The 57,671-nt window shown below is 71.4% G+C and carries 45 protein-coding genes (1 of these 45 running past the window's edge); 22 read left to right on the top strand and 23 right to left on the bottom strand.

Features of this window, described 5'->3' with window-relative positions; genetic code table 11:
• The first annotated feature begins 100 nt into the window (after positions 1-100).
• On the top strand, positions 101-1,126 hold the full coding sequence (locus AB0K73_RS19735; protein WP_360518966.1) for a serine/threonine-protein kinase: 1,026 nt from the start codon (positions 101-103) through the stop codon (positions 1,124-1,126).
• Positions 1,127-1,215: 89 nt separating this feature from the next.
• Positions 1,216-2,343, top strand: coding sequence for an AI-2E family transporter (locus AB0K73_RS19740; protein WP_360518969.1), 1,128 nt, complete (start codon positions 1,216-1,218; stop codon positions 2,341-2,343).
• 436 nt (positions 2,344-2,779) lie between these two features.
• Here AB0K73_RS19740 and AB0K73_RS19745 read toward each other — a convergent pair whose 3' ends face one another.
• The 4 genes from AB0K73_RS19745 to AB0K73_RS19760 all read right to left on the bottom strand — a co-directional run bounded on the left by AB0K73_RS19745 (position 2,780) and on the right by AB0K73_RS19760 (position 7,599).
• The gene (locus AB0K73_RS19745) at positions 2,780-4,072 is read right to left on the bottom strand and encodes an ABC transporter permease (protein WP_360518972.1); all 1,293 of its coding nucleotides are present in this window, start codon (positions 4,070-4,072) and stop codon (positions 2,780-2,782) included.
• Positions 4,069-4,839 carry an ATP-binding cassette domain-containing protein gene (locus tag AB0K73_RS19750; RefSeq protein ID WP_360518975.1) on the bottom strand — a complete coding sequence of 257 codons (771 nt, stop codon included), beginning with the start codon at positions 4,837-4,839 and terminating at the stop codon, positions 4,069-4,071. Before AB0K73_RS19750 ends, AB0K73_RS19745 begins: the two co-directional genes overlap by 4 nt.
• A 126-nt stretch (positions 4,840-4,965) precedes the next feature.
• A complete protein-coding gene (locus tag AB0K73_RS19755) occupies positions 4,966-6,030 on the bottom strand; it encodes a substrate-binding domain-containing protein (RefSeq protein ID WP_360518977.1) in 1,065 nt (354 codons plus the stop codon).
• Between the two features lie 237 nt (positions 6,031-6,267).
• Positions 6,268-7,599 carry a GNAT family N-acetyltransferase gene (locus AB0K73_RS19760; protein WP_360518979.1) on the bottom strand — a complete coding sequence of 444 codons (1,332 nt, stop codon included), beginning with the start codon at positions 7,597-7,599 and terminating at the stop codon, positions 6,268-6,270.
• 46 nt (positions 7,600-7,645) lie between these two features.
• Here AB0K73_RS19760 and AB0K73_RS19765 point away from each other — a divergent pair, with 46 nt between their 5' ends.
• The gene (locus AB0K73_RS19765) at positions 7,646-9,415 is read left to right on the top strand and encodes an ABC transporter ATP-binding protein (RefSeq protein ID WP_360518982.1); all 1,770 of its coding nucleotides are present in this window, start codon (positions 7,646-7,648) and stop codon (positions 9,413-9,415) included.
• Between the two features lie 50 nt (positions 9,416-9,465).
• Here AB0K73_RS19765 and AB0K73_RS19770 read toward each other — a convergent pair whose 3' ends face one another.
• Positions 9,466-11,190 (bottom strand): FAD-dependent oxidoreductase, encoded by a 1,725-nt coding sequence (locus AB0K73_RS19770; RefSeq protein ID WP_360518985.1) that lies wholly within the window; start codon positions 11,188-11,190, stop codon positions 9,466-9,468.
• Positions 11,191-11,359: 169 nt separating this feature from the next.
• On the opposite strand from AB0K73_RS19770, the gene AB0K73_RS19775 reads away from it, so the two are divergent.
• The 3 genes from AB0K73_RS19775 to AB0K73_RS19785 are packed head-to-tail and all read left to right on the top strand — an operon-like array spanning position 11,360 to position 16,211.
• Positions 11,360-14,014, top strand: coding sequence for a DUF4062 domain-containing protein (locus AB0K73_RS19775; protein WP_360518988.1), 2,655 nt, complete (start codon positions 11,360-11,362; stop codon positions 14,012-14,014).
• A complete protein-coding gene (locus tag AB0K73_RS19780) occupies positions 13,992-14,831 on the top strand; it encodes a hypothetical protein (protein WP_360518991.1) in 840 nt (279 codons plus the stop codon). The genes AB0K73_RS19775 and AB0K73_RS19780 overlap by 23 nt, the downstream gene beginning before the upstream one ends.
• A 51-nt stretch (positions 14,832-14,882) precedes the next feature.
• The gene (locus AB0K73_RS19785) at positions 14,883-16,211 is read left to right on the top strand and encodes a DUF1254 domain-containing protein (protein ID WP_360518994.1); all 1,329 of its coding nucleotides are present in this window, start codon (positions 14,883-14,885) and stop codon (positions 16,209-16,211) included.
• A gap of 36 nt (positions 16,212-16,247) precedes the next feature.
• On the opposite strand, the gene AB0K73_RS19790 is transcribed toward AB0K73_RS19785, so the two are convergent.
• The 4 genes from AB0K73_RS19790 to AB0K73_RS19805 form a co-directional block, all read right to left on the bottom strand.
• Positions 16,248-17,126, bottom strand: a complete 879-nt coding sequence (locus AB0K73_RS19790) for a sugar phosphate isomerase/epimerase family protein (protein WP_360518997.1) — start codon at positions 17,124-17,126, stop codon at positions 16,248-16,250.
• The gene (locus tag AB0K73_RS19795; protein WP_360519000.1) at positions 17,123-18,376 is read right to left on the bottom strand and encodes a DUF993 family protein; all 1,254 of its coding nucleotides are present in this window, start codon (positions 18,374-18,376) and stop codon (positions 17,123-17,125) included. The genes AB0K73_RS19790 and AB0K73_RS19795 overlap by 4 nt, the downstream gene beginning before the upstream one ends.
• A 1-nt stretch (position 18,377) precedes the next feature.
• Entirely contained in the window at positions 18,378-19,622 is a 1,245-nt protein-coding gene (locus AB0K73_RS19800) for a Gfo/Idh/MocA family oxidoreductase (RefSeq protein WP_360519139.1), read from the bottom strand.
• A 430-nt stretch (positions 19,623-20,052) separates the two neighbouring features.
• Positions 20,053-21,105 (bottom strand): LacI family DNA-binding transcriptional regulator, encoded by a 1,053-nt coding sequence (locus tag AB0K73_RS19805; protein WP_360519003.1) that lies wholly within the window; start codon positions 21,103-21,105, stop codon positions 20,053-20,055.
• Between the two features lie 218 nt (positions 21,106-21,323).
• Here AB0K73_RS19805 and AB0K73_RS19810 point away from each other — a divergent pair, with 218 nt between their 5' ends.
• Positions 21,324-22,649, top strand: a complete 1,326-nt coding sequence (locus AB0K73_RS19810; RefSeq protein ID WP_360519006.1) for a Gfo/Idh/MocA family oxidoreductase — start codon at positions 21,324-21,326, stop codon at positions 22,647-22,649.
• Between the two features lie 147 nt (positions 22,650-22,796).
• Here the strand turns inward: AB0K73_RS19810 and AB0K73_RS19815 are convergent, their stop codons facing one another.
• Genes AB0K73_RS19815 through AB0K73_RS19835 form a run of 5 tightly spaced genes read right to left on the bottom strand, consistent with a single transcriptional unit; the run spans position 22,797 to position 28,461 of the window.
• A complete protein-coding gene (locus tag AB0K73_RS19815) occupies positions 22,797-23,954 on the bottom strand; it encodes an MFS transporter (RefSeq protein ID WP_360519009.1) in 1,158 nt (385 codons plus the stop codon).
• 25 nt (positions 23,955-23,979) lie between these two features.
• Entirely contained in the window at positions 23,980-25,452 is a 1,473-nt protein-coding gene (locus AB0K73_RS19820; RefSeq protein WP_360519012.1) for an aldehyde dehydrogenase (NADP(+)), read from the bottom strand.
• Positions 25,449-26,561 (bottom strand): mandelate racemase/muconate lactonizing enzyme family protein, encoded by a 1,113-nt coding sequence (locus tag AB0K73_RS19825; protein ID WP_360519015.1) that lies wholly within the window; start codon positions 26,559-26,561, stop codon positions 25,449-25,451. The genes AB0K73_RS19820 and AB0K73_RS19825 overlap by 4 nt, the downstream gene beginning before the upstream one ends.
• The gene (locus tag AB0K73_RS19830) at positions 26,558-27,508 is read right to left on the bottom strand and encodes a 5-dehydro-4-deoxyglucarate dehydratase (protein ID WP_360519018.1); all 951 of its coding nucleotides are present in this window, start codon (positions 27,506-27,508) and stop codon (positions 26,558-26,560) included. Before AB0K73_RS19830 ends, AB0K73_RS19825 begins: the two co-directional genes overlap by 4 nt.
• Entirely contained in the window at positions 27,505-28,461 is a 957-nt protein-coding gene (locus AB0K73_RS19835) for an NAD(P)-dependent oxidoreductase (protein WP_360519021.1), read from the bottom strand. Before AB0K73_RS19835 ends, AB0K73_RS19830 begins: the two co-directional genes overlap by 4 nt.
• 221 nt (positions 28,462-28,682) lie before the next feature.
• Here AB0K73_RS19835 and AB0K73_RS19840 point away from each other — a divergent pair, with 221 nt between their 5' ends.
• The 9 genes from AB0K73_RS19840 to AB0K73_RS19880 all read left to right on the top strand — a co-directional run bounded on the left by AB0K73_RS19840 (position 28,683) and on the right by AB0K73_RS19880 (position 37,807).
• Positions 28,683-29,720 (top strand): LacI family DNA-binding transcriptional regulator, encoded by a 1,038-nt coding sequence (locus tag AB0K73_RS19840; protein ID WP_360519024.1) that lies wholly within the window; start codon positions 28,683-28,685, stop codon positions 29,718-29,720.
• On the top strand, positions 29,717-30,811 hold the full coding sequence (locus AB0K73_RS19845; RefSeq protein WP_360519027.1) for a M24 family metallopeptidase: 1,095 nt from the start codon (positions 29,717-29,719) through the stop codon (positions 30,809-30,811). Before AB0K73_RS19840 ends, AB0K73_RS19845 begins: the two co-directional genes overlap by 4 nt.
• Entirely contained in the window at positions 30,811-31,473 is a 663-nt protein-coding gene (locus tag AB0K73_RS19850; RefSeq protein ID WP_360519142.1) for a uridine kinase, read from the top strand. The genes AB0K73_RS19845 and AB0K73_RS19850 overlap by 1 nt, the downstream gene beginning before the upstream one ends.
• Positions 31,474-31,560: 87 nt before the next feature.
• Entirely contained in the window at positions 31,561-32,502 is a 942-nt protein-coding gene (locus AB0K73_RS19855) for a PmoA family protein (protein WP_360519030.1), read from the top strand.
• Positions 32,499-33,593 (top strand): Gfo/Idh/MocA family oxidoreductase, encoded by a 1,095-nt coding sequence (locus AB0K73_RS19860; protein WP_360519033.1) that lies wholly within the window; start codon positions 32,499-32,501, stop codon positions 33,591-33,593. The genes AB0K73_RS19855 and AB0K73_RS19860 overlap by 4 nt, the downstream gene beginning before the upstream one ends.
• 216 nt (positions 33,594-33,809) lie before the next feature.
• The gene (locus tag AB0K73_RS19865; RefSeq protein ID WP_360519036.1) at positions 33,810-35,093 is read left to right on the top strand and encodes an extracellular solute-binding protein; all 1,284 of its coding nucleotides are present in this window, start codon (positions 33,810-33,812) and stop codon (positions 35,091-35,093) included.
• Positions 35,094-35,278: 185 nt separating this feature from the next.
• Positions 35,279-36,187, top strand: coding sequence for a sugar ABC transporter permease (locus tag AB0K73_RS19870; RefSeq protein ID WP_360519145.1), 909 nt, complete (start codon positions 35,279-35,281; stop codon positions 36,185-36,187).
• Entirely contained in the window at positions 36,184-37,104 is a 921-nt protein-coding gene (locus AB0K73_RS19875) for a carbohydrate ABC transporter permease (RefSeq protein ID WP_360519039.1), read from the top strand. Before AB0K73_RS19870 ends, AB0K73_RS19875 begins: the two co-directional genes overlap by 4 nt.
• Before the next feature lie 7 nt (positions 37,105-37,111).
• Entirely contained in the window at positions 37,112-37,807 is a 696-nt protein-coding gene (locus tag AB0K73_RS19880; RefSeq protein WP_360519042.1) for a hypothetical protein, read from the top strand.
• 35 nt (positions 37,808-37,842) lie between these two features.
• Here the strand turns inward: AB0K73_RS19880 and AB0K73_RS19885 are convergent, their stop codons facing one another.
• Positions 37,843-38,382, bottom strand: coding sequence for a DUF488 domain-containing protein (locus AB0K73_RS19885; protein ID WP_360519045.1), 540 nt, complete (start codon positions 38,380-38,382; stop codon positions 37,843-37,845).
• A gap of 152 nt (positions 38,383-38,534) precedes the next feature.
• Here AB0K73_RS19885 and AB0K73_RS19890 point away from each other — a divergent pair, with 152 nt between their 5' ends.
• The 5 genes from AB0K73_RS19890 to AB0K73_RS19910 all read left to right on the top strand — a co-directional run bounded on the left by AB0K73_RS19890 (position 38,535) and on the right by AB0K73_RS19910 (position 46,396).
• Positions 38,535-39,824, top strand: a complete 1,290-nt coding sequence (locus tag AB0K73_RS19890) for an extracellular solute-binding protein (RefSeq protein ID WP_360519048.1) — start codon at positions 38,535-38,537, stop codon at positions 39,822-39,824.
• Between the two features lie 112 nt (positions 39,825-39,936).
• Positions 39,937-41,940 carry a beta-galactosidase gene (locus AB0K73_RS19895; protein WP_360519051.1) on the top strand — a complete coding sequence of 668 codons (2,004 nt, stop codon included), beginning with the start codon at positions 39,937-39,939 and terminating at the stop codon, positions 41,938-41,940.
• 11 nt (positions 41,941-41,951) lie between these two features.
• Positions 41,952-42,695: a ThuA domain-containing protein gene (locus tag AB0K73_RS19900; protein ID WP_360519054.1), complete on the top strand. Its 744-nt coding sequence runs from the start codon at positions 41,952-41,954 to the stop codon at positions 42,693-42,695.
• On the top strand, positions 42,692-43,804 hold the full coding sequence (locus AB0K73_RS19905) for a glycerate kinase (protein ID WP_360519057.1): 1,113 nt from the start codon (positions 42,692-42,694) through the stop codon (positions 43,802-43,804). Before AB0K73_RS19900 ends, AB0K73_RS19905 begins: the two co-directional genes overlap by 4 nt.
• 45 nt (positions 43,805-43,849) lie before the next feature.
• Positions 43,850-46,396 carry a DUF4062 domain-containing protein gene (locus AB0K73_RS19910; protein ID WP_360519060.1) on the top strand — a complete coding sequence of 849 codons (2,547 nt, stop codon included), beginning with the start codon at positions 43,850-43,852 and terminating at the stop codon, positions 46,394-46,396.
• A gap of 12 nt (positions 46,397-46,408) precedes the next feature.
• Here AB0K73_RS19910 and AB0K73_RS19915 read toward each other — a convergent pair whose 3' ends face one another.
• Genes AB0K73_RS19915 through xylA form a run of 3 tightly spaced genes read right to left on the bottom strand, consistent with a single transcriptional unit; the run spans position 46,409 to position 49,946 of the window.
• Complete coding sequence (locus AB0K73_RS19915) at positions 46,409-47,311, bottom strand: endo-1,4-beta-xylanase (protein WP_360519063.1); 903 nt, start codon at positions 47,309-47,311, stop codon at positions 46,409-46,411.
• 16 nt (positions 47,312-47,327) lie between these two features.
• Positions 47,328-48,743, bottom strand: coding sequence for an FGGY family carbohydrate kinase (locus AB0K73_RS19920; protein ID WP_360519066.1), 1,416 nt, complete (start codon positions 48,741-48,743; stop codon positions 47,328-47,330).
• A gap of 9 nt (positions 48,744-48,752) precedes the next feature.
• Positions 48,753-49,946: a xylose isomerase gene (gene xylA / locus AB0K73_RS19925; protein ID WP_360519069.1), complete on the bottom strand. Its 1,194-nt coding sequence runs from the start codon at positions 49,944-49,946 to the stop codon at positions 48,753-48,755.
• A 221-nt stretch (positions 49,947-50,167) separates the two neighbouring features.
• Here xylA and AB0K73_RS19930 point away from each other — a divergent pair, with 221 nt between their 5' ends.
• Complete coding sequence (locus tag AB0K73_RS19930; RefSeq protein ID WP_360519072.1) at positions 50,168-51,193, top strand: LacI family DNA-binding transcriptional regulator; 1,026 nt, start codon at positions 50,168-50,170, stop codon at positions 51,191-51,193.
• Positions 51,194-51,420: 227 nt separating this feature from the next.
• Here the strand turns inward: AB0K73_RS19930 and AB0K73_RS19935 are convergent, their stop codons facing one another.
• The 5 genes in view from AB0K73_RS19935 to AB0K73_RS19955 are tightly spaced (at most 14 nt apart) and all read right to left on the bottom strand, a layout consistent with a single transcriptional unit that may run on beyond the window.
• Positions 51,421-52,980 (bottom strand): glycoside hydrolase family 43 protein, encoded by a 1,560-nt coding sequence (locus AB0K73_RS19935; RefSeq protein WP_360519075.1) that lies wholly within the window; start codon positions 52,978-52,980, stop codon positions 51,421-51,423.
• Positions 52,980-55,385: a glycoside hydrolase family 3 N-terminal domain-containing protein gene (locus AB0K73_RS19940; RefSeq protein WP_360519078.1), complete on the bottom strand. Its 2,406-nt coding sequence runs from the start codon at positions 55,383-55,385 to the stop codon at positions 52,980-52,982. The genes AB0K73_RS19935 and AB0K73_RS19940 overlap by 1 nt, the downstream gene beginning before the upstream one ends.
• Positions 55,382-56,251 (bottom strand): carbohydrate ABC transporter permease, encoded by an 870-nt coding sequence (locus AB0K73_RS19945; protein ID WP_360519081.1) that lies wholly within the window; start codon positions 56,249-56,251, stop codon positions 55,382-55,384. The genes AB0K73_RS19940 and AB0K73_RS19945 overlap by 4 nt, the downstream gene beginning before the upstream one ends.
• Positions 56,248-57,282, bottom strand: a complete 1,035-nt coding sequence (locus tag AB0K73_RS19950; protein WP_360519084.1) for a sugar ABC transporter permease — start codon at positions 57,280-57,282, stop codon at positions 56,248-56,250. The genes AB0K73_RS19945 and AB0K73_RS19950 overlap by 4 nt, the downstream gene beginning before the upstream one ends.
• A 14-nt stretch (positions 57,283-57,296) precedes the next feature.
• Positions 57,297-57,671 carry the 3' end of an extracellular solute-binding protein gene (locus AB0K73_RS19955; RefSeq protein WP_360519087.1) on the bottom strand. It continues 921 nt past the right edge of the window, so only the last 375 of its 1,296 coding nucleotides appear in the window; its start codon lies beyond the right edge, outside the window; its stop codon occupies positions 57,297-57,299.

Here is a 57,671-nt window from a genome sequence, read left to right on the forward strand (position 1 = left end):
CCGAGCTGAACGACCGACCACGAAAACGGTTAGAGTTCCAAACCCCGATCGAAGTCATCGGGAACGTCCTGTTGCGATGACCGCTCGAATCCGCCAGACCATGACCGACCGACAGGTGGCGTCCAGTCCGCCCGAGCACCAGCCGCGCCTTCGCTACGAGTTCCTCGAGCACCTCGGGTCGGGAGGCATGGCGGACGTGTACCGTGCCCGTGACACCGAACTCGGTCGCTATGTCGCGATCAAGGTGTTCCGCGATGACTCGGGCACCGTCGCCGACCTCACCAGGCGGGAGCGGGAGATCCACCTCCTGGGCGGAATGAGCCACCCCGGCCTGGTGGGCGTGCATGACGCCGGAATGCTGTTGCACGACGGCCACGAGCGTCGCTACGTCGTCATGGAACTCGTCGAGGGCCTCTCGCTTGCGCACCGACTGGCGCGCGGCCCCCTCACCCCGCGGCAGGCCGCCGACATCGGCGCCCAGATGGCGGACGCGCTCAGCTACGTGCACGGGCGATCGGTCGTGCACCGTGACGTGAAGCCCGAGAACATCCTGCTGGCCGAGACGCCCGCCCTCGGGTACACGCTCGTCGGCAAGCTCGCCGACTTCGGCGTCGCGCAGTTCGTCGACGGCGCGCGCATGACCGGTGACGGCGCGATCATGGGCACCGCGGCATACATCTCGCCCGAGCAGGCCCGCGGCGAAGAGGTCGGACCGCCGAGCGATGTCTACTCGCTCGGTCTCGTGTTGCTCGAGGGGCTGCGCGGCGAGCGGGAGTACAGCGGCTCGGCCATCGAGGCTGCGCTCGCGCGACTGCATCGCCCGCCGGCGATCCCCGACGACCTTCCCGAGGAGTGGCGCAGGCTACTCGCGGCCATGACCCACGACGATCCCGCGCAGCGCCCCACCGCACACGAGGTGGCCGCCACGCTGCGCGATGTCATCCGATCGATGATCCTCGACGGACGAGGCAAGCGGGGGCGCGCTCGCCGGTCGATGCTGCGACGTTCCGGCAGCGGCGGCGGCGGCATGGGCGTGCGCGCTGCCGCGGCCGTCAGTTCGGTCGTGGGGGCGACCGTCGTCGCGGCCGTCGCCGTCGTGACGCTGCTCGCCGGCGGCGGTGTCTGATCGCGGCCGCATCGGCGGCCTGGTGACGCCCGAATGGGCCCGGCGCGGCGTACGTTCGCGTCGCCGGGAACGCGTATAGCGTCACTGGCATGAGGACATGGAAACGGCGCGTCGCTGCTCCCGATGAGCCCCCGGCCGCCGAGCTCACCGGCAACGCGGAATCCCGAGGTCCCGAGATCCGGATCCACGCGTTCCGGATCGGCTTCGTGGGGGCCCTGGGCGTCCTCGTCGCGCTCCTGCTGGGCGGCATCGTCGGGCAGCTGGGCACCGTCATCCTCTACGTGGCGCTCGCGCTCTTCCTGGCGCTCGGCCTCGATCCGGTGGTGAGCTGGCTGCAGCGTCGCGACATGCCGCGCGGGCTGGCCATCCTCCTCGTGGTCGTGGTCGTCATCGGCCTGTTCGTCGGCCTCATCGCCACCATCGTGCCGATCGTGATCCAGCAGACCAAGATCCTCATCGAGGACTGGGACGACATCGTCGAGCGTGTCCGTGACAGCGATCTCGTCGCCTGGTTGAACTCGCTCGTCGGCGGGGACGCCATCCAGCAGGCCATCACCGCGGGTGGCGACTGGCTGGCCGATCCGGGGAACCTCGGAAACCTCACGGGCGGACTGCTCGCCGTGGGCGCCGGCATCCTCGGCGGCTTCACCGGCGCGACGATCGTGCTCATCCTGATGCTCTACTTCCTCGCGTCGCTCGCGTCGATGAAGCGGTACGCCGCACGCTTCGTGCCCGCCAGCTCGCGGCCCGGCTTCCGGTCGGTGTCGGAGGAGATCACGGGGTCCGTCGGCCGCTACGTCATCGGCCAGTTGAGTCTCGGCGCGCTCAACGGCGTGCTGAGCCTCATCTACCTGTCGATCATCGGCGCCCCGGCGCCGATCCTGCTCGCGTTCATCGCGTTCCTCGGTTCGCTCGTTCCGCTCGTGGGCACGCTGACCGGCGCGATCATCATCAGCCTCGTCTGCCTTGCCGCATCGCCGGCGACCGCCCTCGCCGCGGCGATCTATTACCTCGTCTATATGCAGGTCGAGGCGTATGTGCTGAGTCCTCGCATCATGAGCAGGGCCGTGGCGGTGCCCGGCGCGCTCGTGGTGATCGCGGCGATCGCCGGCGGCACGCTCGGCGGCGTGCTCGGCGCACTTGTTGCGATCCCGGTGGCGGCCTCACTGATCATCATCATGGAGAAGGTGGTGTTCCCCCGGCAGGACGTGCTGTGAGCGACGGTTCGCGGCGATACGCCGTCCACGACGGCGACCGGATGTGGACGCCGGGCCCGCCAGCGCCTGCCGCGGTTCCTGCCACGCGGACCACCGTTTGTCCGAACGAGCGGTGACACTTCGGCACCCGGGGACCCCGGCACTTCGGGACTTCGGCACCCCGGCACTCGGGCACCCCGCCACCCCGGCACTTCGGGACTTCGGCACCCCGGCACTCGGGCACCCGGGGACCACGGCACTTCGGGACTTCGGCACCCCGGCACTCGGGCACCCCGCCACCCCGGCACTTCGGGACTTCGGCACCCCGGCACTCGGGCACCCCGCCACCACGGCACTTGGGCACTCGGGCACCGAGATCGCGGAGGGAACGGTCGGTCGCGGGAGACGTCGCGCGGACCCCGCGTGCGGCCGCGGCATCCGCTCGGCTCTCGCGGAATCAGGTTCGGAAGATCGTCCCACCGGCGCGCACCCGGGAGACCGCATCGACCGTCGCCGCGAGGATGAGCACACCGCCGGTGACCACGAGGTTGACGCCGGCGGGCAGGTTGAGGAGTCCGAGGCCGTTCGTGATGACGGCGATGACCAGTGCGCCGATGGCCGCGTGCAGGAGGCGGCCCCGCCCGCCGAACAGGCTCACGCCGCCGACGACCGCCGCGGCGACGCCCGAGAGCACGATCTCGCGCCCGGCGGCGGCATCGACCGCACCGACCTTGCTGATCGAGAACAGGCCCGAGACGACGGCGAGCGTCGAGCAGACGATGAAGGCGCTCCATCGCACCAGCATCACCTTGACGCCCGACCGGCGGGCCGCCTCGGCGTTGCCGCCGATGGCGTAGAGGTACCGACCGAACTTCGTGCGATCGAGCACGAAGGTGCCGATCCAGAGGATCACGAGCACGATCGGGACGACGATCGGCACGCCCTCGACGACGCCGACCGACTGGCCTCGGTTGCGGCTCAGGATCGCCACCACGGCACCACCGATGACCGCGATGACGCCGAGCTTGATCCAGACGAGCGTGATGGTGCGGTTCGGCACACCGGCTCGCGAGCGACGAGCGCGGTCCCAGAAGGAGGTCGCGGCCGAGACGGCGAGGATGACACCGAGCATGGCCCAGCCCGCCCAGACCGGCATGTTCGAGTTCTGGATCGCCCGGATCTCGGGAATCTGCACCCGGTAGAGGCCGCCCGCGCCGATGATCATGAGCGTCAGGCCCTGGTACCCCAGGAACAGGCCGAGGGTGACGACGAAGGATGGAATGCCCACCCTCGCCACGAAGAAGCCGATGAGCGTTCCCGTGAGGAGGCCGGCTGCGAACGCGATGGCGAGCGCGAGCACCCAGTTCACGGCGTGCACGTTGACGAGCACGATGAACAGCGCCATCGTCATGCCGCTCGTGACACCCGCCGAGAGGTCGATCTCGCCGAGGAGCAGCACGAAGACGAGGGCCATGCCGAGCATGACGAGCGTCGCGGCCTGGGTGAGCAGGTTGGCGAAGTTCCGCTCCGTGAGGAAGAACGGGCTGAGGAAGCTGAACAGGATCGTGAGCACCACGAACCCGCCGACCGCCGGAAGCGCGCCCATGTCGCCGCTGCGCAGGCGCTGCAGGTACGCCCGCACCTGGTCGCCGATCGTGCCCTCCTGCCCGCTGCCGATGAGGCCGGGCGCCACGTCCGACACCGAGGTGTCGGGCGCGATCGCGCCAGGGGCCGGCTGCTGCGAGCTCATGCGATCTCTCCCTGCTGCACCTTCGTGCCCGTGATGTAGCCGACGACGTCGTCGCGGGAGGTCTCGGACGCCTCGAGCGAGGCGACCATCTGCCCGAGGTAGAGCACGCTGATGTGATCTGCGACCGCGAAGACGTCGGCGAGGTTGTGACTGATGATGATGACCGCGACGCCCTGATCGGCGAGTCGCCGAACGAGGTGCAGCACCTGCTCGGTCTGCGCCACTCCGAGAGCCGCCGTCGGCTCGTCGAGGATGACGACGCGTGCCTTCTTGAGCACGGCGCGGGCGATCGCGACGGTCTGCCGTTGACCACCTGAGAGGCTCGCGACCTTCTGGCGCACCGACTTCACGGTGCGCACCGAGAGCGAGCGGAGGGTGTCGGATGCCTGGCGCTCCATACGCCCCTCGTCGAACGTGCCGAACTCCGTCTCCTCTCGGCCGAGGAACATGTTCTGCACGATGTCGAGGTTCTCGCAGAGGGCGAGATCCTGGTACACGACCTCGATGCCGAGGTGCGCCGCGTCCCGCGGCGTGTGCAAGGCGACCTCCTGCCCGTCGAAGCGCACCGTGCCCGCATCGTAGGGCTGCACGCCCGCGAGCCCCTTGATGAGCGTCGACTTGCCCGCGCCGTTGTCGCCGACGAGCGCCGTCACCTTGCCGGGATAGGCACGCAGGTCGACGCCCTTGAGCACGCTGACGGGGCCGAAGCTCTTGACGACTCCCTGCAGTTCGATGATCGGCGCGTCCGCATTCACGCTCGCATTCATGCCCGTTCCCTTCGACGACGCTGTCTCGGCTCTCAGTGTGGCACTCGGGTGCCGAGGCGAGGAGGGGTGATCGGGGCCCGGGCCGGGCGGTGGTCCGCCACGGCTCGGAGCCCCGATCGATGGGTGCTACTCGATGCCGAACTCAGCGCACTTGGCCTCGACCTCGCCCTGGCAGAGCTCGGCCGGGTCGGCGTCGCCGGCCTCGACGACGTCGACGACCTCTTCGGGACCGACGAGAACCGGGGTGACCGCGATGTACGGGGTTCCGTCCTCGAGCTCCTGGTCGGCGGTCGGCGTCTCGCCCTCGAGGAGCGCGACGGCCAGCTCCACCGCTGCGTCGGCCTCGAGCTTGATGGGCTTGTACACCGTGGCGGCCTGCTTGCCGAGCAGCACGTTCTGCAGGCCCGCGATCGACGCATCCTGACCCGACACCGGAACGACGAGGCCGTTCTTGTCGAGGATCGTGATGACGCCGGCGGCGTTCGTGTCGTTGGCGGCCCAGACCGCGTCGACCTGGCCGCCGAGCGATGTGAGCGCCTGCTCGAAGTTGGTCGCCGACTTCTCGCCGTCCCAGATCCCCGGCGGCTCGGCGGCGGGCTTGATGCCGGCCTCCTCCATCACCTCGACCGCACCGTCGTGGAACATCTTGGCGTTGCCGTCGGCCGGGTCGCCGCCCATGTAGACGACGACTGCGCTGGCGGCGTCCGTGCCGGCGGCCTCGAGGCCCTCGACGATGGACTGGCCCTGGAGACGCCCGACCTCGACGTTGTCGAAGGAGACGTAGTAGTCGGCACCTTCGATCGGCCGGTCGTAGGCGATGACCGGAATGCCCTCGGCCTTGGCCTTCTCGGCGACGGCAGCGCCGGCCCCGTTGTAGTCGACGAGCAGCATGACGCCGCAGCCCTTGCTGAGCTGCTGATCGGCGATGGTGGCGTACTTGTTCGTGTCGCCCTGCGCGTTCTGGATGTCCGTCTCGAACCCGGCCTCCTCGAGGCCGTCTTCGAGGTACGGACGGTCGTTGTTCTCCCAGCGCGGTGACGAAGCGGCGTCGGGAAGGATGACGCACGCCCGTGTGGCGGACTCGCCTCCGCCGTCTCCCTCGCCCTCTCCCGTGCCGCCCGAACAGCCTGCCAGCACCAGCGCGGACAACCCGGCGAGTGCGACGGCAGAGACCAGTGAAGCTGACTTCATTGCGCTCCCCTTCTGTGTGAGGTCGACCCCTCAGGTGCCGTCGTCGTCCATGGCGGCGGCACAGGCCATGATGCCGCAATTGTGGCCGCCGCGAACAAATCGGTTGATAACACTTGGGTAACCTCACCGACCGGCCGGTCAGTGCCGCGCCGTTCGGCCCCGCCATGACTTGGGAGCGCTCTCACGACGGCGTCTGAGACGAGGCCACCGATCACGCGTCGACCGGGGGTCGAGGGCTCAGAACCAGATGCTGAGATGCGGGGTGCGATCGGCGGCGAACATGCGATCGGCGTGCGCGACGGATCCGGCCGTGGGTGACGTGATGCGCCCGGCCCGGGCGAGCACCGACGGTCGGACGCCGCCGAGGTAGATGGCCCCGAGCTCCTGCACGCCGAGCTTCAGGACATGGCGTGCGGGCGCGGCATCCGCGGCATCCGTGTCGTCGAGGCGCTCGACCTCGGCGCGTCCGCGTTCGCCGACGACGAGCCGGAACCGGCCGCTCGCGTGGTGCAGCGGGTCGGAGACCTCCAGGTCGAGCGTGCCGGTGATGCCGTACCGCCGAGCAGCCAGCGCCTCGACGGGGTCGAGGACGCGCAGCCAGAGGTGGTCGACGACATCGGTCAGGGTCACCGCCCGAGGGTCCTCGAGGAGCCACGGCAGGGGCTCGTCGACCGATCGCAGCCGGCCGCGCACGCCGCTCACGAAGTCCTGTTCGACGAGGAACCGCCAGAGCGCCCGCTCGGCGTCGTCGGTGGCGGCGACGAGGAAGTCGAACTCGACAAACCCGGGCTCGTTCGGCTCGCGCGTGATGCGGTAGGCGACGAACCCCTGCGGCTGCCCCTGCTCGTCGTCGTACCGCACGGTGCGCACGCGACGCGCACTGTCGCCGTCGGGGTCGACGAGGCCGAGCGCCCGGTCGAGGATGCCCGGCCACCGGTCGATCTCACCCGGAGTGCGGGCGACGGCGCGCCGGGTGACGGCGGCGGCGGTCTCGCGGAGTTCGGCGCGCTCGACGAAGTGCACGCGGCCCGGGGCATCCGGACCGATCCAGTGCGCGCGCCGCCGGTCGACGGTGACGGTCGCCGCCCTCGCCGCGGGTGCGTACCCGTATCGGCCGTAGATGGTGGCCTCGGTGACGGTGAGCATGGCGATCGCGGCGCCGGCGTTGCGGGCGTTCGCGAGTTCGCCCTCCATGAGCGCTCGGGCGATGCCGCGTCGACGGTGGGTTGCGGCCACGGTCACGGCGCTCACGGCCCAGGCGTCGACGCTGCGGCCCCCGGGCACGCTCAGCCCCGTCGGCCACCCATCGACGGTGGCGACGGGCACGGCCGGATCAGCCGCCTTGGGGTCGTACACCCCGTGCACGCGCCGCTCGGATGTCACGGCGAGATCGAAGGCGTGATCGACCTCACGCGGCCGGGCGTGGTGGAATCCGCGGTGCTCCGCCTCGATCCAGGCGCGCATGGCGGGGTGGTCGTCGGGATCGAGCAGTCGATATTCGAGTCCATGGCGGGCAAGCGCCGAGCTCGCGGCGGGGTCGACCGGGATGCTGCGCGGATCGAACGACATCGGACCAGCGTAGCGAGCGACGCTGAAAGGACGGCACAATGGGTGGATGTCTCGGCAAGCGCTTTCCCGAATTGAGCGAGTCATCGACGGACGACGTCCGACCCGATCGGTGATCCGGTTCCTCGACCTGCACCGGGCCCGGGTGCTCGCGGCCGTCGGCTTCTTCGCCCTCAAGGACACGCCGCTCTGGTTGCTGCCCGTGGTCACCGCGGCGATCATCGACGTCGTGGTCGCGGGCGGACCGCTTGCGAGTCTCGCACTCTGGGCCGGCGTGGCCCTGGTCGCCCTCCTGCAGAACTACCCCAATCACGTGATGTACACGAGGTTCTTCATGGGTGCCGTTCGCTCGATCGGCGCCGAGTTGCGCAACGCGCTCGCCGCACGGCTGCAGTCGCTCTCGATCGGGTTCCACACGCGAGCCAACTCGTCGATCGTGCAGACCAAGGTGGTGCGCGATGTCGAGAACGTCGAGGTGATGCTGCAGCAGACGGCGCATCCGCTGCTCTCAGCCACCATGGTGCTGGTCGGCGCGATCATCATGACCGCCGTCAACGTGCCCGCCTTCCTGCCGGTGTACGCCCTCGCGATCCCGCTCGCCGTACTCCTGCGCGCCGTGCTCAACCGCCGAAGCGCCGTGCGCAACGCCAGCTTCCGGCGCGAAGTCGAGCACTTCTCCGCCCGCGTCGGCGAGATGGCGACACTCATGCCGATCACGCGCGCGCACGGCCTCGAGCAGACCGCCGTGCGCCGGGTCGCGTCGGGTGCCGAAGGTGTGCGAACCGCGGGGTTCCAGCTCGACCTCCTGAACGGTCGCTTCGCATCGCTGTCGTGGGTGAGCCTTCAGGTGCTCGGCGTCGCATGCCTCGTGCTCGCGGCCTGGGTCTCGATCAGCGGGTGGATCCCGATCACGCCCGGTCAGGTCGTGCTGCTCAGCTCGTACTTCGCGCTCCTCACCGGGGCCGCGACCAACCTCCTCATGCTCCTGCCGATCATCGCGCGCGGCACGGAGTCGATCCGGTCGATCGCCGAGGTGATGCAGGAACCCGACCTCGAGTTCAACGAGGGGAAGCGCGCGGTGGGCGACGTCCGCGGCGACCTTCGCCTCGACCACGTCGACGTTCGTTACGAGGCCGGCGCCGCGACGGCCCTCGACGACATCTCGCTCGAGATCGCTCCGGGCGAGACCGTGGCCTTCGTGGGCTCGTCGGGATCGGGCAAGTCGACCCTCCTCAACGTCGTGCTCGGATTCATCCGGCCCACGCGCGGGCGGGTGCTGCTCGACGGCGTCGACATGGAGGAACTCGATCTGCGCACCTTCCGACGCGCGGTCTCGGTGGTGCCGCAGGAGTCGGTCCTGTTCGAGGGCACCGTTCGCGACAACATCGTCTACGGCCTGGGGGCCGTGGCCGACGACCGCGTGCTCGCCGCCCTGCGCGACGCGAACGCGATGGAGATCGTCGACGCCCTGCCCGATGGATGGCACACGGTGGTGGGCGAACGCGGCGCGCGGCTCTCGGGCGGGCAGCGGCAGCGGCTCTCGATCGCGAGGGCGCTCGTGCGCGACCCCCGCGTGCTGCTCCTCGACGAGGCGACGAGCGCCCTCGACCCCGAGTCGGAGGCGAAGATCCGGGTCGCCCTCCACCGCCTGATGCGGGGCCGCACCACGCTCGTCGTCGCGCACCGGTTGTCGACGATCCGCTCGGCCGACCGCATCGTCGTGCTCGAGCGCGGCCGCATCGTCGAGGTGGGCTCGCACGACGAGCTGCTCGCGGCGGGCGGCCGGTACGCCGAACTCCACCGCGTGCAGTCGGCGTAGCCGACCGGATGTCGCGGCGGCCGCCATGACGGGATCGCCGCGAGCCCCGGTCAGCCCCCCACGTGCGGCCCGAGGTACGCGTGCACCGAGGACACCACGACCGAACCCTCGCCGACCGCGGACGCGACGCGCTTCACCGAGCCGCGGCGCACGTCGCCCACCGCGAAGCAGCCCGGCACCGACGTCTCGAGCGGCGCGGGGCCGTCTTCATCGCCCAACCAGGCCCGACGCCCGCCCTCGGCGAGCACCTCGGGTCCGGTGATGACCGAACCCCAGCGGTCACGCAGTACCTGGGGCGGCAGCCACTCGGTGTGCGGGCGCGCCCCGATCGTGATGAACACGGCGGCGGCGGGAACCTCGACGCGTTCCCCGGTGTCGGCCTGCTCGAGCACGACGTGGTCGAGCCCTTCGGCCTCGGCGGCCCCGGCATCGACGACGCGGGAACGCGTGATCAAGCGGACGCCGGCGGCATCCAACTGGTCGATGAGGTAGCGCGACATGCTCTCCGCGAGCGAGTCCCCGCGCACCACCATCGACACGGACCTGGCGTACCGTGCGAGGTGGAGCGCCGCCTGACCCGCCGAATTTCCGCCGCCGACCACCAGCACGTCCCGGCCCGACTGTGCGCGCGCCTCGACCGAGGAGGCGCCGTAGAAGACGGATGCCCCGACGAACGGCCGTAGCCCGGGCGCCGAGAGGCGGCGATAGCTGACGCCGGTCGCGAGCACGACCGCTCGGGCGCGCACCACCTCGCCGTCGGATGCGGCGTCGCCGTCGGGCGCCACGTCGAGCTCGAAGGCGCCGTCGACGAGCCGGAGGCCGGCGGCCCGCCGGGTGTGCGCGAACCGCGCGCCGAACACCCACGCCTGCTGGTAGGCGCGCTGCGCGAGCTCGGCACCCGAGACGCCTCGCGAGAAGCCGAGGTAGTTGCGGATGAGCGAGCTCGACCCCGCCTGGCCGCCGATCGCCTCGCCCTCGAGCACGAGGGTGTCGAGCCCTTCGGATGCCGCGTACACCGCCGCGGCGAGACCCGCGGGCCCGGCGCCGACGACGGCGACGTCGACCGTGCCGTCGGGCAGCGACGTGTCGAGGCCGTAGGCGCGGGCGAGCGTCGCGTCGTCGGGATCCACGAGCACGCGCCCGTCGGCGGCGCGCACGAGCGGCACGCCCGAGTAGTCGACGCCCGCCTCGGCGAGGAGCGCCATCGCGTCGGGGTCGCTCGGGGCGAGGTGGTCCGACGGCACCCCGCCGCGCGCGAGCCGGCTGCGCAGCACGTGGGTGCGCGGCTGCGCGTCGTCGCCGATCACGGTGAAGGAACGGTGCCGTTTGCCCACGGCGGCCTCCCACTCACGGAGGAAATCCGTCACGGCGCGATGGAACGACTCGTCGGGCGAGTGCACCGGGCGCACCACGTAGTAGTCGATCTGCACGTGCGACATGAGCTCGAGCACGGCGCGGGACGTGGCGGCGTCGGCCCACGCGCCCCACTCGATCACGAGGCCGCGCCGGACGTCGGGGAAGCGCCGACGGGCGGCGGCGAACACGCTCTCGTGTCCACCAACGGGCGATGCGTCGTCGGCGAGTACGAGTGCGAGATCGCCGCCCGCCGCGTGCAATGCGTCGATGGCCAGGGCGGCGCGCTCGGGCACATCCGCTTCGAGGATCCGGTAGTCGGCGGAGTACCGGCGCTCGAGGGGTTCGAGGAGGGCCGTGCGGGCGTCGACGTCGGCCGCGACCACGAGGATCGCCGGCGGCCGGTGTTCACGGGCGTCCACGCGTTCGTCCTCTCGGAGCGGCACCGTACGGCGGCCCCCGCCGCCACGCCGCGAGTGTACCGCCGCGCCCTCGGAGCCGCCAGCGCGGGCCGCCAGCGCGGGCCGCCAGCGCGGGCCGCCAGCCGGACTGGGGTTTACAGCACGGGCCCGCGGGGAAGAGACTGCAGTCATGAGTCCGGCGGATCCGGGCATCCGAACGCCCGACCAGCGTCTGCGCGTCTTCGTGAGCTCGACGCTGAGGGAGCTTGCGCCGGAACGCCGTGCGGTGCGCGAGGCGATCGAGACGCTGCACCTCGCGGCGGTCATGTTCGAGCTCGGCGCCCGGCCGCATCCGCCGCGCGAGCTCTACCGCGCGTATGTCGCGCAGAGCGACATCTTCGTCGGCCTCTATGGCGCGCAGTACGGATGGGTGGCGCCGGGCGAGCAGATCTCAGGGCTCGAGGACGAGTACCGGCTCGCGCCGCCGGAGTTGCCGAAGCTCGTGTACGTCAAGGAGGGCGTGGAGCGCGAGCCGCGCCTCGCGGAGCTCCTCGCGCGGATCAAGACCGAGGATCGCGCCTCGTATGCGTACTTCACGGATGCCGCCCAGCTCGCCGAGCTCGTGCGCGGCGATCTTGCGACGCTCCTCGCCGAGCGCTTCACTCGACCGCCCGCAGGAGGGGCCGCCCCGGGCGACACGGCGGACCCCGCCGCAGGCATGGCCGGCGCCGTGCGGTTGCCGGCCGCGCTCACCGCGCTCGTCGGTCGCGAGCGGGAACTCGGGATGGTGACGGGGCTGCTCGCCGACGACGCCGTGCGCCTCGTCACCATCACCGGCCCCGGCGGGATCGGCAAGAGCCGCCTGTCGATCGAGGCCGCGAACCGGGTTCGCGACCGGTTCCACGGCGGCATCGGGTTCGTCGATCTCGCACCCGTCACGGATCCGAACCTCGTGCCCGCGGCCATCGCGAACGCCCTGTGCGTCCGGGACATCGGCGACGGAACCCTCGACGAGAAGCTCCGCATGGCCCTGCGGGATCGCCGGATGCTGCTCCTGCTCGACAACCTCGAACAGGTCGTGGATGCCGCGCCCGCGATCCGTTCACTGCTGACGGATGCCCCGGGCCTCACGGTGCTCGCCACGAGCCGTATCCTCCTGCGGCTGAGCGGCGAGCACGGCGTGGAGCTCGGCCCGCTCGGTCTGCCCGACCTGCGGCGTGGGCCCGACGTGCGACGCGCGCTCGAGGCATCCGCGGTCAACCTGTTCGTGGAGCGGGCCCGCGCGGTGAAACCCGACTTCGAGCTCACCGACGAGAACGTCGAGGACGTCGCGCGCATCTGCCTCGCGCTCGACGGCGTGCCACTCGCGATCGAACTCGCGGCGGCGCGGGCGCGGGTGCTCACGCCGGCCGAGCTCCTCGAGCGACTCGACCGTCACCTGCTCGGACTGGGCGGCGGGGTGCGCGACCTTCCCGAACGGCAGCGGACCATCCGATCGACCATCGAATGGAGCACGCACCTGTTGGGTGCTTCGCAGCGAGAGCTCCTGACCCGGCTCGGGCTCTTCGCCGGCGGCTTCACGCTCGACGCGGCCGAATGGATCGGTCGCGACATCCCCGACGCCGACACGCTCGACGACCTCGGCGTGCTCGTCGACGGGAGCCTCGTGCGGCAGCACGATCGCGGCGACCGAGCGGTGTTCACGATGCTCTCGACGGTGCGCGAGTACGCGCTCGAGCAGCTCCTCGCACGCCCCGACGCCACGGCGCTGCGCGATCGGCACGCGGAGTACTTCGCCCGCCTCGGTGAGGAGGCCCAGCGCGCGCTGCAGGGGCCCGCGCAGCTCGCCTGGATCGAACGGCTCGCCGAGGACGGCGACAACCTCCGTGCGGCCGCCCGGCACCTGCTCGATACCCGGCAGTGGTCGGCCGCGGCCAGGTTCGCGTGGAGCCTCTACGTGTACTGGTGGATCGACGGGCACCTCGGCGAGGTGCGCGAATGGATGACCGAGGTGCTCGAATCGGACGACGACCTCGACGAGCCGACGAGGGCGAGGGCGCTGTACTTCACGCGGGCGATCGCGTTCTGGCAGGACCCCGACGAGTGGCTCATCCCGGGACTCGGCGAGAGCGCATCGCTCTTCCACCATGAGAGGGAGCGGTCGGGGGAGGCGCTCGCGCTCATCTCCCTCGCACTCGCCCACCTCGGAACACGTCAGCCCGACGCCGCCCGCGCCGGCGAGGCGCTCGACGCGAGCCTCGCGCTGTTCCGCGACGCCGGCGACGACTGGGGCGTGGCGATGGCGCTCGTCACCCAGGGGCGCGTCGCGCTGCTCGCACAGGACGTGCGCACGGCGGTCGCCCGCTTCAACGAGAGCCTCGCCGTCGCCCAGCGACAGGGCGACGACCTCGGCGAGACCATCGCGCTGCACCACCTGGGCTGGGCGGAGGTGCTCGTCGGCGACTTCGAGGTCGCCCGCCGCTGCTTCGAGGAGAGCCTCGCTCTCTCCGCGCGGCTGCGGCACGACGAGGGCGTCGCCTACGGGCTCGAGGGCCTCACGGCCGTCGCCGCCGCCGCGGGCGACCCGGTGCGCGCCGGGACCCTGCTCGGCGCGGCCCAGGTCGTGCGGGAGCGCACGGGGCTCTACAACGCGCCGACCTTCTCATTCCACCATCAGTTCATCGACCGCATCCTCACCACTTCGGCGGCCGACGCATTCGAGCGAGCCCGCGCCCACGGACGCCACCTGCACGTCGACGACGCGGTCGGCTACGCGCTGCGGAACGAGGAGGCGCACCAAGCCGACGATGGGGTGGTGACGGATGTCGCGGCATCCGCCAACTGACACGCAGGCACGCGACCGCGTGCGGCCGTACACGCGCGTGCTCGCGTACGTCATCATCCCCTTCCTCGTGGCGGCGGCGTTCCTGCTCCTCGTGCTGCCGGGCGGCACCGAACAGCACTTCGCCTGGACGATCGAACCGCCGATCACGGCGATGCTGCTCGGGTCGGCCTACGCCGGTGGCATCTGGTTCTTCTCGCACGTCGCCCTGCAGCGCCACTGGCACCGTGTTCGGCACGGATTCCCCGCGGTGCTCGTGTTCGCGACCCTCGTGGGGATCGCGACGTTCCTGCACTGGGACCGGTTCCACTTCGGGCACTTGTCGTTCATCACCTGGGTCATCCTCTACGCCACCACGCCGATGCTCGTGCTCGTCGCGATCCTCGTGCAGCGCGGCCAGGACGACGGCGAACCGGAGGACGACGATGCGACCATCCCGGCGCCGTGGCGCTACGTGCTCGCGCTCGTGGGCGCCGCGGCCACCGTCACCGGGCTCGTGCTCTTCATCACGCCGGCGCTGCTCATCGAGACGTGGGCGTGGGAGGTGTCGCCGCTCACGGCGCGCATCGTCGGAGCCGTGCTCACGCTGCCGGGCATGGTCAACGTGTGGATGCTGTGGGACGCGAGGTGGTCGGCGTTCCGCTGGGTGTTCCAGGCGCAACTCGTGAGCCTCGCGTGCATCCTGCTGGCCATCGCCGTGCGCTTCGGCGACCTCGCCTGGGAGCGTCCGAGTGCAGGAATGTTCGTCGCCGGCATCGTCGTCTCGGCGGCCGTCTACGCCACGTTCTACCTCTCGCTCGAACGGCGACGCGCCCGCTAGCCTGTGAGCAGCGACCGGCGCGCGACCGGTGCGCGGGAACGGGGAGGTTCCATGGATTGGACCGAGCGTCATCTCGTCGACGCCTACGTGTTCGGCTATCCACTCGTGTACAACGTGTCGTCATTGCAGGCGATCGCGGCGAACGGCATGGGTTCGCTGCCCGCAGGCGGGTTCAACGCGTTCGCTCACGGTCCGACGCTCGGGTCGCCCGATGAGCCGTTCGTGAGCGTCAACAATGACACCATCTACTCGATCGCCCAGCTCGACCTCTCGGGCGGACCCCTCCTCCTGCACGTGCCCGACACCGGCGGCGCCTACTCCGTGCTGCAGTTCGTCGACACCTGGACGAACAACTTCGCCTACGTCGGCCGACGCGCCACCGGCACGGCCGAGGGCAGCTTCCTCATCACGCCGGCCGGATGGTCGGGTGACGCACCGGAGGGCACGCGGGTCATCGAATCGCCCACCGACATCGCGACGATCGTCGGCCGGCTCGCCGTCGACGGCGACGATGACATGCCGCGCGTGCGCGCCCTGCAGGAGCAGTTGACGCTCACCCCGCTCGACGGCAACGGTGCGCTGCGCGGCATTCCGCACGCGGCATCCGGCATCAGCGAGCACTTGCGGTTCTGGGACCTGCTGCGCCAGTGGAGCCAGGCGTTCCCGCCATCGGAGGCCGACCGCGAGTACCTGGCTCGGTTCGCCCAGTACGGCCTCACCGACCCCGGCAACCCGTACGGCGTCGTGTCGCGCGAACTCGACGAACACCTCGAGCACGCCTTCGCCGCCGGCCGCAATCGCGTCGAGGAACTCGCCCGCGAGAACATGGGCGACGAGGTGAACGGGTGGCAGGGCATGCCGCATGGCTTCGACTACAACATCGACCACCTCGAACTCGGAACGATCGACACGCCCGAGTGGAAGATCGCCGAGCGCGAGACCGGCTACGAGGTGCGCGCCGCCTCCGCCCGCAATGGGCTGTGGGGCAACCACGGCTACGAGGCGTACTACGCGGGCATCTACGTCGACGCCGACGGCGAGCAGCTCAACGGCTCGCGCGCCTACGAGCTGCGCCTCACCGAGCTGCCGCCGGCCGACGCGTTCTGGTCGATCACGATGTACTCGATGCCCGAGTACTACCTCGTCGCGAATCCCATCGCGCGGTACTCGATCGGTGACCGCACGCCCGGCATCGTCACGGGCGACGACGGCTCGCTCGTCATCCGCATGCAGCACGAGCGCCCTGATGACGAGACGGCCGCGGCGAACTGGTTGCCGACGCCCGAGGGCGACTTCCGGCCGATGCTGCGCGTCTACCAGCCGCGCGAGGCGATGCTCGACGGGTCGTACGCGATGCCGCCGATCACGCGCATCGGCTGACGGGGCGGCCGCGCGCGACCGCGCGACGGCCTGCGATCAGGCGGTGACGGATGCCGCGAGGTGCGGGCTCACCACGCGGTCGAACGCCTCGGCGGTGCGGGTCACCACGTCGGCCCAGGGGGCATCCCAGATCTCCTGGTTGAAGATCTCCACCTCGATGTCGCCTGTGTACCCGGCGGCCTCGACGGCGCTGGTGAGCGCCGCGAAGTCGATGATGCCGTCGCCCGGCTGGTGCCGGCCGAGCAGCACGTCGGCGGGCAGCGGCGTCATCCAGTCGCACACCTGGTAGGTCGCGATGCGACCGGTTGCCCCGGCGCGCGCGATCTGCGGCAGCACCTCGGGGTCCCACCAGGTGTGGAACGTGTCGACCGTGACGCCCACGACCGCCGGGTCGAACGGATCGGCGAGGTCGAGCGCCTGCTTCAGGGTGGAGACGACCGCGCGGTCGGAGGCGTACATGGGGTGCAGCGGCTCGATCGCCAGCGTGACGCCGGCCGCGTGCGCCTCGGGCGCGAGCTCCGCAATGGCGTCGGCCGTGCGGGCACGTGCGCCGACGAGGTCGGTGGTGCCCTCGGGGATGCCGCCTGCCACGAGCACGTACACGGCGGCCGACCCTGGGGCGCCGGCCGCGGCGAGCGTCGCGGTCTCCTCGATCGCGCGGCGGTTGTCGTCGATCGCGGCGCGTCGCTCGGGGCCTTCGGTCATGGTGAAGAAGCCGCCTCGGCACAGCGTCGAGAGGCGTAGGCCCGAGTCGCCGAGGCGACGGGCCGCCTCGGCGAGGCCGACCTCCTGCACGGGCTCGCGCCACAGGCCGATGGACTCGTACCCGCCCGCCTGCACCGCGCGCAGTGCCTCCTCGAGCGACGCGGTCTTGATCGTCGCCTGGTTCATCGAGAGTCGCGGGTGCGTGGTCATGCGAGGACCTCCAGGTCGTCGGCGACGGGATCGGATGCCGCGGCCGGCGCGGCGGATTCGGAGGCGTCGGAAGCCTCGGCCGGCGCGCCCGCGACATCGATGCCGTTGATCGTGAGCAGCGAGTGCCAGCGGGCCGCGGCGAGCTCGGGGCGCTCGAGCGCGCCCGAACGGTTCGCGAGCTCCACGATGCGCGAGAGGTGCGGCAGGCTGCGTGCGGCGTGCAGCCCGCCGACCATCTGGAACGCCGGCTGATGGCCGTTCAGCCAGGACAGGAAGGCAACGCCCGTCTTGTAGTAGTACGTCGGCGCGGCGAAGACCTGCTGCGAAAGCACCTCGGTCGGGCCGAGGATGTCGCGATAGGCCGCCGTGTCGCTGCGGTCGAGCGCCTGGATGGCCGCGGAGGCGTTGGGCGCGAGGGCGGCGAACGCGCCGAGCAGTGCATCGGAATGCCCCTGCTCGTCACCCTCGATGAGGCCCACGTAGTGATAGTCGTCGCCGGTGAACATGCGCGCCGAGCGGGGGAGCTTCCGGCGCACGGCGATCTCGGCGTCGGCGTCGAGCAGGCTCATCTTCACGCCCTGCACGGTGTCGCGGTTGGCCTCGATGACCTGCAGCAGCGTCGTGGACGCGGCATCCGTGTCGTGCGAGCCGAAGTAGCCCGCGAGTGACGGGTCGAACGCCGGTCCGAGCCAGTGCAGGATGACGGGCGCGCCCGCCGCCGCGAGCACCTCGCGGTAGACACGGCGGTAGTCGTCGGCGTTGCTCGCCGCGCGCGCCAGGTGCCGGCTGGCCATGAGCACGACGCCCGCACCCGCGTCCTCCGCGTGGTGCAGCTGCACCTTGTAGGCGTCGATGACCTGTTCGAGGGAGATGGTCTCGTCGTCGACGTGGTCCGTATTCACGCCGACGACGAGGTCGCCACCCGCGGACGCCGCCTCGACGGCGACGCGGGAGATGAGCTCGCGCGTCGCGACGGCGTCGAGGCCCATGTTGCGTTGCGCGGTGTCCATGGCATCGGCGACGCCGAGGCCCCACGACCAGACGTGGTGGCGGAATGCGAGGGTCGCGTCCCAGTCGGGGTCGGCCGGCTGTCCCGGCGTGTTGTCGGCGTGCGCCTTCGGCACCACGTGCGCGGCGGCGTAGGCGACGCGACTGGTGAGCGGATGCCGCGGCTTCGCGAAGTCCGGCGCCTCCGCGAGGGGCACGGAACGCGCGGTGCCCCGGTCGTCGATGAGCGTGAGGCCGGTCATGTCAGCGGGTCCCGGTGAGCTCGGGAGCGGGCTCAGCGGCGGCATCCGTCGTGCTCGCGGCATCCGTGGGGCTCGCGGCATCCGTCGGACTCGCGGCATCCGTCGGGCTCGCGGCATCCGTCGCCAGGGAGACCTCGGGCAGCTCGATGCGGCGACCCTCTCGGCTCGACGCGAGGCCCTGCTCGGCAAGGAGCACCCCGCGGGCGCCGGCGAGGAAGTCGAAGCGGTTGGGAGCGTCCTCGACGACGTGGCGGATGAACTCCTCCCACTGCGTCTTGAAGCCGTTCTCGAAGTCGCGATTGCCGGGCGACTCGATCCAGTCGCCCGCGTAGTCGTGCGCGTCGGCGAGGTCGGGGTTCCAGACGGGCTTCGGCGTGGCGTTGCGCGGCTGGATCTTGCAGCCGAACAGGCCCACGACGGCCGAGCCGTGCGTGCCGTCGACCTGGAACTCGACGAGCTCGTCGCGGTTCACGCGCGTGGTCCAGCTCGAGTTGAGCTGCGCGATCACGCCGCCCTCGAGCTCGAAGATCGCATAGGCGGCGTCGTCGGCGGTTGCGCCGTACGGACGGCCCTGCTCGTCGACGCGTTCGGGGATCTCGGTGACCGCTCTCGCGTACACCGACTCGACGCGGCCGAAGAGGTTCTCGAGCACGTAGCTCCAGTGCGGGAACATGTCGACGACGATGCCGCCGCCGTCTTCGGCGCGGTAGTTCCAGCTCGGACGCTGGGCAGGCTGCCAATCGCCCTCGAACACCCAGTAGCCGAACTCGCCGCGGACGCTGAGGATGCGACCGAAGAAGCCCGAGTCGATGAGTCGCTTGAGCTTCTGGAATCCCGGCAGGTAGAGCTTGTCGTGCACGACGCCGTTCTTCACGCCCGCCTCGGTCGCGAGGCGCGCGAGCTCGAGTGCCTCCTCGAAGCTCTCGGCGGTGGGCTTCTCGGTGTAGATCGCCTTGCCGGCCGCGATGGCCTTGCGGATGGCCGACGCCCGGGCCTTCGTCACGAGGAAGTCGGCGTAGACCTGCCAGCGATCGTCGGCGAGCGCCTCGTCGAGGTTGGTCGTGTAGTGCTCGAGCCCGTGCCTGGCGGCGAGCTCGGCGAGCTTCTGCTCGTTGCGGCCGACGAGGATCGGCTCGACCTGCACCCGGGTGCCGTCGGCGAGCTCCACGCCGCCCTGCTCGCGGATCGCGAGGATCGAGCGCACGAGGTGCTGCCGATAGCCCATGCGGCCCGAGACGCCGTTCATGATGATGCCGAGGGTCTTCGGAGCGGTTGCGGGTGCCCCGGCCTGGCTGGCCTCGGGCGCGTTGGTCTGGGTGGTGGACTGCTCTGCCACGGTGGATTCCTGTTCGAGCCGGGAGCGGGTGGCGGAGTCGCCGCACCGCTGCGGGAAAGCGTTTACCCGAGCATAGGGCAGACCCGCGGATCGTGCAACACCACCCCGCGGCATCCGGAGCCTCCAGTACGCCGTTCTGCTCATTTCTGCGGATATACGATCGGGCACGCCGGCTCCTCCGCCGATTCGACGGCGTGGCGGATCGTATATCCGCCGTTCGGTGCAGCTGCAGGTGCCGGTGCAGGCGGGCGGATGCCGCGGGGCGACGGGAGACGCGGGTGAGCGGATGCCGCGGGGCGACGGGTTGCGGCCGCGGGCGGGTGGTCTCAGCCCGCGGGGGTCAGCGGGGGAGGCCCGGCGTGGACTCGCGGAGCACGACCTCGGTCTGCACGACGCCCTCGTCTGGGGCATCCGCATCGCTGAGCGCGAGTCGCAGCGCACGACGGCCGAGCTCCTCGAGCGGCATGCGCACCGTGGTGAGGGCCGGCGTCACGTCGCGCACGGTGGGGATGTCGTCGAAGCCGGCGACCGCGACATCCGCTCCGGGCACCAGGCCCGCGTCGCGGATCGCCGACAGCGCGCCGACCGCCATGACGTCGTTCGCGGCGAACACGAGCTCCACGCCGTCGAGTCCGCGCTCGAGGAGCGTCTGCATGCCGCTGTAGCCGCCGTCGCGCGTGAACGCGTCGCGGATCACGTCGTCGTCGCGCAGCTCGCCGCCCGTCGCGATAAGGCCGTCGCGGAATCCGTCGACCCGGTCGGCGGCCGTGCGCAGTCCCTCGGCGCCCGTGATGACGGCGAAGCGGCGGTAGCCGACGCCGACGAGTGCGCGGGCGAGTGCCTCGGCGCCGCCCCGGTTGTCGACGAGCACCGTGCGCAGGTCGAGCTCATTGCGGCTGATCAGCACGACGCGACCACCCGAGCGCTCGTAGGCGCGGAGCTCCTCGGCGAGGGCGCCCTCGGTGGGATCGGTCACCGGACGCGAGCCCGCGAGGATCATGACGCGCGGCCGCTGTCCGCGCAGGGTGCGCACGAGTTCGAGCTCGCGCTCGGGGTCGCGTTCGGTGGCGGCCATCGTGACGATGAGGTGCTCGGTGTCGGCCTCTGCGACCACGCCGGCGGCGATCGACGAGAAGTACGGGTCGGCGATGTCGGCGACCAGCAGGGCAACGGTGGTGGTCGTGCCCCGCGCCACCGCCTGGGCCGAGAGGTTGGGGGAGTAGTCCAGCCGCGCCGCGGCCTCGAGCACGCGCTTGCGATACTCGTCGTTGACCCGGCGCGTGCTGCCGTTCAGCGAGCGCGACGCCGTGGCCAACGACACGCCGGCCTCGCGCGCGACGTCATGCAGTGTCGCGGGCATGTTCCGGCCGGTGTCGACGCCGCTGTCGGTCATCCGTCCTCCTGCATTCCGCGCCCCTCGGGCGCCTCGACTCTACCGCGCGCGTCGCCGCTCGACCCGTGAGGTTTGGCCGTCGGCCCATGGTGCTGGTAGAAATGACTTCGACCCGAGATAGCGCTTTCTCAGCGGTTTTCCCGACCAGTCTCGCACATGCCGAGCGGATCTGGGGAAGCGTTTTCTCGCCAGGACGACACCCGAGTGGAGCACACGCGATGGCGCAGCAGGAACGATACGGACTCATCGGTACGGGCAGTCGCGCCGGCATGTACGTGGAGGCACTCTCGGGTCCCCACGCGGATGTCGCGCAGCTCGTGGCGTGGAGTGACGTCAACCCGGGCCGCCTCGACGTGTACGAGCGCGACGTGGTCGCGGCGGGGCATCCGGCGCCCGTGCGCTACCTGCCCGAGGACCTCGAGCGCATGATCGGCGAGCAGCGCCTCGACCGCGTGATCGTGACGACGCCCGACTTCACGCACGCCGACTTCGTGGTGCGATCGCTGCGCGCCGGTGCCGACGTCGTGGTGGAGAAGCCGCTGACCATCGATGCCGAGAGCGTGCGCCGCATCGGCGCGGCCATCGCCGAGACCGGTCGCGAGGTCATCACCACGTTCAACTACCGGTACAGCCCGCGCAACTCCGCGCTGCGCCGGGTCATCGCCGAGGGCCGCATCGGCACGATCACGAGCGTGCACTTCGAATGGGCGCTCGACACCGTGCACGGCGCCGACTACTTCCGTCGCTGGCACCGCGACAAGTCGAAGTCGGGGGGCCTGTTCATCCACAAGGCGTCGCACCACTTCGACCTCGTGAACTGGTGGATCCAGGCCACGCCGATGCGCGTGTTCGCGAGCGGCGGCCTGCGCTTCTACGGCGCAGAGAACGCGGCGGCGCGCGGCCTCGGCGAGCGCCCCGGGCGCGGCACCGGCGCCACCGGCGACCCGTTCGCGCTCGACCTCGCCTCGGAGCCGCGCATGAAGGAGCTCTACCTCGACCAGGAGCACCACGACGGGTACCTCCGCGACCGCGACGTCTTCGACCCCGACATCACCATCGAGGACAATCTCGCCGCCCTCGTCGACTACGACACGGGCGTCACGATGAGCTACTCGCTCAACGCGCACGCGCCGTGGGAGGGCTATCGCGTCACCGTGAACGGCACCGAAGGCCGCGCCGAGCTCGAGGTCGTCGAGCGCGGCGCCGTGCTCATCGGCGACGACGGCCGGATCGTGGTCGACCCGAGCATGCACCCCGACGACTCGCCCATCGACGAGGTGCGCCCCGACTCCGAGCGGCTCGTGCTGCAGCGGCACTGGGAGGGCGCGCAGGTCGTCGAGATCCCCGACGGCATCGGCAGCCACGGCGGCGGCGACGCCTACCTGCTCGAGCACCTCTTCAACCGGGTGACGGATGACGCGCCGCTCGGCCGCGTGGCCGGCTACGCCGACGGCGTGAAGGCGGTGGCCGTGGGCATCGCCGGCAACCGGTCGCTCGAGACGGGGCTGCCCGTGCGCATCGCCGAGCTCGAACTCGGGATCTGAGGGCCGGACGGCGCGGCCGGAGCACCTGCCACCGGGGGATTTCCAGGAGATGGGCCAGATTGCAGGGTCGAATGTGAGAAGGCTCCCTGCAGATCTCTCGATCTCCTGTGATCGCGGTGCAGTCGGCGGATGCCGACGCGCGGCGGCTCAGCGGTCGAGGAGCTCCGTCGACCGAGGGTACGCGAACATCATCAGTCCGGAGAGGATCCAGATGGCGCCGATGGCCGCGATGAGGACCTCGCCGCCGAGCGCGGCGCCGATGCCGGCGAGGCCGGCTCCGATCGCCCCGGTCGTCGCGCGCAGTCCGGCCCCGACGGTGAAGACCTGCGAACGCAGTTCCGGCGGGCTCTGCTGCTTGCGGAGGAGCAGCATCGCGGCCGTGCTCGGCGCCGTGAACAGGCCCGACAACCCGATCGCGATGGTGGTCCAGACGAGCCCGAGGTCGGCCGCGGCGGCGACGGTCAGCACGCCGGTGCAGGCGAACCCGACGCCCATGATGACCTCGGGCCGCAGCCGCACGGCACGCACCGAGATGAGGAACGCGCCGACGAGACCGCCCACGGCGAACGCCGTGACGATGAGCGCGCCCTGGTCGGGGCTGCCGATTCGGGTCGTCGTGAGGGCAACCGCTGCAACGGCGAGCCCGCCCGCGCCGAGCTGGCTGACCGCGCCCGAGGCCGTGACGACGGCGATCGGGCGGTGCCCGGCGATGTGCCGAAGGCCGTCGGCCATCGATCGCCAGAGACCCGCAACGGGCGTGGCGAGCGGGCGCAGGCGCGTCATGGCCACCGCCACGCTGCCGATGCCGGCGGTCGCCGCCATCGCCAGCATCGCGAGGCGCGCCGAGCCGAACGCGGCCGTGGCGGCCACGATGGCGGGCCCGCCGATCGATCCCAGGTTGTAGGCGAGCGAGTCGATGGCGTAGGCGCGGTGCTCGTCCTCGACCTCCTCGGTGGCGAAGCTGGACAATCCGCCCATGAAGAACGGCGTCACCGATCCCGCGAGCACCACGGCGACCGTCACCACGAGCGGCGACAGCGGACCGAGGAACGCGGCGACGGCGATGCCGATGGTCGTGATGGCTCCGGCGAGCGCGATCAGCAGGCGCGGATGCCTCGTGCGGTCGAGCGCGGCCCCCACGATCGGCGCCGCGACGATACTCGGCGCGAGACACGCCGCGGCCAGCGCGCCGCCGAGAGCGATGTCGCCGAGCTCCTCGACCGCGAGGATCGGGAGGGCGACGGTCAGGCCGCCCACGGCGAGTCGCAGGGGAGTCGCAGCGGTGAGGTAGCGGGCCGCCGTCACCGGCTGGCGTCCGGCCGGATCGGGATCACGGGAGGGTCAGCACCCCGTCGATGCGGCGAGGGATGCCGTGCACGTTCTCGTCACGCAGTTCGGCCGGCAGGGCGGCATCCGGGGCGTCCTGGTACGCCACCGGCCGCAGGAACCGGCGCATCGCCGTGACGCCGACCGAGGTGTGGATCGACGTGGTCGACGGCCACGGCCCGCCGTGCTGCTGCGCCCAGCTCACCGCGACACCCGTGGGCCATCCCGCGAAGAGCACGCGGCCGGCGACCTCGGTGAGCACCTCGACGATCGGCGCGAGGTCCTCCCCGGGCTGCGCGTGCACGGTGGCGGTGAGGCTGCCGCCCACGGCACGCACGGCGGCGAGCGCGTCCGCGACATCCGGGTACTCGACCACCAGGGTCGACGGGCCGAAGCACTCGTGGAGGAGGGCACCGGGGTCGGCGAGCACGGCGGCGGTCGTGGTGCGCAGCACCACGGGTGCGCCGGTTCCGCGCTGCTGTCCGGGATCACCGGCGACCACCTCGACATCCGCGTGCGCCGCGAGTCCTGCGATGCCGTCGGCGAAGGCCGAGGCGATGCCGTCGGTCAGCATGGGCACGGCGGATGCCGCTGCCATCGCCCCGCCGACGCGCTCGGCGAAGCCCGAACCCGCGGGCACCAGCACGACGCCGGGATTGGTGCAGAACTGCCCGGCGCCGAGCGTGAACGATCCGACGAGGCCTGCGGCGAGCTCGTCGGCGCGGGCCTCGAGCGCCGCCGGGGTGATGAGCACGGGGTTCACGGCGCTGAGCTCGCCGTAGAAGGGGATCGGGTCGGGCCGGCACTGGGCGAGGTCGAACAGCGCGCGACCGCCGCGCAGCGAGCCCGTGAAGCCGACGGCGCGGATCTCGGGGTGCTGCACGAGCGCCACGCCGGTCTCCCTGCCGATGACATGCGCGAAGATGCCGTCGGGCGCGCCGGCGTTCGCGAGCGCGGCGGCCACGACCTCGGCGGTGCGCTGCGACAGCCGGGCGTGCGCCGAATGCCCCTTGACGACCACCGGGCACCCGGCGGCGAGCGCCGACGCGGTGTCACCGCCCGCGACCGAGAACGCGAACGGGAAGTTCGATGCGCCGAAGACCGCGACGGGACCGAGCGGGCGGAGCATGCGGCGCAGGTCGGGGCGCGGCGGGGTCGTCGACGGGTCTGGCCGGTCGATCGTGGCCTCGAGGTAGGAGCCCTCGAGGATCGCGTCGGCGAACAGTCGCAGCTGCGCCGTCGTGCGGGCGACCTCGCCGTTGAGTCGCGTGGTGCCGAGATGCGTCTCCTCGTCGGCGATCGCCACCAGTTCGTCGCGGGCCGCGTCGAGAGCGTCGGCGACGGCGCGGAGCCAGTCGGCGCGCTCCGCGGCGGTCGAGGCGACCGTCACCGCGAACGCGCGGCGGGCGGCCGCCGCGATCTCGTCGAGCTCGGCGGCGGTCGTCGGAGTCGTGGCGGTCACGGCGGTGTCGGTCATCGTTCCTCCATCGGTTCGGCGGATGCCGCGGCATCCGCTCGGGGTTCGTCGAAGCGGATGCCGAGACCATTCTGCCCAGTGGTGCGCACGCGGGCGCCGTCGACCGCCACGGGCGACGGCTCGGCGAGCGCGCCGAGCGCCTCGAACGACGCATCCTCGACGGACTCGACGAGGTGCTCGCCGGGCAGCGCGAGCGCGACTTGGGCGGAGAGCTCGAGCAGCAGGTGCGGCGCGAGCGCGACCCCGCGCTCGGCGGCGAGCTCGGCGATCCGCAGGAACGGCGTGATGCCGCCGACGCGCACGATGTTCGGCTGCACGATATCGACGACGCCGGCCTCGATGAACTCGGCGAAGCGGTAACGGGTGTACAGGTTCTCGCCGAGCGCGACGGGCAGGTCGATGCGGCGACGCAGCTCGACGTGCGCGGCGAGGTGGTCGGCGCGCAGCGGCTCTTCGATCCAGGCCGGGTCGAACCGCGCGAGTTCGCCGATCGCACGCTCGGCCTGCTCGAGGCTCCAGCGCTGGTTCGCGTCGATCATCAGCCGCCGGTCGGGTCCGATGACCTGCCGCACGGCGGCGATGCGTTCGACGTCGCGCGCGACGTCCGGGCTGCCGACCTTGACCTTCACCGCGTCGAAGCCCGCGGCGACCCAGCGCTCGGCCTGGGCGACGAGCTCGTCGAGCGGGTAGTGCAGGTTGACGCCGCTGCCGTAGACGATCGCGGAGTCGTGATGACGTCCGAGGTGGTCGGTGATGCCGACGCCGGCGCGACGGACCGCGAGGTCCCAGAGCGCGAGGTCGAGGCCGGCCATGGCGATGGTGGTGATGCCCCCGCCGCCGCCCTCGTGCAGGTGCTCCCAGAGCGGCTGCCAGAGGGCGGATGCGTCGGCGGCGCGCCCGAGCGCGAACCGGCGGATGTCGTGGTCGAGGTGCGCCTGCACGGCCGCGGCGCCGATCGACGGCGTCCACGAGAAGCCGTATCCCGTCGCGCCGTCGGAGTCCTCGACGACGACCTCGACGAGCGACAGGGCGCGCACGTCGGGTCCCCACGGCCGACGCAGCGGCACGCGGATCGGTCGCGTCGCGAGGCGAGCGATGGTCGCGGTCACCGGGCGGATGCCCCTGCCGGCGCGTGCCGCTCGGCGAGCGCGAGCCCGGTCTCGAGGATCGCGGCGAGCCGCGACTCCTGCTCCGGCGTGGGATCGACGAGCGGCGGACGCACCGAGCCCACGTCGAGCCCCCGCAGCCGAAGGCCCGCCTTGATGAGCGACACGCCGAAGCCCGGGGTCTCGTCGCGGAGCCGCACGAGTGGCGTGTAGAACTCGCGCAGGAGCGACATCCGCGTGCCCTCGTCGCCGTCGACGTAGGCGCGGTAGTGCAGTGCCGCGAGCTCGGGGATCATCGCGAACGCCGCCGACGAGTACAGCGGGATGCCGATGCCGCGGTAGGCGCCCTGGCTGAGCTCGGCGGTGAGCAGGCCGTTGAAGAACAGCAGCTCGCGGCCGCTGGCGCCCGCGGCGAGCACGATCTCCTGCGCGAGGCCGATGTCGCCGGCGCCGTCCTTGAAGCCGACGACCTTCGGGTTCTCGGCGAGCCGGGTGATCGCGTCGGGCGTGTACCGGGCGGTGCCGCGGTGGTAGACGATGACGGGCAGGTCGGATGCCTCTGCCACGGCCTCGACCCAGGCCACGAGCCCTGCAGTGGTGCCCGACACGAGGTAGGGCGGCAGGAGCAGCAGGCCGTCGGCGCCGGCTTCGGCCGCGCCGCGGGCGAGCTCGATCGCGTGGCCGAGCGGGCCGCCGGCGCCGGCGATCACGGGGACGCGCCCGTCGACGGCCTGCACGGTTGCGCGCACGACGTCGAGGGCCTCGCCGGCCGAGAGCGCGTGGAACTCGCCCGTGCCGCACGCGGGGAAGATGCCGCCCGGCGCGAACGGCAGTCGGCTCGTGACGTGCTCGGCGAGCACGTCGAGGTTCACGGCGCCGCCCGCCGTGAACGGCGTGACGGGGAAGAAGAGCACGCCGTCGAAGTCGAGGCGGCGGGTGGGTGCGGTCATGCGGTCCTCGTTTCGGTGTTCGGCGTGAGCACGGCGGTGGGGGCGTCGACGGACGCCTCGGTGTCGACGGATGCATCGGCCGCGACGAGTTCGGTGCGCCAGCTGCGCTCGGGGCGCCAGCCGAGCCGTTCGGCGGCCTTCTCGATCGAGAAGACGGGTCGCGTCCCGGTGAGTCGGTCTGCGCCGGGACCGAGGCCGGGCACGAGCTCGCGCCAGAGCTCCGCGACCGGCCGTCGCGCGAGTGCATCGGCGGCTCCGACGAAGAACCCCTCGCCGTCGACGACCTCGGGCGGGGCGGCGAGCCAGGCGTCGGCGAAGGCGGACGCGTCGCGGGCGTCGAGATAGTTGAAGAGGCTCACGGCGGCCAAAGCGGGATCGTCGAGACGCTCGCGCATGGTGTGGCCCTGCTGGGTCGGTGCGCCCGCCCACTCCTCGGGCGAGACGACGTAGCAGGGCCGGAAGAAGCCGTACGCCCCCGCGGCGGTGCGCGAGAACATGCGCACCGTCTCCTCGATGAGGAGCTTCGACAGCCCATAGGCGTTCGAAGGCTCGCGCGGGTGCGTCTCGTCGATCGGCACCGCGCTCGCACGCCACTCGGGGCTGCCGTAGCCGATCACCGTCGGGCTGCTGGCGACGAGCACGCGCGCCACCTCGGCTCGGGCCGCTGCGGCGAGCACGGAGTGGGCGAGTGCCGCGTTGGTCAGGAGGATCTGCGACTCGGGGGCGCTGAAGGGCACGGCGATGCCGGCCAGATGCACCAGGGCGTCGGGGCGCACGTCGTCGACGAGCGCCTCGGCCGCGTGCTCGTCGAGCAGGTCGATCTCCCGCTCCTCGATGCCGGGAAGGCCCATGGGGGTGCGATCGGCGCCGACGACGGAGTGCCCGGATGCCGCGAGCCCGGTGCTGAGCGTTCGGCCGAGCCGGCCCGACGACCCCGTGACGACGACCCGCATCCACGCTCCTTGCCCCTGGGGCCGCGATGCGGCCGGTGATCGCGGCTGCGTTCACCGCGTGCTGAGAAACCGCTTTCTCGACTGCAGCCTAAGCGATGTCCGAGGTCGTCGGCAACTCGGCGACTAGACTGAGGAACCGGTTTCCCGCCTCGCGGGCGAGCACCGGGCATCCGAACGGGAACGAGAAGGCCGTCACTGGGCGCGGCACGAGAGGGGTGGGCATGGGCGAGCGAAGCCGGGGCGTGACCATCGCCGACGTGGCCGCGCACGCGGGCGTCTCGCAGGCGTCGGTGTCGCGGGTGCTGAACGGCAAGCAGACCGTCGACCCCGCCATCGTGCGTCGCGTGCAGGCCTCCATCGCCGCACTCGGCTACGCTCCGAGCGCCGCCGCCCGCAGCCTCGTGCACGGCCGCAACGACACCATCGCCATGGTCGTGCCCGATCTCGGCAACCCGCTCTTCCAGGGCATCCTGCAGGGGCTCAGCCTCGCCGCGGCGGCCGACGGATACCGCGTGCTCGTCGCCGACACGGCCGAGCGCGTCGACGAGGAGGAGGCGATCGCGCTCGAGGCGCGTCATCGCTGCGACGCGCTCGTGCTGTGCGCCCCCCGCATGCCCGAGGCGCAGCTGCGACGCGTCGTCGACCGCGTCGCGCCCGTCGTGGTCGTGAATCGACAGCTGCCGGGCGCTGACGTGCCCATCGTCGGGGTCGACTACGTGCGCGGCATCCGCGACCTCGTCGACCACCTGCACGCGCTCGGGCATCGGCGGCTCGCGTACCTGGGCGGACCGACCGCGAGCGCCTCGAACGCCGAACGGGTGCGCGGCGTCGACGAAGCCCTCGCCGCCCATCCCGACGTGCAGATCGAGGTGCTGCCCGGCGGTTCACGGCTCGACGACGGCTACGAGGCCGCCGACACCGTGCTCGCCGCCCGTGAGCGCGGCGCGACGGCGGTCATCGCCTACAACGACCTCGCGGCCCTCGGCCTCATGACCCGCCTGCGCGAGCTCGGCGTCCACGTTCCCGGCGACCTCTCGGTGGCCGGGTTCGACGACGTGCCGATGGCACGGTTCGCGCTGCCGCGGCTCACGAGCCTCTCGGTGCCGCGCGGCGAGCTCGGCGCCCAGGTGTGGGCGCGGCTGCGCACGCTGATCGCCGGCGGCCCCATCGAGCACACCGTGCTGTACCGCCCCCGTCTCGAGGCGCGGGAGAGCACCGCTCCGCCCGCCGGCCCCGTCGTCGAGAGGACGAACCCTTGACCCTGACCGTCTCCGAGTCGCTGGGGCCGGTCGCGACCGACCGCGCTCGCAAGCGCGAGCGCATGCTCGAGCTCCTCGACCGCCGTGGCGCCGGCTCGATCGTGCTGCGCTCGCACACGGCCGTCGCCTGGTACCTGGACGGCGCCCGCACGCACGTCTCGCTCGCCGCCGACCCCGTCGTGGCGGTCGTGGTGCGCCGCGACGGCGACGAGCTGCGGGTGTTCGCGAACGAAGCCGACCGCCTGCTGGCCGAGGAGCTCGGTGACGCGGCATCCGGAGTCGACCTCGTGCGCGTGCCGTGGCACGAGCCGCTCGTGCCCGAGGGCCTCGCCGAACTCGACGAGGCGGACGCCGCGGCCGACCTCCGGGCGGCACGTGCCTCGCTCCTGCCCGGAGAACTCGCCCGGTACCGAGCGCTCTGCCGCGAGGTCGCCGAGGTGCTGACGGATGCCGCGACGGCGTCCCGCCCGCACGATTCCGAGCGCGACGTGGCCGCACGCCTCGCGGGTTCGCTCGCCGCTCACGGAATCGACCCGCTGGTGACGCTCGTGGCCGGGCGATCGAGGCTCGGCTACCGGCATCCGCTGCCCACCCTCGCGCCACTCGGCAATCGGGCCATGCTCGTGGCCTGCGGACGGCGGCACGGCCTCATCGCGAACGCGACGCGGTGGGTGCGGTTCGGCGCCGCCGACCCCGCGGAAGTGGATGCCTCGCGGCGGATCCTCGACGTCGAGGTGGCGTACTTCGAGGCCATCCGCCCCGACGCGACGCTCGCCGACGTGTTCGCGGCGGGCATCGCGGCGTACGCGCGGCACGGATTCGACCCCGACGAGTGGCGCCGCCACCACCAGGGCGGCGCGGCCGGCTACGCCGGGCGTGACCCGCGCGCGATCCCCGGCATCGGCGACGTCGTGCAGGCCGGGCAGGCCTTCGCGTGGAACCCGACGGCGCCGGGCGCCAAGGTCGAGGACACGGTGATGATCGGGCCCGACGGTCTCGAGGTGCTCACCGCGGACCCACGGTGGCCCACGGTGCGGGTCGGGGGGCTGGAGCGGCCCATCGAGCTCGCCGCCGATACGCTGGTGACGTGATGCGATCGTCCGTGCTCGACGCCGTGGCTCGCCTCCTCTGCGACCGCGACCCGGGTCATCCGCTGCGAGTCGGGCTCGACGGCGTCTGCGGCGCCGGCAAGAGCACCTTCGCCGAGGAGCTGGCCGAACGCATCCGCGCCCACGGTCGACCGGCGATCCTCCTCGACTCCGACGGATTCCACCACGTCCGAGCGATCCGCTACCGGCAGGGGCGGGAGTCTGCGCTCGGCTACTACGAGGACGCCTACGACTTCGACTCGCTTCGCGACCTCGCGCTCCGGCCGCTCGGGCCGGGGGGATCGCGGGAGTACGCGGTGCGGGTCCACGATCTCGTCACCGACGAGGTGGTGCGCGAGTTCGCCACGGCGCCGGCCGACGCGATCGTGCTCTTCGCGGCGACGTTCGTGCAGCGCGGCGAGCTGCGCCGGTACTGGGATGAGGTCGTCTACCTCGAGAGCTCGATCGACCGGGCCGAGCGGCGGGGGATCGACCGCGATGCCGAGCATCTCGGAGGTCGCGAGGCGGCCGAAATCGCGTACGCGTCGCGGTACATGGCGGCGTGTCGCCGCTATCTCGCGGAGGAGTCGCCCCGCACTCGGGCGTCGATCGTCGTGGAACACGACGATCCGCTTCGTCCGCGGGTGCTGGAACCGGCCGCCTGATCTGCCGAGCGTGTAGGCTGGATAGCGCTTTCCCAGCCGCGCACGGCATCCGCACACGCGCGTATGTCGCCGAGACCGAGGAGCCCGATGCCCGAACTCCGCATCGACGGCGACGACCGGCGCCTCGTGTTCCACGCCGACGGAGGGCTCCTCGCCCAGTACGTCTTCCGTCCCCGGCACCACACCGTCGAGTCACCGCGGCCATACTTCAGCCCGCTCCGCACGCTCGGCGGCGAGACCGTCACCCTCTACCGCCCGCACGACCACGTCTGGCACACCGGGCTCGCCTGGTCATTGCCCGTCGTCGGCGACGACAACTTCTGGGGCGGCCCGACGTTCGTGCGCGGCGAGGGCTACGTGCAGCTGCCGAACAACGGCGAGCAGCGTCACCTCCGGTTCGACGAGATCGAAGCGGATGTCGCGGCGACGACCTCCGGCGCCGTCGGCGCGGTCGAACGCCTCGAATGGGTCACGCAGGAGGGCGAGACGATCTTCGACGAGGAGCGCTCGCTCGCGGCATCCGTCATCGACGACGACGCGTGGGTGCTCGGCTTCGCGACCCGCATGACCAACACGACCGACCGCGCGATTCCCATCGGATCACCCACCACCCGAGGCCGCGAGAACGCCGGCTACGGCGGGCTCTTCTGGCGCGGGCCGCGCTCGTTCACGGGCGGCACCGTGCTCGCCCCTGGCGTCGCCGGCGGCGACGAGCTGCGAGGCACCCGCGCGACCTGGATGGCGTTCAGCGGACGGCACGACGAGTCGGACGCCGCCTCCACCGTCGTCGTGGTCGACGACCCCGGCAACCTGCAGCATCCGCCGCAGTGGTTCGCGCGCTCCGAGGACTTCGCGGCCCTGTGCCCGGCGCCGTTCTTCAGCGAGGAGCACGTGATCGAGCCCGGCGCGACCATGTCGCTGCGGTACGGCGTCGCGATCGCCGATGGCCCGAGTGATCCGGAGCGGGCTCAGCGCCTCGCCGACGCCGGAGCCGCGGTGGTCGCGGCCGCATTCGAAGGAGAACGATGACCGACACCGCCCCCCTGCGCGCCGCGATCGTCGGCACGGGCGCCATCGCGAATGCCCATGCCTCGGCGCTCGCCGCCACGCCCGACGCCGAGCTGGTCGCCGTGGTCGACCGGGACCCGGCCAATGCCCGCGCGTTCGCCGAGCGCTGGAACGTGCCGAACGTCGCCGAATCCCTCGAGCGGCTCCTCGCCGACGCCGCCATCGACGTGCTGCACATCTGCACGCCTCCGGGGGTGCACGCCGAGCAGGCGATCGCCGCACTCGACGCGGGCGCGCATGTCGTATGCGAGAAGCCCGCCGCGCTGTCGCTCGACGAGCTCGATGCGATGACGGATGCCGCCACCCGCAACGATCGCCGGCTCGCGGTCGTCTTCCAGCAGCGCACCGGTTCCGCCGCCGCCCAGGTGCGCCGACTTCTCGATTCGGGTGCGCTCGGACGACCCCTCGTCGCGACCTGCCAGACCCTGTGGTACCGCGACCCGGCGTACTTCGCGGTGCCCTGGCGCGGCAAGTGGGCCACCGAGGGCGGCGGGCCCACGCTCGGTCACGGCATCCACCAGCTCGACCTGCTCGCCTGGCTCCTCGGCGACTGGGCGAGCGCGCAGGGACAGCTCTGGCGCCTCGGGCGGGAAACCGAGACGGAGGATGTCTCGACGGCGGTCGTGACGTTCGCGGGCGGCACCGTGGCATCCGTCATCACGAGCGCACTCTCGCCGCGCGAGACGAGCTCGATCCGCATCGACACCGAGCGGGCGACCGTCACGGTCGACCACCTCTACGGCCACGGTCACGAGCACTGGCGCATCACGCCGGCGCCCGGTGTGCCTGCCGACGTGGCGGCGAGCTGGCGACTGCCCGATGTCGAGGAGGCGAGCGGGCACGACCCGCTGATCCGCGACATCTCCGCCGCGCTGCGCTCGGGCGGACCGCTCCCGTCGACGGCGACGGATGCGGCGCGCTCATTCGAGATCGTCACGGCCATCTACTCCTCGGCGGCGACGGGTCGCGTGGTCACCCCCGAGACGCTCCGCGAGGACGTCGATCGGCGGCGCAGCCTCGAGAGTCCCGTCACCGACCTGCGGCCCCGCTGACGCGCCGCCAGTCGTCTGCGGCGCCCGCGCCCAGCGCCTGCCGAGGAGGTCGGCACCGCGACATCCGTTGGGGATTGAAACGATTTTTCCCTTGCTGTTGACCGTCTCAAACCATGCGAGTACATTAGGGTAAACGCTTTCCCAGAGCAGACCCCCAACACAGCAGACAACGACGTTTCCGGGAGGACAATGATGTTCGATCTTCATCGACACCGCATGGCGATCGCCGCCGCGGCAGTCACGGCGAGCGCAGCCCTCGCGCTCAGCGGGTGCGCCACCGGTGGCGCCGGCGGACAGGAGGCGGCATCCACCTACGATCCCGACGAGAAGGTCACCCTGAACCTCGCGTTCTGGGGCAACGACGTGCGTGCGGCGCTCTACGACGAGGCCATCGACGCGTTCAACGAGGAGTACCCGAACATCACCGTGAACTCGTCGTTCCTCGGCTTCCCCGAGTTCTGGGAGAAGCGCCAGACCGAGGCGGCCGGCGGCGGGCTTCCCGACGTCATGCAGTTCGACTACTCGTACCTGCGGCAGTACTCGGAGAACGGCCTGCTCCTCGACCTCGAGCCCTACCTCGGCGGCATCATCGACACCGAGCCGCTCAGCGAGAACATCCTGCAGATCGGCGTCGTCGACGGCCAGACCACCGGCATCCCGACCTCCACCAACGCGTGGGGCCTGTTCACCAACCCCAAGCTCCTCGAGCAGGCGGGGGTGGAGGAGTTCGAGGGCGGCACCTGGGAGGACTACGCCGATTGGATGGCCGAGGTCACCGAGGCCGGCGGCGGAGGGCTCTGGGGCGGCACCGACTACACCGGCCGCATCCAGAACTTCGAGATCCAGCAGCGTGCCACGGGCGAAGATCTCTTCACCGAGGACGGCGAGCCGAACTTCACCGAGGAGGACCTCGCCGCGTTCTGGGGGCAGGGCGACGCCGTTCGCTCCTCGACCATTCCGCAGCAGCGCCTCGAGGAGATCTACCCGGTCTCGGGCTTCGACGCCGCGCTCACGGCGAGCGAGCTCACGTGGGACAACTTCGGAGCCGGCTACCTCGGCAACCTCGGCGCCGAGTACACCGAACTCGGCCTGATCGCCCCGCCGGTGACCGAGGAGGGTGCAAAGGACCTCTACCTCAAGCCGTCGATGCTGCACTCCATCTCGGCGGGCACCGACCACCCCGAGGCGGCGGCGACCCTCGTGAACTTCCTCGTGAACAGCCCCGAGGCGGGCGCGATCTTCGGGACCAACCGAGGGCTCCCCGCCTCCGAGACCATGCTCGAGGGGGCCGAACTCGACCCGCTCGGTCAGCAGATCCGCGACTACGAGGCCTCGATCGCCGACCGGCTCGGCGACGCGCCACCCGTGCCGATCGTCGGCTACGGCTCGCTCGAGGAGAAGTTCCGGCAGCTGGGACAGGAGCTCGGATTCGGCACCATCACGGTCGATGACGCCGTCGAGCAGTTCTTCAACGAGATGGACGTCGTCCTCAACCAGTAAGACCGGCGCAGTCTCCCGGGCCCGGTGTGCGACACCCCGCCGGGCCCGGGTACTGTTCTCGCAGGAAACCGGAGAACCACGTGAGCACGGAAACCGAATCGATCGTGACGGCCGAGGCCCGATCGAGCAGCGTGCGTCGAACGACGCGCCGAGTGCAGCGCGACCAGGGCGCCGGCGGTGCGCCCATGAGCGCCGGCAAGCGGGCGGCGAATCGCCGCGAGAGCGTGGCCGGCTACGGCTTCCTGGTGCCGTGGCTCATCGGCTTCATCGGGCTGACGGTGGGCCCGATGATCTACTCCCTGTACCTCGCGTTCACGAAGTACAACCTCTTCACCGAGCCCGAATGGGTCGGGCTCGACAACTTCGTGCGGATGTTCACCGAGGACCCCAACTACCTGCAGTCGGTGCAGATCACGCTCGTCTACGTGCTCGTCGGTACTCCGATCAAGCTCGCCGCCGCGCTCGCCGTGGCCATGCTCCTCAACTACCGCAACCGCGGCAGCGGATTCTTCCGCTCGTCGTTCTACGCACCCTCGCTCATCGGCGCCTCGGTGTCGGTCGCGATCGTGTGGCGCGCGATGTTCTCGACCGACGGCCCCGTCGACAGCACGCTCAGCGTCTTCGGCATCGAGATCGGCGGCTGGGTCGGCAACGTGCAGCTCGTCATCCCCATGATGATCCTGTTGGCGGTGTGGCAGTTCGGCGCCCCGATGGTGATCTTCCTCGCGGGGCTCAAGCAGATCCCGCAGGAGCTCTACGAGGCCGCCGAGGTCGACGGCGCCGGCCCGGTGCGCAAGTTCCGGTCGGTGACCATCCCGATGCTCTCGAGCGTGATCTTCTTCAACCTGCTGCTCGAGACCATCAACGCGTTCCAGGTGTTCGCCTCGGCGTACATCATCTCGAACGGCTCGGGCGGGCCCGCCGGCATGACGAACTTCTACACCGTCTACCTCTACAAGCGCGGATTCGCCGACCTGCAGATGGGCTACGCCTCGGCGATGGCCTGGGTGCTCGTCATCGTCGTGGCGATCATCGCCTTCGTGCTGTTCAAGACCCAGAAGTCCTGGGTGCACTACGCGGGAGAGAACCGATGAGCACCTCCACGATCGAGACCCCGCGCCCCGAGTTGCTCGAGGTGGAGCTCCAGCCGGTGGCCCCGCAACGACGCCGCGTCAAGCGCAAGACCGTCAACACGATCATCTGGTTCGTGCTGCTGCTCGCGCTCACGGCCCTGGTGCTCTACCCGCTCGTGTGGCTGGTGTTCGCGACCTTCAAGCCGTCGAGCGAGTTCGGGCAGAACCCCGGCCTCCTCCCCGACAGTCCGACGATCGACAACTACATCAAGGTCGTCGAGGGCATCGGGGGCACCCCGCTCTGGCGCTTCTTCGCGAACAGCCTCTTCATCGCGGTGATGGCCGTGATCGGCACGCTCATCTCGTCGGCGCTCGCCGCCTACGCGTTCGCGCGCATCCGGTTCCGGGGGGCGGCCGTGCTGTTCGCGGCCATGATCGGCACGCTGCTGCTGCCGTTCCACGTGATCATCATCCCGCAGTACATCATCTTCAACCGGCTCGAACTGGTCGACACGTACTGGCCGCTGATCCTGCCGAAGTTCCTCGCCACCGAGGCGTTCTTCGTCTTCCTCATCGTGCAGTTCATCCGCAACATCCCACGCGACATGGACGAGGCGGCCCGCATCGACGGGGCCGGGCACCTTCGCATCTTCGTGTCGATCATCCTGCCGCTCATCAAGCCCGCCCTCATCACGAGTGCGATCTTCACGTTCATCTGGACCTGGAACGACTTCCTCGGCCCGCTCCTGTACGTGAACAGTCCCGAGAAGTATCCGCTGCCGATCGCGTTGCGCCTCTACAACGACGCGACCGCGACCTCCGACTACGGGGCGACCGTCGCGGTGTCGTTCCTCGCGCTGCTGCCGATCCTCATCTTCTTCATCGTGTTCCAGCGCTTCCTCGTCGATGGCGTCGCGACGCAGGGGTTGAAAGGGTAGGTTCCGGATGTCCCGCGCCTCCGATCAGTCCGCACGACGCAGCGCTCGCCGTGCCGCCCACCGCGCCGCCCTCTCGGGAAGCGGCCCGACGAGTGACGAATCCGCTGCGGTCGCGCGCTTCCCTGGGGCGCGCAGCGCCTTCGGCCTCCTCGGCGAGGTGCTGCTCGTCGGCATCCTCGTGAGCCTCGTGTCGCTGCCGGTGATCACGCTCCCCGCCGCGCTCGCGGCCGGCGTGCGCCACCTCCGCAGGTACCTGCGGGCCGAGGACTCGGCGCTCGGCTGGTTCTGGCGGGACGTGAAGGCGTCGCTCGTCGGCGGGATCGGGGTCGGCGCGGCATCCGCCATGCTCGCAGCCGTGTTGGCGCTCGACATCGACCTCGCGTCGACGGGCGTGCTGCCGGGCGGCCCCGTGGTGGCTCTCGTCGGCTGGGCCGGACTGGGGGCGCTCGTGCTCGTACTGTTCACGGCTGCGGGTCGCTGGACGCCGCGGCTCGGCTGGTTCGGGGCGATGCGCGGGGCGCCGCGGGCGATCCGCGACGATCCTGTCGGCGCCGCCTATCTGCTGGCGACGGGCGTCTTCGCGGTCGTGGTCACGTGGCAGCTCGCGCCGCTCGTGGTTCCCGCGCTCGGGTGCGTGGCACTGGCGATCGTCGCGGCGCCCGAGCGGCCGCGGCGCGGGCGGGAGGGAGACGGCAGCGGCTGATGCTGAGGTCCGACGGCGTCGAGGTGTGGCCGCGGTCACGCGTCGGCCGCGTCGATGCGATCCCACACCACCGCGCCGTCGCCCCGCACGCGGGCACCGGCGGCGGGCTCGTGCTGCCGTAGCCCTCCGTCGTGCATGAGGTGCTCGACCGATTCGCCGAACTGCAGCACCGCAACGTCGGCGACGAGCCGTCGGTGGCAGCGCCACCAGACGCTCTCGCTGCACATCATGGCCGTGCGCGCGCGGGCGGACTGCTGCGACAGGTCGGCGAACGCCGCCTGGAACTCGGCGGTGCGCGTGTAGGCCGCGTAGGCGGCGAACTGCTCGACCTGCCACCAGGGGTCCTCTCGAGGAGCCTCGGGTGGAAGGCGGCGTCGTCCGCCGAGGAGGGGCTCCCAGCGATAGGCGACGCCCGATGCCGGAAGCCACTCGGCCATCGCCTCACGGGCGACGTCGGGATTGCGACGGCTGCCGGGGTAACGCCGGATGTCGACGAGCGCCTCGATCCCCGCGGCGCGCAGGAGATCGGCGAACTCGTCGCGCTCCAGACGGCCGTGCCCCACGGAGATGAGCATGCGGCCGATTCTCGCCCATTCCGTTGCTGATGCGCAGTCCGTCCTGGAGCCATTGACGAATGAAACGTGTCGGGCTAGTGTGCGGGAATGCGCTTTCCCAATCGAGATGCGCACCCCCTGCACACAGCACGATGACGTCCTGGAGGAACCCGATGTTCACGACCCGAGTCCGGCAGCGCATGCTCGCCGCGGTAGCCCTCACCGGTGCGGCTGCCCTCGCCCTCACCGGCTGCGCCGGCGATCCCGAGCCGGCCTCCGCCTACGATCCTGACGAGGAGGTCACGCTCGTCTTCACCTGGTGGGGCAACGACGATCGGGCCAAGCGCTACCAGGACCTCATCGACGCATTCGAGGAGGAGCACCCGAACATCACGATCGAGGGCAACTTCACCGACTTCCCGTCGTACTGGGAGAAGCGCAAGACCGAGGCGGCCGGCGGGGGACTCCCCGACGTGTGGCAGTTCTCCGACTCGTACCTCCGGGAGTACGCCGAGCCCGGACTGCTCCTCGACCTCGAGACGGTGTCGGAGTACATCGACTTCGACGCGTTCGACGACGGGCTCAAGCAGACCGGCCAGCTCGAGGGCACCCAGTACTCGCTGCCCACCGGCTACAGCGCGTGGGCGGTCTTCCTCAACGACGCCCTCATCGAGCAGGCGGGCGTCGAACCGTACGAGGGCGGCACCTCGTCCGAGGAATACGACGAGTGGATGGCGTCGGTCACCGAGGCCACGGGTGGCGCGATCTACGGCGGCACGGACATGACCCAGCGCATCCAGACATTCGAGAACGTGCTGCGTGCGCAGGGCAAGAACCTCTACACCGAGGACGGCGAGCTCGGTTTCACCGAGGACGAGCTTCGCGACTTCTGGGAGTCGGGCGCGGCCGCCCGCAACGGCGTGGCGATTCCGCAGCAGAAGCTCGAGGAACTCACGCCGAAGTCGGGCTTCGGTGCGAGCCTCACCGCGAGCGAGGCGAGCTGGAGCAACTTCCTCGGCGGATACCTCGCCGACTCGGGAGCCGCGTCGATCACGCTGGTCGCGCCGCCCACCGACGAGACCGACGCCAAGGACCTGTACCGCCAGGCCGGCCTGCAGATGGCGATCTCGAAGACCACCGAGCACCCCGAGGCCGCGGCCATGTGGCTCGACTTCGTCGTGAACAGCGAGCAGGCGGGCGAGGTCTTCGGCACCACGCTCGGCTTCCCGGCCTCCGAGACGAAGCTCGCCGGCACGACGCTCGAGGGTGTCGATGCGCAGGTCGCCGACTACCTCGAGTCGGTCGCCGACCGCATCGGCGAGGCGCCGCCCGTGCCGGTCGTGGGCTACGGTTCGCTCGAGCAGACCTTCTGGGACCTCGGCAAGTCGATCGGCCTCGGGGCCCTCAGCGTCGACGACGCGGTGCAGCAGTTCATGACCGAGGCAGGTGTCATCCTCGGCTGACCCGCCGATCCGCTCGCACGAGTGGGCGAACCTGGCGCAGATCCGCTTGCGGGCCCGCCAAGTTCGCCCACTCGTGCCGTTCCCCTCCGCACCACGACGACATGGAGATCCGATGCACTACGGCGCCGACTACAACCCCGAGCAGTGGCCCGAGGAGGTGTGGCCCGAGGATGCCGCGCGGATGCGCGAGGCCGGGGTCACCATGGTGAGCCTCGGCATCTTCTCGTGGTCGCGCCTCCAGCCGCGTGAGGGCGAGTTCGATTTCGGGTGGCTCGACCGCGTGATCGACCTCCTGCACGAGGGCGGCATCGCGGTCGACCTCGCGACCGCGACCGCGTCGCCGCCGCCGTGGGCGACGGCCGCGTACCCCGAGATGCTGCCGCAGGACGATCGCGGCGCCACGTACTGGCCGGGCAGTCGGCAGCACTTCGCGCCGTCCTCGCCCGTATACCGCCGCCTCGCCGGCGAAGTCGTGACCGCGATCGCCGAGCGGTATGCGCGGCATCCGGCGGTCGTCATGTGGCACGTGAACAATGAGTACGGCTGCCACCTGAACATGGATTTCTCGGATGCCGCGCGGGACGGGTTCCGGCGTTGGCTCGCCGCCCGCTACGGCGACATCCAGACCCTCAACGACGCCTGGGGAACGAGCTTCTGGTCGCAGCGCTACCCGTCCTTCGACGAGGTGCTCCCGCCGCGGATGGCGCCGTACAGCGTGAACCCCGGCCAGCTCCTCGACTACCGCCGGTTCACGAGCGACATGCTGCTCGAGTGCTACCTGATGGAGCGTGAGCTCCTGCGTGCGGCCGGGGCGACGCAGCCGATCACGACGAACTTCATGGGCGCGTTCAAGCCCGCGAACTACGCGCAGTGGGCCGAGCACATGGACGTCATCAGCGACGACGCCTACCCCGACCCGAACGACCCCGAGTCGTTCCGGGCGGCGGCGTTCCAGCGCGACCTGGTGCGGTCGCTGAAGCCCGAGGTGCCGTGGATCCTGATGGAGCAGGCGAGCAATGCCCTGAATTGGCGGCCGTCGAACGCGCCGAAGGCGCCCGGGCAGATGGCTGCGCTGAGCGCGCAGGCGATCGGCCGGGGTGCCGACGGGATCCTGTTCTTCCAGTGGCGGCAGTCGATGGCCGGCGCCGAGAAGTTCCACTCCGCGATGCTCCCGCACGCGGGCACCGACACGCGAACGTGGCGGGAGGTGGTCGCGCTCGGCGAGCAACTCGCGGCACTTCCCACGCTGCCCACGGCCGCGCCCGGCACCAGCGACGCGCGGGTGGCGCTCGTGTTCGACTGGGAGAACTGGTGGGCGGTCGAGGCATCCGATCACCCGATGAACCAGGTCGACTACCTCGCGATCGTGCAGCGCTGGTACCGCGCGCTGCACCGCCGGCACGTGCAGGTCGACATCGTGCCGCCGTCGCGGGTCGACGGCCGGTACGCGCTCGCGATCGCACCGCTCCTCTACCTGCTGCGCAGGGCGGATGCCGCGGCGCTCACGTCGTTCGTCGAGGGCGGCGGGCATCTGCTCGCCGGCCCCTTCACCGACGTCGTCGACGAGTTCGACCGGTTCCGCGACGGCGGATTCCTGACCCAACTCGGCGGGCTCTGCGGCATCCGCCTCGAGGACTTCGGCGCCCTCGTCGCACCCTCCGCACCGGCCGCCGCGCCCGGCGAGCGGGACGCCCGGTTCGTCGGCGAGTTCGTCCCCGAGCAGGTGGGCACCCTCCTCGCGGAGGAGATCGAGGCGACGGATGCCACGGTCGAGGCCGTGTTCACGAGCGGCCGCCGGGCGGGGCATCCGGCCCTCACCGCTCGCTCCGCCGGAGCGGGTGTCGCCCGCTACCTCGCGACCGTGCCCGACGAGGCGGGAGCGCTCGCCATGGTCGACCACGTGCTCGCCGACGCGGGCATCGGGCCCGTCGTCGACGGGCTGCCCGAACACGTCGAGGTCGCCCGACGCGGCGAGCTCGTGACCCTCGTGAACCACGGAGGCGAGCACGACGGCGAGGTGGAGGTGCCGATCACGGGGATCGACGCCGTGACCGGTGAGCGGGTCGAATCCGTGCGACTCGGCCCGTTCGACTGGGCCCTGGTGCTCGGACGATGACGGCGACCACCATGGCAGGTTACGATCGACGCGAGACCGGAGGAGGCGAGATGCGGGCGCTCATCCTCAGCGGTTCGGGCCGCTACGCCGATCCGTGGCACGCCTTCGCCGAGACCAGCGCCGCCCTTGCCGGCATCGTCGCCGGGGCGGGATACCGCGTCGACGTGAGCGACGACCTGCTCGGCGGACTCGCCAACCTCGGCGACGCCGACCTCCTCGTGGTGAACGCCGGCAGCCCCACCATGCCGCTGCCCGAGGGTGCGCCCGACCCGGGTCCGGCGCGCGACGACGAGATCACCGCGGCATCCGCCGGCCTCGACGCCGCCCTCGATCGCGGCATCGGGATCCTCGCGATGCACGTGGCGGCGGCGAGCCTGCCCGAGGTGCCTGCCTTCGAGCACGCCCTCGGCGCACGTTGGATCGAGGACGTGTCGTGGCATCCGCCGATCGGCGAGGCGCTCGTGCATGTCGCCGGCTCGCACCCGATCGCCGATGGACTCACCGACTTCACGGTCTTCGACGAGCGTTACTCGGGTCTGCGCCTCGACGCCGTGATCGAGCCGATCGCCGAGCACGAGGAGGACGGTATGCGGCACCCTCTCGTGTGGGCCCGCGAGATCGGCCGCTCGCGGCTCGTGTACGACGCGCTCGGACACGACGTGCGCTCGTACGAATCGGCCGCGCATCGCGAGCTCCTCACGCGCGCGCTCGACTGGCTGTCGCACGTGCCGGCGCCGACCTTCGACGCGTCGTGACGCGCGTCGTCATCGCACCCGACTCGTTCAAGGGCACGGCGAGCGCTGCGGATGCCGCTGCCGCCCTCGCCTCGGGATGGCGCTCGGTGCATCCGGCCGACGACCTCGTGCTGCGGCCCATGGCCGACGGCGGCGAGGGCACGCTCGACGCATTCGAGTCCGCGGTGCCAGGCGCTCGACGCCTGCCGGTGACGGTGCGCGGCCCCGGACCCGACGCTGCGCGCGTCGCGACGCACTGGGTGCTGCTCCCCGACCGCACGGGCGTCGTGGAGCTCGCCGCGACGTCGGGCATCACGCTGCTCGAACCGCTCGCGCCGCTCGACGCGCACACGGCCGGCTTCGGCGAGGCGATCGCCGCGGCCCTCGATGCGGGAGTGTCCCGGCTGCTGCTCGCCCTCGGCGGCAGCGCTTCGACCGACGGCGGCACGGGTGCGCTCGCCGTGCTGGGCGCACGGTTCACGGATGCCTCGGGCGCGCCCGTCGGGCTCGGCAACCGCGGGCTCCGTGCGCTCGTGCGCGTGGACCTCTCCGAGCTCAGGTCGCTGCCGGCGGGAGGCGCGGTGATCCTCGGCGACGTCACGAATCCGCTCCTCGGCGAATACGGCGCCGCTGCGGTGTTCGGACCGCAGAAAGGAGCGGATGCCGAGACCGTCGAGCTGCTCGAGCGGAATCTGGAGCGGCTCGCCGAGCTCATGCCCGAGGAACTGAGCGAGCTCGCCGCACTGCCCGGCGCCGGAGCCGCGGGCGGCACCGGGTTCGGGCTGCTCGCGTGGGGCGCCGAGATGGCCGGCGGGGCCGACCTCGTGGCGGCGGCGATCGGGCTCGGGGCTGCCATCGACGGCTCCGACCTCGTGATCACGGGGGAGGGCCGCTTCGACGGGCAGTCCGAGGCGGGCAAGGCGCCCACGGTGGTCGCGGCCATCGCGCGCGCCGCGGGCGTGCCGACCGCGCTGGTGGCCGGCGCGATCGCTGCCGAACCGCGCGGGTTCGCGGCATCCGTCGCCTTGGCCGACCTCGCGGGCGGCGGTGCGGCTGCGATGGCCGAGCCCCTGCGCTGGCTCGAGCGAGCCGGCGCGGAACTCGCCCGCCTGTCGACCGTTCTTGGGTAGCCGCACGGGTGGACATGCCCTGGGCGACCAACGAGACTGTGCAGCATGGGGCCGACGCCGCGGGGGATCCGTACGCCCGACCAGCGCCTGCGCGTGTTCGTCAGCTCCACGCTCCGGGAGCTCGCCGACGAGCGTCGCGCGGTGCGATCGGCGATCGAGCGGCTTGCGCTGGCGCCCGTCATGTTCGAACTCGGCGCCCGGCCGCATCCGCCGCGGTCGTTGTACCGGGCGTACCTCGAACAGAGCGACATCTTCGTCGGCATCTACTGGGAGCAGTACGGCTGGGTCGCCCCGGGCGAGGAGGTCTCGGGTCTCGAGGACGAGTGGAACCTGGCGCCCGACATCCCCAAGCTCATCTACCTCAAGCGCACCGAGCACCGGCACGAACGGCTCGACGCGCTGCTCGAGCGGATCCGCCGCGACGATGGGGCGTCGTACGTGGCGTTCACGGATGCCGCCGAGCTCGCCACGCTCGTCACCACCGACCTCGCGACCCTCCTGGCGGAGCGGTTCGACGCCGCGGGTCGCCGTGACGACGCGCTCGGCGAGCCCGCGACGGAGGTGTTCTCGACCGAGGTCGTGCGCCTGCCGTCGCCGTTGACGCGGCTGGTTGGCCGGGTCGACGAGCTCGGCAGCATCACCGGCATGCTGACGGACGATCGCCACCGGCTGGTGACCATCACCGGTCCCGGCGGGATCGGCAAGAGCCGCCTGGCGGTGGCGGCCGCCCGGGAAGTGGAGCCGTCGTACCCCGACGGGGTCGTGTTCGTCGACCTCGCGCCCGTGCTCGACCCCGCGCTCGCGATCACGGCGGTCGCGAACGCGCTCGGCATACGCGACGCCGGAGACCTGCCGCTGGCCGAGAAGGTGCGCCACGCGATCGCCGGCCGCCGGATGCTGATCGTGCTCGACAACGTGGAGCAGGTCGTGGATGCGGCGCCCGAGCTGACGGGACTGCTGCTCGAGGGCTCGCAGGCCTCCGTGCTCGCGACGAGCCGGATCCTCCTTCGGGTCCGCGGCGAGCAGAACGTGCCACTCGGGCCACTTCCGTCGGCGACGGCGGTCGAGTTGTTCGTCGAGCGGGCCCGGGCCGTGAAACCCGACTTCGAGCTCGATGCGGGCAACGCGGCGGAGGTGACCGCCATCTGCGAGGCGCTCGACAACGCGCCGCTCGCGCTCGAGCTCGCCGCCGCGCGCCTCCGCGTGCTGACGACCTCGGCCCTGGTGGAACGGCTCGACCACGCCCTCCCCCTGCTCGTCACGGGCGCTCGCGACCTTCCCGAGCGTCAGCGCACCCTCCGGGCCACGATCGACTGGAGTGCGAAGCTGCTCCCGGAGGGCGAGGCGGAGCTGCTGCAACGCCTCGGCGTGTTCCGGGTCGGCTTCGGCCTCGACGCGGTCGAGTGGATGGCCGACGGGCGGGCCGGCGTCGACGTAGTGGACGCGCTCGGCGCGCTCGTCGACGGCAGTCTCGTACGCGAGCAGGACCGTGGCTCGCGCCCGTGGTTCACGATGCTGGCGACGGTCCGCGAGTACGGGCGCGATCAGCTCGCCGAACGCGGACGCCTGACCGAAGCGCAGGACCGGCATGCCGCCTTCTACGTCGGACTCGCGATCGCGGCCGGATCCTCCGGCACCTGGCAGGGCCAGGTGGAGCGCGTGACGCGCCTCCTGGAGGAACAGGACGAGGTGCGCGCAGCGGTCGAGCATCTCTTCGAATCGCAGCGGTTCGACGACGTCGCGGAGCTGGCGTGGCCGATGTACACGTTCTGGTGGGGTGGCGGCCGGGCCGGTGAGATCCGGTCGTGGATGAGCCGTCTCCTCGAGCACGATGCAGAACTCACCGAGCGTTCGCGGATCATCGCCGAGTACTGCATCAACGCCATCAGCTACTGGCGGTCGTCCGACTTCTCGGTGGTTCCCGCGCTGGCCCGGTGCGCCGACTACTTCCGGCATGAGGGTGACCGACGTGGTGAGTCCCTCGCACTCGCGGCGCTGGCGGTCGCGCAGTTCGCCCAGGGACCGCCCGACGTCGACGCCGCCGAGGAGAACTCCCGCCGTGCCCTGCAGCTCGCCGAGGAATACGACGACGCGTTCGCCGGAGCCGTGGTCGGGGTCATGGTCGGCCGCATGCAGTTGGCACGGGGCCGAGGCGGTGAGGCGGAGCTGCAGTTCGAGACGAGCCTGGCGCAGGCGCGTCGTATCGAGGACCTCCTCGGCCAGGCGGTCTCGCTGAGTCACCTGGGATGGGCACGTCTGCTCGGCGGTGAGGCAGGGTCTGCGGGCGAGTGCTTCGCGGAGGAGCTCCTGCTCGTCTCGACGATCGGGCATGAGGAGGGGATCGCGGATGCGCTCGAGGGCCTGTTCGCGGTCGCGGAGACCTCCGGAGACATCGAGCGCGCGGGCCGGATGCTCGGCGCCGCCGAGGGCATCCGAGCGCGGAAGGGCCTGCCCGCGCGATCGCCGATGTCGTTCTACGAGCCCCACCTCGATCGCCTGCTGGCCGGGCCCGACGCCGAACGCTTCGAGGACGCACGGCGAACCGGGCGCGAGGCCGAACTGGCCGACATCGTCGAGGTCGCGCTGACGTGACGGCGCGGCGCGTCAGCCGCGCGCGGGCTCCAACGTCACCGTGACGGATGCCTCAGCGCCGGGCGCCAGCGCGAACGTCGTCGCCGCGCCGCCCGTCAGCACCTCGTAGTCGCCGGCGAATCCGGCCACGGACACGCGGCCCGAGGCATCCGTTCGCAGCGTCGTCGGGGGCAGCCACCACTCGCCCTTCACGAGCGCGTGCAGGGCGTCGCAGGACGGCTTGCGCGTGCCGGCCTCGAGCACGCCCTCGATGAGGCACTCGTAGGCGCTCGAGAGGTCGAAGTCGTTGAGCAGCAGCGTCGCGGCGGGGTTCGCGGCGCGGGCCTCCTCGAACGCGAGCCGGATCGTCGGGATGCGTCCGCGTGCCCGCGCGAGCCGGGTGAGGCCGTTCTCCTCCTTGTCGAACACCGGCATGATGACGACCTCGTTGATCGCATCCCACGTGTCGATGAGACCTGCGAACTCCGTGACCTCCCGGCGGATGCGCGCCCGCTGCGCCACCTCGACCTCGTCGGTCGCGAGCGGCAGGAGCCAGTCGGGCGCGAGGGAGTGCCAGGCGAGCGGATGCCCCTTCAGCGCGACGCCCCGCGCGGCGAACCACTCGGCGGCCCGCCGCAGGGGCTCGGTTCGCGGTCGGCCACGGACCGGCTCGAACTCGGCCCAGTAGAACGGCAGCGTCGCCGTGTTGAAGAGGTCGAGCCAGTCGGCGGCGAGCTGATCGTCGCCGGGCTGCCCCTCGCCGTTCGCGAGGGCGATGAGGTCGAAGCCGATGTTGCCGAACACGAAGGCGTGTCGGGTCTGCTCGACGGTCACGTCGGCGTCGGCGAGCGGTCGTCGGTCGGGGCCGAGCACCGTGACGGTCGCGTCGACGAGGCGATGGGCGGGGGCGGATGCCACGGTGGCACGCCGAAGCACGGGTCTCTCCGCTCCGTCAGGCGCTCGCCGCGGCCGCGACGGCCCCCGCGCGCTCGGCGTACTGACGGCGGATCTCGGGCCGCGTGTCGGGGGCGACCTCCTCGGCGATCTCGACCGGCCAGCCCGGACGCTCGCCCGAGAGCACCCACGCGGCCTGGCGCGCGGCGCCGTCGGCGACGTACTCGCCCGGGGCCGGCACGACCACGGGCACGTCGAAGACCTGCGCGGCGATGCGTCGCACCGCGGGGTTCTGCGCGGCGCCGCCGATGAGCAGCACCCGCTCGGCCGCGACGCCCTGGCCGCGTACCGCGTCGAGCCCGTCGGCGAGGCCGCAGAGCATGCCCTCGATCGCCGCGCGGGCGACCGCCGGACGCGTGGTGTTCGCAAGGGTGAGGCCCGTGAGCGACGCCGTGGCGCCCGGGAGGTTCGGCGTGCGCTCGCCTTCGAAGTACGGCACGAGGACGGCGCCGGATGCCCCGGGCTCGGCCTCGAGCGCGAGGCGTCCGAGCTCGGCGTGGTCGACCGCGAGGAGTCGCGCGGTGGCGTCGAGCACGCGGGCGGCGTTCAGCGTCGCGATGAGCGGGAGGTACCGACCCGTGGCATCGGCAAAGCCCGCCACGGTGCCCGAGACGTCGGCGACGGGGGCATCCGTCACCGCGAACACCGTGCCGCTCGTGCCGATCGAGACGACGACGTCGCCGGATGCCGCGTCGAGGCCGAGTGCGGCCGCGGCGTTGTCGCCCGCGCCGGGGCCGACGAGCATGCCGTCGGGGGTGCGTCCGGCCGCCTCACCGGCACCGAGCACACGGGGGAGGACCGCGTCGTGGCCGAGGGCGCGCTCGAGGAGGTCGCGGTCATACCCGGCCGCGCTCCAGTAGGCCGTGCCGCTCGCGTCGGAGCGGTCGGTCGTCAGCTCGTCGAGTACCGGACCGAGGGGCGACTCGCCCTGCGGGCCGAACCCGCGCAGGCGCCAGGTCAGCCAGTCGTGTGGGAGTGCGACCGCGGCGACCCGGGCGGCGTTCTCGAGTTCGGCGTCGCGGAGCCAGCGCAGCTTCGTGGCGGTGAACGACGCGACGGGCACGACGCCCGTTCGGCGCGCATACTCGGCGGCGCCCACCTCGTCGATGAGGTCGCGCGCCGCTTGCGCCGACCGGGTGTCGTTCCACAGCAGAGCGTCGCGGATGGCACGGCCCTCGGCATCGAGCGCGACCATGCCGTGCTGCTGTCCTGCGATCGAGACGGCCTCGACGCCGTCGAACCCGCCCGCGTCGGCGAAGGCCGTGAGCAGGGCGCCCCACCACGCGGCCGGGTCGACCTCGGTGCCGTCGGGATGCGCGGCTCGGCCCGAGCGTACGAGCGCCCCGGTCGCGGCATCCCGGATCACGACCTTGCAGGACTGCGTCGACGAGTCGACGCCGGCGACCAGTGCCATGTGGCCTGCCTAGCGCCGAGCGCCGAGCAGGTGCTCGGTCGCGAGCTGCTGCAGGCGGACGAACCCGAAGCCCTTGCCGCCGAGGTAGACCGACGGGTCGAAGTCCTCGTAGGCGGCGCGGTCGGCGAGCAGGTCGTCGTACGACTCGCCCTCGCCGAGCGTCGGCTGCGCGAGCTCGAGCACCTTCGCGGCCTCGAGCGCCTCCTGCACCTCGGGATCGGCGCGGAACGCCGCCGCGCGCTCCTTCAGCAGCAGGTAGGTGCGCATGTTCGCGGCGGCCGAGTCCCACACGCCGGTCTCGTCTTCGGTGCGCGACGGCTTGTAGTCGAAGTGACGGGGGCCGGTGTACGCCTGGCCACCGCCGGGGCCGCCGTTCTCGAGCAGGTCGACGAGCGCGAACGCGTTGTGCAGATCGCCGTGGCCGAAGACGAGGTCCTGGTCGTACTTGATGCCGCGCTGGCCGTTGAGGTCGATGTGGAAGAGCTTGTCGTGGTAGAGCGCCTGCGCGATGCCGGCGGCGAAGTTGAGCCCCGCCATCTGCTCGTGGCCGACCTCGGGGTTGAGGCCGACGAGCTCGGGGCGCTCGAGCGAGTCGATGAACGCGAGCGCGTGGCCGACGGTCGGCAGCAGGATGTCGCCGCGGGGCTCGTTCGGCTTCGGCTCGATGGCGAAGCGGAGGTCGTAACCCTTGTCGGTCACGTAGTCGCCGAGCAGGTTCACGGCCTCGCGGTAGCGCTCGAGGGCCGAGCGGATGTCCTTGGCCGCGTCGTACTCGGCGCCCTCGCGGCCGCCCCACATGACAAAGGTCTTCGCCCCGAGCTCGGCGGCGAGGTCGAGGTTGCGCAGCACCTTGCGGAGCGCGAAGCGGCGCACGGCACGGTCGTTCGAGGTGAAGCCGCCGTCCTTGAAGACGGGCGCGCTGAAGAGGTTGGTGGTGATCATCGGCACGATGAGCCCGGTGTCGGCGAGCGCCTGCTTCAGGCGGTCGATCTGCTTCTGGCGCTCGCTGTCGGAGGAGCCGAACGCGAACAGGTCGTCGTCGTGGAACGTGAGGCCGAAGGCGCCGAGCTCGGCGAGCTTCTCGACGACGTGCACCACGTCGAGCGGATGCCGTGTGGGGCCGCCGAAGGGGTCGGTGCCGTTGTAGCCGACGGTCCAGAGACCGAAGGAGAACTTGTCGTCACGGGTCGGGGCGCTGGCCATGATCCGCCTCTCAGCGTCGTCGATGATTTGTTGGCGTAGAAAACATAACCTTCGGACACCCGTCGGTGCAAGTCGGCGAGCACCCTATTTGTTCCTCATTCCCACAAACTCCGCCGTTGGAGTCGTCTGGGTACGGGCCGTCGCGTTTCACCCGCGAATTCGAGTCCGCCGCGCGGATTTGCAACCGTGGCTCTCGGGACTTTCGTCGTTAGACTCGAAACATGCAGACGGATGCCGCACCCGGGCGCGTGACGCTCGCCGAGATCGCGTTGGAGGCGGGTGTCTCGCTGTCGACCATCTCGAAGGTGCTCAACGGCCGCGCTGATGTCGCGGCCTCTACCCGGGCACGCGTCGAGCAGTTGCTGCAACAGCATGGGTACGAGCGTCGCGGTGCGCGCGCCCAGCCCAAGGCCGACCTCATCGAACTCGTCTTCCACGAACTCGAGAGCGTCTGGTCGATGGAGGTCATCGGCGGCGTCGAGGAGGTCGCGCAGGAGCATGGGCTGAGCGTGGTGCTCACGGTGAGCGGCAGCCGGCACTCGCCTGATCCCGAATGGATCGAGGGCGTGATGCGGCGCCGGCCCGTCGGCGTCGTGCTCGTCTTCTCCGACCTGGCCCCCGAGTACCGCGAGCGGCTTCGCTCGCGGGCGATCCCGTTCGTGATCGTCGACCCCGCCGGCGACCCATCGCCCGACGCGCCGTCGGTCGGCTCGGCCAACTGGTCGGGCGGACTCATGGCCACGCGCCATCTCATCGAGCTCGGGCACCGCCGCATCGCGGCCATCACCGGACCCGAGGACATGATGTGCTCCCTCGCCCGCCTCGACGGCCTCCGCTCCGCCATGAACTCCGCGGGGCTCGAAATCCGGCCGGAGTGGATCCGCTTCGGCGACTTCCACATGAGCGGCGGCCGCGACCACGCTCGCGAATTGCTCTCCTCGTCCGATCGTCCCACGGCCATCTTCGCGGGCAGCGACCTGCAGGCGCTCGGCGCCATCGAGGCGGCCCGGACGCTCGGTCTCCGCGTGCCCGAGGACGTGTCGATCGTCGGCTACGACGACATTCCACTCGCGCAGTGGCTGACACCGCGCCTGACCACGGTGCACCAACCGCTCCGTCGCATGGGCGAGGAGGCCGCGCGCCTCGTCATCCGGCTGAGCGAGGGCTCGGCGGAGGCGACCCCGCGCATGGACCTCGCGACGAGCCTCGTCGTGCGCGAGAGCACGGCGCCGCCGGCCGCCGCGTAGCCGCGCCCACTCGCTCGGCCACGGGCTCGGACTCGGGCTCGGGCACGGGCACGGGCACGGGTTCAGGCTCGGGCACGGGCCGGTGTACGCGCACGACTCTGCGGATATACGATCCGCCACCCCGAGAAATCGGCCGCAGGACCGGCGCGCCCGATCGTATATCCGCAGAAGTGGACAGGAGCGACGGATGCCTCTGACGCAGGTTTCCCCGAATGGAGCTCGTCGGCTCAGGCCGCGACCAACTCGAAGCGGTCGAAGTCGGCGTGGCCCGTGCCGTCGCCGACGGCGAGCATGCCGATCCATGCGCCGACGAATCCGCCGGCGACGTCGGGGGAGAGCGGCATGACGTCGGCGGCGGCGACCGGCGACCAGGGGCCGTTCGCGTCGGTCCGCGCCTCGAGCTCCGCGTGGAACCCGTCGAGTTGCAGCGAGAGCTCCACGGGCCCGTCGGCCGGCACGGAGATCGAGCCGAGCGTGTGCGTGTTGCCGTCGGCCGCGAGCGTGGCTTCGACGCGCACCGTGCCGTCATCGGTCGGATCACGCCGCACCACGAGCGCGAGGTGCGCGTCTTCGGAGTGGCGGAGCAGGAGTCCGGCCGCCGACATCGGGTCCGCGGCATCCGACAGCTCGACCACCGTCGTCGACCGGCCGCTGGTCCACGGCAGGCGACGACCGACGAACGAGAGCGGCCCGAGCTCGGTCGGTCGGGTGCGACCCAGGGTCAGTCGCAGGTGGCCCGGGCGCGCAGTGAGCGACATCCGATCGCCGCCGCTCGTGCGGAGGGTGTTCCACTCGAGGTCGAGCTCGGCCACGTCGAAATCGTCGCGCACCACCGCTGGCGCAGGTGCCTGGTCGGGCACGCCGTCGGCCTCGACCTCCGCCTGCACGCGGCCGACACCCGGCGCGAACAGCGGCCGACCCGCTTCCCACGCGACGGGCACGAGGTGGGTCTGTCGCCCGAGGAGGCTTGCGAGTCCGTCGACGGTGTGGGCTGCGAGAAGGGTCGCCCAGGTGCGGCCGTCGGATGCCTCGACGAGGTCGGCGTGGCCGACGTTCACGATCTCGGCACGGGCGCCGAGATCGCGATGCGTGAGGCGGGGGTTGGCAGGGTCGCCCACGTAGGGCCCGGTGATCTCGTCAGCGAAGGCGACGCACACGGCGTGGTCGCGATCGGTGCCGCCCTCCGCGGCGAGGAGCATCCACCGGTCGTCGCGGCGGAACAGGTGCGGTCCCTCCGCCCAGACGGCGCCCACGAGTGCGCCGCGCCACAGCAGGTGCTCGGGCCCGACTGGCGCGAACGTGACGGGATCGAGCTCGCGAAGCCAGACATCCGTCTGCCCCTCCCACGCGCCGGGGTCGGCCAGTCGCGTGCCGCAGAGCCACACCCGTCCATCGTCGAACGTCAGGGAGGGATCGATGCCGTCGACGTCGTCGAGCCAGACCGGATCAGACCAGGGGCCGGCCGGGTCGGTCGCCGTGACGAGGAAGTGACCCTGCCGACCTTCGCCGTGCACGAGCGTGCAGACGACGTGGAACCGCCCGTCGTGGTACCGGATCGTCGGCGCGAAGAGCCCGCCTGACGCCGGCACGGTCGACAGGTCGAGCTGCTCGGGTCGATGCACCGCGTGGCCGACGAGCTCCCAGTCGACGAGGTTCCGCGACCGGTGCACCGGCAGGCCCGGGAAGTACTCGAACGTCGACGTCACCAGGAAGACCTCGTCGCCCACACGGCACACGCTGGGGTCGGGATGACAACCAGGCAGCACCGGGTTGCGGTACCGGCCCATCAGCGCGAGCCGTGGACGACGGCGACCTCAGCGTGAAGTCGCCGTGTGTGATCCACCCGGCGGGTCGAGCCCACGAACCGCACCGTGTGCGCGAACGGGAGGTCGCCGCTGGAGCGACCCGCACTCAGCACGATCTCGCCGGGCTCGACGATGCGCTCGCCACGGCGCCCCGTGAACGCCGCGAGGTCGGCCGGCACGGTGAAGCGCACTTCGGCCTCCCCGCCGGGCTCGAGCGTGACCCGCGAGTAGCCGACGAGTCGCTGCACCGGCCGCACGACGGAGGCCACCGGGTCGTGCAGGTAGAGCTGCACGACCTCGGTGCCGGCACGGTTACCGGTGTTGCGCAGCCGGAGCCGCACGGTCGCCTCGCCGTCCACCCCGGTCTGCGCCTCGTCGCCCGCGAACGACTCCCACTCGAACGTCGCGTAGCCGAGGCCGTGCCCGAACGGGAAGGCCGCGGAGGGATCGACGTTCGACACGCCATTGGCGCGGGCGAGCGGCGCCGCGAGGTAGGTGGTCGGCTGTGAACCCGAGCCGGCGGGGATGGACACCGGCAGGCGTCCGCTCGGGTTCACGCGACCGCTGAGCACACCGGCGATCGCCGGCGCGCCCTCCTCCCCGGCGAAGAACGCCTGCACGATGGCGGCGGCATCCGTCACCGCACGACCGAGGGCGTACGGCCGCCCGGTCAGCAGCGTCACGACGGTGGGGGTTCCCGTCGCGAGCACGGCGTCGACCAGCTCCTGCTGGGCGCCGGGGAGGTCGAGCGTCTCGACGTCGCAGCCCTCGCCGCTCGTGCCGCGGCCGAAGAGGCCGGCGCGGTCGCCGAGTACGAGGATCGCGAGATCGGCGGATGCCGCGAGCGCCGCCGCATCGGCGATGCCCTCGGTCTCGCCGCCGTCGACCGAAGTGCCGACGGCGTGACGGATGTCGCTGCCCGGGAACTCCGCCCGGATCGCCTCGAGGACCGTCGGGATCTCGATGCCCATCGCGACGCCCGGGTGCTGCACGACGACATGCGCCGGGAACGAGTAGCAGCCGAGCATGGCGTACGGGTCGTCGGCGTTCGGGCCGATCACGGCGATCGTGCGGGGAACGGATGCCGCGAGCGGCAGGGTGCCGTCGTTCTTCACGAGCACCACCGCCTCCTCGGCGAGCCGCGCAGCGAGCGCGCGGTTCTCGGGGGAGTCGAGGTCGATGCGGCCGCGGAGCGCGTCGGTGTCGGAGAGGTCGGCCAGTTCGGTGCCCGCGAGCGCCGGCGGCACCGGCGACCAATCGGAGTCGAGCAGGCCGAGGCCGGCCTTCTGCCGGAGCACCCGGCGCAGCGCCGTGTCGATGGTGGACTCGGCCACGACGCCCTCCTCCACAGCGCGGCGGAGCGGCTCGCCGAACGTCTTCACGGTGGGCAGCTCGACGTCGATGCCGGCCTCGAGCGCCGCGCTCGCGGCATCCGCCCACGACTCGGCCGTGCCGTGCAGGAGTTTCAGGAACGCGATCGTGAAGTAGTCGGCGACGACCGTGCCCTCGAAGCCCCAGGTGTCGCGGAGCAGCTCGGTGAGCAGGGTGCGGTCGGCGGCGGTGGGCACACCGTCGAGGTCGGTGTACGCGTTCATCACCGAACGCACCCCGCTCTCGCGCACGGCCATCTCGAACGGTGGCAGCAGCACGTCGGCGAGCTCGCGCGGCCCGACCGACACGGGTGCGAGGTTGCGTCCGCCCTTCGACGCCGAGTAGCCGACGAAGTGCTTGAGCGTCGCGACGATTCCGGATGCCTCGAGCCCGCGCACGTACGCGGTGCCGATCGTGCCGACGAGGTACGGGTCCTCGCCGATGGTCTCCTCGACGCGGCCCCAGCGGGCGTCGCGCACGACGTCGAGCACGGGCGCGAGACCCTGGTGCACGCCGACGGATCGCATGTCGGCGCCGATGCGCCGCGACATCCGCTCGACGAGCTCGGGGTCGAACGATGCACCCCACGACAGGGGCACCGGGTAGGCGGTCGCGCCCCAGGCTGCGAACCCCGCGAGGCACTCCTCATGCGCGAGGGCGGGAATGCCGAACCGGCTCGCCGAAACGATGCGCTCCTGGGTGCGCATGAGCGAGAGCGCGCCGGCGGCCGCGTCGATCGGTGCGGTGCCGAAGGGGCGCGTGAGCTGCCCGAGCCCGGCGGGGAGCAGCTGGTCGAGATCGATGTGGTCGTCCATCTCGTGCTGGTGCGGAGCGACGTCGGCACCGCCGTCGTCCGATGCTCCGACCCACACGCCGTAGAGCTGGGCGAGCTTCTCGTCGAGCGTCATCTCGGCGACGAGGGCGTCGACGCGCTCGTCGACCGGCCGGGTGGCGTCGCGCCACGAGGCATCCGTCGCCGGTCGAATGTCTTCGGCCGGCAGGTACTGCTGCGTCATCCCTTCACCGCCCCCGTGAGGCCGCCGACGATGCGGCGCTCGAAGATGCTGAAGAACACGAGCGCGGGGATCATCGACAGCGACGTGAAGGCGAGCACCTTCGCGGTGTCGACGGAGTACTGCGACGCGAACGCCTGCACGCCGAGTGGCAGGGTGTAGCTCGCCTCGTGGTTCAGGATGAACAGGGGCAGGAGGTAGCTGTTCCAGCTTGCGACGAACGCCAGGATGCCGGTCGTGATGACGCCTGGCAGGGCGAGCGGAATGACCATGCGCCAGAAGAAGCCGAGGCGCGAGCAGCCGTCGATCGCCGCGGCCTCCTCGAGCTCATCGGGAATGGCGCGCAGGAATGGCACGAGGATGATGACGGTCACCGGAAGGGCGAACGCGATCTGAGGCAGGATGACGCCGCCGAGCGAGTTGGCGAGGCCCAGGTTCCGCACGACGAGGTACAGCGGGGTGATCGCGACCGTCATCGGGAACATGAGCCCTGCGGCGAAGATGGCGTACAGCACGCCCCGCGCGCGGAACCGATAGCGGGCGAGCACGTAGCTCGCGGCCAGTCCGAGGGCGACCACGCCGACGGTGGTGGCCACGGCGGCGATCGTCGAGTTGAGGACCTCGGTCCAGAACGTCGAACCGGCGAGGACGTCGAGGTAGTTCGCGGCGACCCAGGGCGACGGCAGGCCCGCCGGGTCGACGGTGATCTGCGAATTCGTGCGGAAGCCGCCGATGATGATGTAGGCGATGGGTGCCAGCAGCAGGGCGATCACGACGAGGGCGATGAAGTACACGACCGGGCTGCCCCACGGCAGCCGGCCGTTCCCGCGTGGTGGCCGTACGCGCGGCAGGGCGATGGAGGCGCTCATCGCGCGTTCCTCTCGGTCAGGGCACCCGCGGTGTCACGGCGCAGCACGAATCGCTGGTACACGAGGGCGACAGCGAGGGAGATCAGGAAGAGGACGACGGCCACGGCGCTGCCGAACCCGTAGTTGCCGGCATTGCGTCCGTTGACGACCATGTAGGTCGCCATGGTGGACGTGCCGGCGGTGGACGCGACGTACTGGCCCCAGATGATGTAGACGAGGTCGAAGAGCTGCAGGGCGCCGATGATGGACAGGAACGCCCAGATGCGAATGGTCGGCGAAAGCAGCGGCAACGTGATGCGGCGCTGGATCTGCCAGTACGAGGCGCCGTCGATCTGTGCGGCCTCGTTGAGCTCCTGCGGGATGCCCTGGAGTCCGGCCAGGAAGAGGATGACGGCGAAGCCGATGTACTTCCAGGTGATGATCGCCATGAGCGTCCAGATGGCGATGTCGGGATCGGCCAACCAGTCGCGGGCGATGAAGCCGAGACCGGCGCCTTCCAGCACGCCGTTCACGGCGCCCTGGCTCTGGAGCATCAGGCCCAGGCCCGTGCCGACGACGACTTCGGAGATGACATAGGGAACGAAGATGAGCACGCGGATGAGCGACTGCCCGCGCATCGGTCGGTTCAGCAGCAGTGCCAGCAGCAGCGCGGCTGGTCCCTGCAAGACGAGCGACATGACCACGATGACGGCGTTGTGCCAGAGGGCCTCGTGGAACGAGGGGTCCTGGAGGATCGTGATGTAGTTCTCGAGGCCGACGAAGTCGGTGGGGTCGCCGTAGCCCTTCCAGCGGAAGAAGCCGTAGTAGCCGGCCATGATGACGGGGAAGATGACGAATGAGACGAAGACGAGGAGTGCCGGGCCGACGAGCAGGACGATCTCGAGGGTCTTGCGCCGATCACGACGCGGCCGACGCTTCGTCGATGACGTCCCGCCGTCGCGCCGACGAGGGGTCGGGGACGGCACGCCGTCCCCGACCCGCGCGTCGTCCGCCTCGACTCGTCCCGTGCTGGGAGAGGTGCGAACGCTCATGATGTTGTGTGTCCTCAGCCCTTCTTGACGGCTTCGTTCACGGCGTCGACGATGGCCTGCGCATCGCCCTTGCCGGCGAGCATGTCGACGACGGCGACGTTCAGCGCGTTGCCGACGTTCTGCCCGAAGAGGGTGTCGAGCCAGACGGAGACGTACGGTGCGTCCTCGTACGCGGCGAGCACGTCCTGGAGGGCCGGGTCGGTGACGACGCCCTGTGCGTCCTTGCTGGCCGGGAGGGTGACGAACGCCTCGGCGTACGCCTCCTGGTACTCCTGCTGCATCACGAAGTTGAGGAAGTCGGCGCACTCGTCGGGCGCGTCCACGTGGCAACTGAAGCCGTCGACGCCGCCCATCATGGCAGCCGGGTCACCTTCGCCCGAGGCGGTGGC

This window comes from Agromyces sp. NPDC052230 (assembly GCF_040679595.1).
Classification (GTDB): domain Bacteria; phylum Actinomycetota; class Actinomycetes; order Actinomycetales; family Microbacteriaceae; genus Agromyces.

Coding starts and splice junctions, on each gene's coding strand:
- AB0K73_RS19850 (WP_360519142.1), top strand. CDS start 30,811: ATGCGATCGTCCGTGCTCGACGCCGTGGCTCGCCTCCTCTGCGACCGC.
- AB0K73_RS19830 (WP_360519018.1), bottom strand. CDS start 27,508: ATGACCGCACCCACCCGCCGCCTCGACTTCGACGGCGTGCTCTTCTTC.
- AB0K73_RS19805 (WP_360519003.1), bottom strand. CDS start 21,105: ATGACCGACAGCGGCGTCGACACCGGCCGGAACATGCCCGCGACACTG.
- AB0K73_RS19755 (WP_360518977.1), bottom strand. CDS start 6,030: ATGAAGTCAGCTTCACTGGTCTCTGCCGTCGCACTCGCCGGGTTGTCC.
- AB0K73_RS19895 (WP_360519051.1), top strand. CDS start 39,937: ATGCACTACGGCGCCGACTACAACCCCGAGCAGTGGCCCGAGGAGGTG.
- AB0K73_RS19940 (WP_360519078.1), bottom strand. CDS start 55,385: ATGACGCAGCAGTACCTGCCGGCCGAAGACATTCGACCGGCGACGGAT.
- AB0K73_RS19765 (WP_360518982.1), top strand. CDS start 7,646: ATGTCTCGGCAAGCGCTTTCCCGAATTGAGCGAGTCATCGACGGACGA.
- AB0K73_RS19750 (WP_360518975.1), bottom strand. CDS start 4,839: ATGAATGCGAGCGTGAATGCGGACGCGCCGATCATCGAACTGCAGGGA.
- AB0K73_RS19880 (WP_360519042.1), top strand. CDS start 37,112: ATGTCCCGCGCCTCCGATCAGTCCGCACGACGCAGCGCTCGCCGTGCC.
- AB0K73_RS19820 (WP_360519012.1), bottom strand. CDS start 25,452: ATGACCGACACCGCCGTGACCGCCACGACTCCGACGACCGCCGCCGAG.
- AB0K73_RS19885 (WP_360519045.1), bottom strand. CDS start 38,382: ATGCTCATCTCCGTGGGGCACGGCCGTCTGGAGCGCGACGAGTTCGCC.
- AB0K73_RS19950 (WP_360519084.1), bottom strand. CDS start 57,282: ATGAGCGTTCGCACCTCTCCCAGCACGGGACGAGTCGAGGCGGACGAC.
- AB0K73_RS19945 (WP_360519081.1), bottom strand. CDS start 56,251: ATGAGCGCCTCCATCGCCCTGCCGCGCGTACGGCCACCACGCGGGAAC.
- AB0K73_RS19935 (WP_360519075.1), bottom strand. CDS start 52,980: ATGGGCCGGTACCGCAACCCGGTGCTGCCTGGTTGTCATCCCGACCCC.
- AB0K73_RS19790 (WP_360518997.1), bottom strand. CDS start 17,126: ATGACCACGCACCCGCGACTCTCGATGAACCAGGCGACGATCAAGACC.
- AB0K73_RS19835 (WP_360519021.1), bottom strand. CDS start 28,461: ATGCGGGTCGTCGTCACGGGGTCGTCGGGCCGGCTCGGCCGAACGCTC.
- AB0K73_RS19745 (WP_360518972.1), bottom strand. CDS start 4,072: ATGAGCTCGCAGCAGCCGGCCCCTGGCGCGATCGCGCCCGACACCTCG.
- AB0K73_RS19875 (WP_360519039.1), top strand. CDS start 36,184: ATGAGCACCTCCACGATCGAGACCCCGCGCCCCGAGTTGCTCGAGGTG.
- AB0K73_RS19865 (WP_360519036.1), top strand. CDS start 33,810: ATGGCGATCGCCGCCGCGGCAGTCACGGCGAGCGCAGCCCTCGCGCTC.
- AB0K73_RS19800 (WP_360519139.1), bottom strand. CDS start 19,622: ATGAACGGCGTCTCGGGCCGCATGGGCTATCGGCAGCACCTCGTGCGC.
- AB0K73_RS19740 (WP_360518969.1), top strand. CDS start 1,216: ATGAGGACATGGAAACGGCGCGTCGCTGCTCCCGATGAGCCCCCGGCC.
- AB0K73_RS19795 (WP_360519000.1), bottom strand. CDS start 18,376: ATGACCGGCCTCACGCTCATCGACGACCGGGGCACCGCGCGTTCCGTG.
- AB0K73_RS19870 (WP_360519145.1), top strand. CDS start 35,279: ATGAGCGCCGGCAAGCGGGCGGCGAATCGCCGCGAGAGCGTGGCCGGC.
- AB0K73_RS19775 (WP_360518988.1), top strand. CDS start 11,360: ATGAGTCCGGCGGATCCGGGCATCCGAACGCCCGACCAGCGTCTGCGC.
- AB0K73_RS19910 (WP_360519060.1), top strand. CDS start 43,850: ATGGGGCCGACGCCGCGGGGGATCCGTACGCCCGACCAGCGCCTGCGC.
- AB0K73_RS19930 (WP_360519072.1), top strand. CDS start 50,168: ATGCAGACGGATGCCGCACCCGGGCGCGTGACGCTCGCCGAGATCGCG.
- AB0K73_RS19920 (WP_360519066.1), bottom strand. CDS start 48,743: ATGGCACTGGTCGCCGGCGTCGACTCGTCGACGCAGTCCTGCAAGGTC.
- xylA (WP_360519069.1), bottom strand. CDS start 49,946: ATGGCCAGCGCCCCGACCCGTGACGACAAGTTCTCCTTCGGTCTCTGG.
- AB0K73_RS19890 (WP_360519048.1), top strand. CDS start 38,535: ATGTTCACGACCCGAGTCCGGCAGCGCATGCTCGCCGCGGTAGCCCTC.
- AB0K73_RS19780 (WP_360518991.1), top strand. CDS start 13,992: ATGTCGCGGCATCCGCCAACTGACACGCAGGCACGCGACCGCGTGCGG.
- AB0K73_RS19855 (WP_360519030.1), top strand. CDS start 31,561: ATGCCCGAACTCCGCATCGACGGCGACGACCGGCGCCTCGTGTTCCAC.
- AB0K73_RS19840 (WP_360519024.1), top strand. CDS start 28,683: ATGGGCGAGCGAAGCCGGGGCGTGACCATCGCCGACGTGGCCGCGCAC.
- AB0K73_RS19785 (WP_360518994.1), top strand. CDS start 14,883: ATGGATTGGACCGAGCGTCATCTCGTCGACGCCTACGTGTTCGGCTAT.
- AB0K73_RS19860 (WP_360519033.1), top strand. CDS start 32,499: ATGACCGACACCGCCCCCCTGCGCGCCGCGATCGTCGGCACGGGCGCC.
- AB0K73_RS19735 (WP_360518966.1), top strand. CDS start 101: ATGACCGACCGACAGGTGGCGTCCAGTCCGCCCGAGCACCAGCCGCGC.
- AB0K73_RS19810 (WP_360519006.1), top strand. CDS start 21,324: ATGGCGCAGCAGGAACGATACGGACTCATCGGTACGGGCAGTCGCGCC.
- AB0K73_RS19760 (WP_360518979.1), bottom strand. CDS start 7,599: ATGTCGTTCGATCCGCGCAGCATCCCGGTCGACCCCGCCGCGAGCTCG.
- AB0K73_RS19900 (WP_360519054.1), top strand. CDS start 41,952: ATGGCAGGTTACGATCGACGCGAGACCGGAGGAGGCGAGATGCGGGCG.